This window comes from Acinetobacter sp. ABJ_C4_1, from assembly GCF_044538495.1.
Lineage (GTDB): Bacteria > Pseudomonadota > Gammaproteobacteria > Pseudomonadales > Moraxellaceae > Acinetobacter > Acinetobacter nosocomialis_A.
This window is the reverse complement of sequence record NZ_JBIUCQ010000001.1, coordinates 576715-634385: the sequence shown is the minus strand read 5'-3', so window position 1 is coordinate 634385 and position 57671 is coordinate 576715. Positions and strand designations below refer to the sequence as shown.

Here is a 57671-nt window from a genome sequence, read left to right as displayed (position 1 = left end):
TTCTTCGCATACCTTCAGTATTTATACCAAAAGCATGAGCAGGATTACCAGATGCCATAACATAGGCTGGTACATCTTTAAGAATTAGTGAGGCCCCACCAATCATGCTGTAAGAATCAATCTTACAAAATTGATGAATTCCAGAATTACCGCCCACAATAACATGATCACCAATATGTACATGCCCAGCGACACCAACATTATTGGCAAAAATATTGTGATCACCTACGATACAGTCATGTGCGATATGTGTATTGACCATCAATAGGTTATGACTACCTATCTTAGTCAATGAATTATCTTGCACAGTGCCTCTATGTAAGCTGCAATGTTCACGAATTAAATTGTTGTTACCAATTTCAAGCCAAGTTTCTTCACCCTTATATTTGAGGTCTTGGCAAACTTCACCAACACTTGCAAACTGGAAGATCTCATTATTTTGGCCAATTCTGGTAAAACCACCTACTACCACATGAGAATGTAATTTAGTACCAGCACCAATAGTCACTTGAGGACCAATAACACAATAAGGTCCTATTTGAACATCTGCAGCAATCACTGCAGATGGATCAATAATGGCGGTAGAATGGATTAAATCGTGATTACTCATGCCTGCTCTGTTTTTTGGTGTGAAATCATAATCTCAGCGGTTGCTGCTACAATGCCATCAACGCTAGCTGTACAATTGTATTTGTAAATGCCGCGCTTCTGCATTACCAACTCAGATTTTAATACAAGTTGGTCACCTGCAACTACTTGTTTTTTAAATCTAACTCTTTCTGCACCAGCAAACAGGAATAAAGAACCTGGTTTTGGTGTTTCATTGTTCATAATAAAACCTAGAACGCCTGAAACTTGAGCTAGTGCTTCAACAATTAGAACACCAGGCATAATTGGATATTCTGGAAAATGTCCTTGTAGAAACTCTTCATTGATAGAAACATTTTTATAACCAACAATACTATTGTCAGTAACTTCAGTCACACGATCAACCAATAAGAATGGATAACGATGCGGCAAATATTGACGAATCGTTTGAATCTGCATTGGTAATTCAGGGATGGCAAATTTAGGTGTAGTTGACTCGGTCATAATATTCTATTTACGCAAATTAAAAGTTGATTCAAGAGACTCTATTTGAGCTTGTATATGATCAAGTCGTTTAGTGATTTGGGTCAATGGCACATCTGCTAATTGTCGCAAGCGTACAATTGTCTTTTTCCAATGACTATTTTCAAACAACCCAATTCCTGAAGAATAAGTTCCAGCTTCAGAAATATTTTTTGTGACCATTGACATTCCGGTTAAAGTCACATTATCAGCAATTGTAAGGTGACCTGAGACTCCACATGCCCCAGCTAGAATACAGTTTTTGCCAATTTTTGTGCTTCCTGCAATACCACACGTAGCTGCAATAGCAGTATTTGAACCAATATGAACGTTATGTGCAATTTGCACAAGGTTATCAATAATTACCCCATCTTCCAAAATTGTATTATCAAGAGCACCTCTATCAATACTACAATTTGATCCAATGCGGACATCATTACCAATGATAACTGAACCTAGTTGAGCAATACGATGCCATTTCCCTTGATATGGAGCAAAACCAAAACCTTCACTACCAATTACAGTATTTGAATGAACACGCACACGATCACGTAATTTGGAACTGCCTGTAATAGTGACATGAGAATCAATAAAACAGTCTTTTCCAACTTCTACATAGTCATCAAGTTTAGTATGCGACTGAATGACTGTATTATCACCCACTACGCAATTTTCACCAATCACTACATAGTGTCCTATATATGCGGTTTCGGAAATAACAGCAGATGGATGAATTTGAGCAGTACTTTCTATACCTGTTGAAGTAAGCTTTCTATCAAATACGTGAGTAAGGATTGCAAAAGCAAGATAAGGATTATCAACAATAATGAAATTATCTTTTTCAGGAAGATGTGCTTTTAAAGCAGCGGTAACAATAAAAGCTCCTGCGCGGCTTGCTTTAGCTTGTTCGAGATATTTATCACCATTTACAAAAGTAAGATGGTTAACATCCGCATTTTCTAAACTTGCTAGATTTGAAAATTGAAGGCTACCTTCACCAATTAGCTCACCTTTAACGAGGTGAGCTAATTCATCTAAACGATATTGTTGAACTTTCATTAATTTATTTCATTGAATTAACCTTTTGTATCATTTTATCAGTTAAATCATACTTAGCGTCATAGGCAACAGTTGAATTTTTATTCAAAATAAAGTCAAGATTATTTTCTTTTCGTAATTGCTCAGCAGCTTGCTTAACTCTGGTCTCAAAAGTTGTGTTCATACTTTGCAAGCTAGTTTGAACTCTAGACTGTAAACCCTGCTGCGTTGAATTAAATTCATTTAACTTTGATTGATACTGAGATTGTAGTTTTTTAATCTCATCTTCTTTCATTTTTTGGCCTTGAGTTTGTGCTTGACGTTGAAGTCCTTCTAACTCTTTACCCAATTGCTCAAGTTTAGTCGTTGTAGGTTTCACAGACTGGTTTAAGCTTGCATTTTGTTGCTTCAAATAAGTACTATTTTCAACAACTTTAGCGAGATCAATTACACCATAACCAGCTGCATTAGCTGCTACTGAAGCCACCGTCAAGCCTAACCCTAACATTAGTATATTTAATTTTTTCATGTAAATTTCTTTCCTTATTTCGTTGTTCAATGAAGTCGTACTTAGAAAGTACGACCAATTTCAAACTGGATTTCTTTAGTTTCATCACCCGGTTTATCATTTAACGGGAATGCATAGCTAAGTGACAATGGTCCAATCATAGTAATCCAGGTTACCCCCACACCCACGCTATAACGTAAGTTACCTAAATCGAAGCCATAATTATCTTCACAATACTTCTTAACGTCTGTAATTGTCTGACCATTAATCCTCATACCTTTATCGCCATATACAGAGTTATTAATATTACACTTGGTATCGAAGACCTGACCACCTTCAGCAAACAGTACAGGACGTACCTGACGAGTCCAATCACCTTTAAATGGCATAGGCAATGCCAGCTCAGTACCAAATTGAACTAGAGCATTACCACCAACATTTTCAGGTGAAGGATCATCTTTTAGTGTTTCTTGTAAATTTACACTTGCATATTTAGGTCCCAAGGTACTGTTGTCATAGCCTCGAACAGAACCGTAACCACCTGCATAAAAGTTCTTATAGAATGGCAAATCATTACCATAACCCAGCTTACCATAACCACGAAGTACAAAGCCTGAACTACCAATCGGTAAGAATGCTTGCGTATCATAAGTTAATTTTTGGTAGTCAACATCGCTACCAGGTAAACCAATTTCAAGACCTACACGGTGAGACATACCTGATGTTGGGAAAATCGGTCTATTTAACGTATTGTATGACCAACCCAAATTCAGGTTATAAGTAAAAAACTCACCTTCAAATGCGCTTCCAAAAGGAGCAGAAGTTTGACCATCAGGACATTTTCCACTAGCATCTAAATCTACTAAACAATAAGTACTTGTTGAAGTAGTTTTTCCACCATTTGCCAATAAATAGTCACGCACATAGGTAGATACATAAGGGCCAGTCGTTACTTTAGTATTATCAACACCTACAGATGCACTTAAGCTTTGGTTTTCATCAATTGGATAACCAAAACTTAAACTACCACCAAAACTATCTGTTACATAGTTGTTAACGTTATAGTTATCATTTAACTTAGTTTTACGATAATAAACGTTATAGCCACGGCTTACCCCATCAATGGTAAAGTACGGATCAGTAACACTTAAGTTGTAGTAGTCTTGAGTTTCTGAACGAGACAAGTCAATTGCAACTCGGTTACCAGTACCCATAAAGTTAGTTTGACTAAGTCCGGCTTGGAACGTAATACCACCATTTTGCGAGTAACCTACTGCCAATGTAGTGGTACCTGAATGTTGCTCTTCAACATTCACATTCAAATCGACCTGGTCGGGTGAATTTGGGATACGAGCTGGCTTAATATCAACTGTTTTAAAGAAGCCTGTACGCTCCAAACGAACTTTAGACAAGTCAATTTTTTCATTACTTGCTAAAGCACCTTCCATTTGGCGCATTTCACGACGTAATACTTCATCAGAAGTTTTACTATTACCAGTAAAGTTAATACGGCGCACTGTCACTTGCTGGCCTGGGTTTACATAGTAATTTAAGTCAACAATGCCAGTTTCATTATTAATTTGCGGAACAATATTTACATCAGCAAAATAATAACCAGCGTTACCATATTTACGTAAAAGCAATTGTTTAACCGCATTTACCTTTTCTTGTGAATAGGTATCGCCATCTTTATAAATTTTTAGGGCTTGTAATTCTTCAGGTTTATAAAGCGCATCACCTAAGAATTTAGTTTGACCAAATTTAAACTGATTGCCTTCCTCAACAGCAACTTCAATAAAGATATGTTTTTTATCTTCACTGATATTAAGCTGAGAATTATTAATATTAAAATTAATATAGCCCTTGTTCAGGTACATAGCACGTAATGCTTCAAGGCTTGCAGCCATTTTTTCACGCGCATAACGGTCATTACGTGTGACTACTGAAGCCCAACCACTTTCCTTAACAGCAAATGCTTGTTTGATTTCACTGTCTTTAAAAACAGTATTACCAATTACATTGATATCAAAAACTTTTGCTGGTGTCCCTTCGTTAAAGTTAAGTTTTAATTCAACGCGGTTATTTGGTCGTGCAACGGTATCAACAGTAACGCTAGCATCATAACGACCTTGTTGAGTGTATTGCTGCTCTAACTCTGTTTGAATGGTTTGCAAAGCAGATTTCTTAAAAACCTCACCCTCTGCAACACCCATTTTTTTAAGGCCTTGTTCTAATGCCTCTTTAGGAATAAGTTTATTACCCTTAAATTCAAGTTTTGAAATAATTGGGCGTTCAATAACATTAAAAACCAAAGTATCGTTATCTTTTGATGCTTTAATATCATCAAAAAGACCCGTGGCATACAATGTTCGAATTGCTTCGGCGATCATCGGTTCATTAACGCGATCGCCACTGTTGATTGGCAACATGGTATAAACATTTGCAGGAGTAAGACGGACTAACCCGTTTACACGAATATCTCTAACAACGAAATCATCAGCTGCATATGCTTGTTGTACCGCTGCCATAGCGCTAACAAGTGCCAAAGGCATTAAAAAATGTGTGTGCCGCATGCCAGTTTTTTCCAGTAAGTTATAAATCCATATACGTTTACAAACGCATAAAGTCATTAAATAAAGCTAAAAGCATCATACTACCGAGCAGTACCATACCAATTTTTAGACCAAACATTTGTATTTGTTCAGAAACAGGTTTCCCTCGAATAGCTTCAATAATGTAATACACTAGATGACCACCATCTAACATTGGAATTGGTAATAAGTTTAAAATTCCAAGACTTACACTCATTAAAGCCATAAAGGAGATAAAAGTTTCCCATCCCATTTCTGCACTTTGTCCAGCTACTTTTGCAATGGTAATTGGCCCAGAAAGATTTTCTAATCCAATTAATCCTTTAACCATTTTCACTATTGAATTCAAAATCATGCTAGAGATTTGGCCAGTTTTATCAAGTGCCATTTCAAAAGCTTGTATTGGAGTATATTGAATTGTTTGCTTATATTCGTCAGGAATTGTAATTTTTCCAGCATCACTTTTTACACCAAGGACACCATTGACCTGTCCCATATTATCCCGCTTTCCTTGCGGCATAATTTGTAAATGTACCAACTGCTCATGACGTAAAACATCAATATTAAGTAGTTTTTCTGGAGAACGCTGAACGACTTCAACTACATCAAACCAATCTTTCATAGGTTGACCGTCAATCGCAACAATACGATCACCTACTTTCATGCCTTGACGAATTGCTGCACCATCTTCTGTTAAGTCTGTTACAACAGCAGGAATGATAGGACGATAAGGCAAGAAACCTAATAATTCCAGTGCAGAATCATTCTGGTTTTTTAAAAAATCTTTAATTGGTAATACAAAATTTTTCTCGGTACCTGCACGATCAACATCGATATTTACAGTACCTGTTTCACCCACACGATCAATTAAAGCAAAATTTAGCTTTTCCCAAGTTGCGGTCTCTTTTCCATCAACTGCAATAATTTTATCGCCTACATGTAACTGGGCAGCAGCAGCTGGAGAATTTGGAATAATTTTGCCAATTTTAGTATTTAATTGTTGTTGTGCGGGTAAAAATAAAACCCAAAAAAGAAGCACAGCAAAAATTAAGTTAATTAACGGCCCTGCAGCAACAATAGCTATACGCTTCCATGGTTTTTGACGGTTAAAAGCATATGGTAGATCTTCTTCTGCGACATTACCTTCTCGCTCGTCTAACATTTTAACGTAGCCACCCAAAGGTAGAGCAGAAAGCTGATACTGAATACCTGACTTTCTAGATGTCCATTTCAGTAAGGTTGGACCAAAACCAATTGAATAAATTAAAACTTTAACCCCAAGCTTTCGCGCGACCCAATAATGACCAAACTCATGAATTGCTATTAAAGGACCAAGTAAAAGAGCTGCTGCTGCAATCATAAAAAGCGCATTCATTTCAGCCTCCAATACTTGATATATATTTCTGAGCTATAGATCGAGCCACTTTATCTTTATCTAAAATGCACTCAATGCTCTCAGCCGCTGCATTCTCTAAATCTTGCAAAGTATGCTCTACCACTTGTGGAATATGTGTAAATCCAATCCTTTCCTTTAAGAATGCTTCAACAGCAATTTCATTTGCCGCATTCAAAATGGTAGGTGCCAAACCACCTGCACGCATTGCTTGTCTTGCCAAATTCAATGCAGGAAATTTTTGGGTATCTGGAGCCTGAAAATTAAGTTGAGAATACTCAAATAAATCTAAAGCAGGAACGCTTGTTTGTAAACGCTCAGGCCATGCTAATGCATGTGCAATCGGCGTACACATATCAGGATTACCCATTTGTGCTAATGTTGAACCATCAACATACTGCACCATAGAGTGAATAATACTTTGTGGATGAACAACAACTGTAACAAAATGTTCAGATATTGAAAATAAATGACACGCTTCTATCAACTCCAACCCTTTATTCATAAGAGTAGCTGAGTCAACTGAAATTTTTTGCCCCATTGACCAGTTTGGATGTTTACATGCCTGTTGGGGTGTTACATGTTCCAACTGTTCTAGAGAATGATTTAAAAAGGGACCACCAGATGCGGTTAGCAGTATTTTGGATACGCCTAATTGCGGTTGCCCAGTTCTATCGACTTGTAAATAGTTATGAGGTAATGACTGGAAAATAGCATTATGTTCTGAATCTACTGGCAATAATAATGCCTGATGATCAAGAGCAGCTTGCATCATGATTTCACCAGACATAACTAATGCTTCTTTATTTGCAAGCAATACTCGTTTACCTGCTTTAACAGCTGCCAAAGTAGGCAATAAACCAGCTGCACCTACAATTGCAGCCATCACAACATCAACATCTGCATGTGATGCAATATCAACCAAACCATCTTGTCCAACTAAAATATCAATACCCTGTATATTTTGTTGAACAAATGATGTTTTTAGTTCAGCTATTTTGTTTTCAGGAACAACAACAACTTTAGGGCGGAACTGTTTGCAGATTTCAACAAGTTCAGGAATTCGACTATGCGCCGAAACTGCAAAGACTGAATACTTATCTGGATGTTGACTTAAAATTTTTAAGGTACTTTGCCCAATAGAACCGGTTACACCCAATATGCAAACAGATTGTGTCATCTATAAATCTACACCAATAAGCTTTAATATATACATTCCCGTTGCAAAAATCGGGGCTGCTGCGAGTAAAGAATCAATACGGTCCAGTACACCACCATGACCTGGCAAAACACGGCCAGAATCTTTAATACCAGCACGGCGTTTAATCATTGATTCAAATAAATCACCTAATACTGAACCAAATACTGTGATTAAAGACAAGATCAGGAATAAAAGTTGTTGAACCCAAGTTAGATTTAAATATTGATATTGCACTACAAGCATGACAATAACTGTAGTGAGAATACCACCATATAAACCTTCTACTGATTTGTTAGGACTTACTGTAGGTGCCAATTTTCTTTTACCGAATTTACGACCTACAAAGTAAGCTCCACTATCTGCACCCCATACAAGCAAGAACAAATACATCAACCACCATGGTGAGCTTTGCCATACTACAAATATCGCAGTCACTGCTGCACAGATAAGAATTAAACCAATGACATAAAGGGTCGCGTTATACCACCCATCAAATTCAGGAAAAGACTTAACCCAATAAACACTAACGAGCCAAGTTAAAATTGAAGCAGACCATAGCAGTAATGCAATGTCATGAAAGAATAAGGCAACGCCTGAAACAAAGGCAACTAGTAGACCATAACCCCATGCTTTAGGCTTTACTACGGCGCCAGCTTCATGAGGCATTAACTTATACCACTCATACCCCGCCACCGCTGCTGCTACAATCATAAGTACCAACATTGGATAATGTGATTGCGTAGCAAACATACAGCCTAAAACAACTGCAACAAGTACCAATGCGGTAACAATCCGCTCTAACATTATAAATTCTCGATTTTCTCTTGCTGAATTTGTTCAGATGTTTTACCGAAACGACGTTCACGCCCTGAAAATACATTCAATGCATGATCGAATTCCTCGACTGTAAATTCCGGCCACAAAGTATCGGTAAAATACAGTTCCGCATAAGCTGCTTGCCATAACAAGAAGTTAGATATACGGAAATCTCCACCTGTACGGATCAACAAGTCCACAGCTGGCAGATCGTTTAGACTGACATATTTTTCGAACAAATCAACATTTATTTGATCAGCGTCAATTTCACCACGTGAAACTGCTTGAGCAACTTGTTTAGCTGCATTTGCAATATCCCACATACCACCATAGCTAATCGCAATAGTTAATGTCATGGCGTCATGATGTACTGTTTGTTGCTCTGCATCTTCCATTAAGGCAACTAAATGTGAAGGTAATCTAGAACGATCCCCTATAAAACGCAAAGCAATATTGAATTTCTTCATGCGAGGTATTTGCTCATGAATGGTTTCTTCAAGAAGTTTCATAAGCAGATCGACTTCATATTGTGGTCGATTCCAATTTTCACTCGAAAATGCAAAAACAGTTAAAGCACGGACGCTAGTTTTTATACAATGTTCAACAATAGGGTCTAGAATATTTTTACCCTCTCGATGCCCATCACCTTTTTGCATTTGGTTTTTCTTTGCAAAGCGGTTGTTGCCATCCATAATGATGGCAACATGCTTAGGAAGATGATACTCTTCTGATTCGGTCATAAAATTAGACCTTCATCAATTCTGCTTCTTTCGCTGCAAGACGCTTATCTACTTCTGCAACATATTTATCAGTGATTTTCTGGATATCATCACCTGCACGACGCTCATCATCTTCAGAGATTTCTTTCTCTTTCAACAATGCTTTGATATCACCTAAAACATCACGACGAATGTTACGAATAGCAACTTTTGCATTTTCAGCTTCGCTGCGTGCAACTTTCTGCATATCACGACGTGTTTCTTCAGTTAAAGCTGGTAAAGGCACACGAATTGAATCAGCAGTAATTGGGTTTAAACCTAAATCACTTTCACGAATTGCTTTATCAATTGCAGATACCATTGTACGTTCAAACGGTTGAACGATAAGCGTACGAGAATCTTCAACACCAACGTTCGCTACTTGGTTTAAAGGCACATCAGAACCATAGTAAGGAACCATTACCCCATTTAAAATTGATGGGTGTGCACGGCCGGTACGAACTTTAGCAAACCCTTGTTCCAAAGACTCAAGAGTTTTCATCATACGCTGTTCGCTGTCTTTTTTCAGATCGTTAATCATATGATCTTCCTTACTTATTTATTCAAGGATGTATATAACAAATTTAATTTAGCGCTAGTATAAAGAGCTTTGCAACACACGTACATTACTTAGTAACGCGTGTACCCTCTTTTTCACCCATTACAACTGATAAAAGCGCACCAGATTTATTCATATCAAATACTTGCAATGGCACATTGTGGTCACGGCATAAGCAAATTGCTGTTAAATCCATAACACCTAACTTCTCATCTAACACCTGATCAAATGTTAAATGATCGTATTTCACTGCATCTTCATATTTGCTTGGATCTTTATTATAAACACCGTCTACTTTGGTTGCTTTCAAAATTAAATTTGCTTCAATTTCAATACCACGTAGACATGCTGCTGTATCAGTTGTAAAGAATGGATTTCCTGTTCCCGCAACGAAAACACAGACCTCGCCTTGGCTTAAATGACGAATTGCATCACGACTTGAATATGACTCGACAACAGTACCAATTGGTAGTGCAGACATTAGACGAGTTCTGATGTTACGACGCACCAATGCATCACGCATTGCCAAACCATTCATGACAGTCGCAAGCATACCCATTTGATCACCTGTTACACGGCCAACCAAACCATCTTTTTGCAACTGGCTTCCACGATATAAGTTACCGCCACCAACAACGATACCTACTTGCACGCCCAAGCCTACCAAATGCGCAATAGAAAGTGACATCTGATCTAAAACTTGAGCATCAATACCCATATCTTTATTACCTGATAAAGCTTCACCAGATAATTTTAATAAAATTCGTGAATAACGGGGGCTGATTGTTTCCGCCATGATTTTGCTCCAAGACCTCTTAAACTGAATGCTTTTTGAATCGTGATTCGATTAGACCGATTTAATTTTAATTAACTTTGCAAATAAGTCGTATTCATCCGCATCGGTAATTTCGACTTCCAACATATCGCCTGGTTGAATCGTGCTCTTATCGATATCTTCTACAAAGACATTACCGTCAATTTCAGGAGCATCGGCATAAGAACGTGCAACAGCAACAGGATATTCATCTTCCAAACTATCGACTAGTACAGTCATCGTTTGACCAATACGTTTTTGTAATTTGGCAGCAGATATTTGCTGCTGCACTTGCATAAAGCGCTCGTAACGCTCTTGCTTAATTTCTTCTGGCACATGATCTGGTAAATCATTTGCCGTAGCGCCTTCTACTGGTGAATAGGTAAAGCACCCTACACGATCAAGTTGAGCTTCAACCAACCAATCGAGCAAAATCTGGAAGTCTTCTTCAGTTTCGCCTGGAAAACCAACCACAAAAGTAGAACGGATTACAAGATCAGGGCATTTTTCACGCCATAATTTAATTTTTTCTAAAGTATTTTCACTATGTGCCGGACGTTTCATTAATTTAAGAACACGTGGGCTTGCATGTTGGAATGGAATATCGAGATATGGCAAGATTTTACCTTGAGCCATCAAATCGATCACTGCATCAACATGTGGGTATGGATATACATAATGTAGACGGACCCAAATTCCAAGCTGACCAAGTGCTTCACACATGTCAAAGAATTTGGTTTTTACAGGTTGGCCATTCCAGAAGTCCAACTTATATTTAGTATCTACACCATAAGCTGAAGTATCTTGTGAAATAACCAAAATTTCTTTCACACCTGCGCGTTTTAATGCAGCCGCTTCTTCTAATACGCTACCAACTGGACGTGATACTAAATCACCACGCATGCTTGGGATAATACAGAAGGTACAACGATGGTTACAGCCTTCAGATATTTTTAAATAAGCATAATGTTTAGGTGTTAAACGGATACCTTGCTCAGGAACAAGATCAATAAACGGATTATGTTTAGGCGGTGCTGGCACATATTCATGTACAGCTTCCATAACGTCCTGGTAAGCTGCTGCACCAGTGACTTTTAAAACATTAGGGTGCATTTGACGAATTTTATCTTCGTCTTTACCCAAACAACCTGTAACAATAACTCGGCCATTTTCACTCATGGCTTCGCCAATTGCATCTAACGATTCTTGTACTGCAGATTCAATAAAACCACAGGTATTAACAACAACTAAATCAGCACCATCATAATCTGATGCAACTTGATAACCTTCAGTCTTTAACTGAGTTAAAATTCGTTCAGAATCTACCAATGCCTTAGGACAACCTAAAGAAACAAAACCGACTTTGGGGGTCTTCATGAATCTGCGCTCCACTTGAATGCGCGTATTGTATGTCTTTTCTCGTCTCAAGCATAGGTGGAAACCCCACTCTTTGTGTAATGCACCAAAATACAACCAATATTTGCACCAAAACTCAATATTGCACCAAGTTGGATCATGGTATTATTGGTATATACATTCATATTTTTGACCAAAAGATATTAAGAACGATTTTAGAGCGCTTTAACTACGCTTGAAACCTTAAAATAATCCATAAACAAAGTTGGCGTACATTTTGCATCATGCATGTTCTATAACGGTGAAAACCGATAACTAATGAAGATGCCATTGCGCCATTTTAAGACAGGAACGATTCGCTAATGGATCAACACACACCTATCGACTATCGCCTTTTGGTAGACAATTTAACTACTGCGATTTTATTAATCGATAGTAACTTTAATATTTTTTATTTGAATTCAGCTTGTGAAGCACTTTTTGACATTAGTTTGCTTCGCGCTTCTGGACAACCGGTTTTAAATTTACTTCATGCACCTGATGATACTTTTAATACGCATGAAGCTTTGCTCAATACTCTAAAAACAGGACAACCTTATACACGTCGTGAAGCTGTCATTAATGTCAACTTTAAAGACTTACATGTTGATTATACGGTCTCACAGTTAAATGCAGGTAAAAGCTACCACCCGCTCTTACTTATTGAGCTAAATCCTATTGATCGCATGTTGAAAATTTCTAAAGAAGAAAACCTGATTCAACAGCATCAAGTGGCTCGACAGTTAGTTCGAGGGGTTGCTCACGAAATTAAAAATCCTCTTGCTGGAATACGCGGTGCAACCCAGCTACTTGCTCGGAGCTTAAATGACGAGAGCTATGCGGAATTTACAGATGTCATTATTAACGAGGTAGACCGTCTTACCAATTTGGCTGACACCATGTTGGGTTCAAGACAACTGCCAAGTTATGAGAACGTAAATGTACATGAACCTTTAGAACGTGTACGTTCTTTAATCGCAAATCAAACCAAGAAAAAAATTAAAATTACGCGCGACTATGATTTGTCTTTGCCAGATGTAAAAGCCGATCGAGATCAACTCATTCAAGTCATGCTCAATATTAGTGTGAATGCAATTCAAGCGATTACAGAGAATAAATCATTTTTTACAGATCAAGAGCCTGAATTAATTTTACGTACCCGTATTCAACGTCTAGTCACCATTAATGGTGTGCTCAACCGCTCTGCTGTAAGAGTCGATATTGAGGACAATGGACCGGGTATTCCCGAAAGCATTTTAGAATCTGTGTTTTATCCTTTGGTTACAGGACGAGCAAAAGGTACAGGGCTTGGCCTGAGTATTGCACAGAACATCATGCATCAACATAACGGAATGATTGAATGCCAATCAGTTCCTGGAAAAACAATGTTTAGCTTATATTTACCTTGGGAGTCAGACCGTGTCGCGAAATAAAATATGGGTTATTGATGACGATCGCGCCATGCGATGGGTACTTGAGAAGACCTTTAAAGAAGAAGGATTTGACGTCACCAATTTTGAAGAAGCTCAAACAGCACTCGAACGTTTACATCATGATGCGCCTGATGTCATCTTAACTGACATCCGTATGCCAGGTATTGATGGATTAACTTTCTTATCTAAAGTGAAAAACTCTCATCCCGACTTGCCTGTGATCATTATGACAGCGCATTCGGACTTAGAGTCTGCTGTATCTAGCTATCAAACTGGTGCATTTGAGTATTTACCAAAACCGTTTGATATTGATGAAGCTTTAGCATTAGTCAATCGTGCGATTTTGCATATTAATAAATTGCAGCAGCAAGAGGCTACAAAAACTGCTTCTCCACTACAATCGACAGAAATTATTGGTGAATCTCCTGCTATGCAAGAGGTTTTCCGAGCAATTGGCCGCTTATCGCAATCACACATTACCGTTTTAATTAATGGTGAGTCAGGAACAGGTAAAGAACTCGTTGCGCATGCGTTACATAAGCATTCACCACGCCGCGCTAAGCCTTTTATTGCATTAAACATGGCAGCAATTCCTAAAGATTTAATCGAAACGGAATTATTTGGTCATGAAAAAGGTGCTTTTACCGGCGCTAACACTCAACATCAAGGTCGTTTTGAACAAGCAAATGGCGGAACTCTCTTCCTTGATGAAATTGGTGATATGCCTTTTGAAACACAGACTCGTTTACTACGTGTACTTGCTGATGGCGAGTTTTACCGAGTTGGTGGGCATATCCCTGTTAAAGTTGATGTCCGAATTGTGGCTGCGACACACCAAGATTTAGAAAAATTGGTGAATGAAGGGCGCTTCCGTGAAGACTTATATCATCGCTTAAATGTAATTCGTATTCATATTCCTAAGCTTGCGCATCGCAGTGAAGATATACCGATGTTGGCTCAACACTTCTTGGCTCGTGCTGGTAAAGAGTTAGGCGTAAGTCCAAAGATTTTACGTACCGAAACAACTGACTATATGCAGCAACTACCATGGCCTGGTAATGTTCGTCAGCTTGAAAATACTTGTCGTTGGCTAACCGTCATGATCACTGGTCGTGAGGTTTACCCAGAAGATTTACCTTCTGAACTCAAACAAGTTCCACTCCAAAAAAATAGTGATGCTAGCCAACCAGCACCATCTTTTGAGCGTATTTCGCTACATCATTGGGATGAATTGCTAAACCAATGGGCGATTCAAAAGCTTAAGAATGGTGAAATGAAGATTTTGGATATTGCTACGCCGATGTTTGAGCGTACTTTAATTAACGCAGCACTACAGCAAACTCGTGGACGCAAACGTCATGCAGCCGAGCTATTAGGTTGGGGACGTAACACCCTAACCCGAAAGTTAAAAGAACTAGGAATGGATTCTGCTGATGACGATGATGAGGACGAACACAAAGCGACTTTGTCAGAAGCCTAACAGCAAAGCAATAATCAAAAAGCGGCTAATTTATTTTAGCCGCTTTTTCTTTATCTCGATTTATATCGAAAAGATATGGTTAAACTAAAATGTGAACATACAGTTACATCATTAGAAATCTCAAAAATCAAACATAACCATTTATATTTTAATATATTTTTTCATTCTTACATTTACTTTACTGTTTACCCGATGACCTAAAAATATAGCGATGACCATCGTTAAAGATAGTTTTGCTATACTAGATAAGCAGTCTTAATCGTCGTTATTAAATTTTATGCATGATCCAGTCCTCGAGTCACATCATCCTATATGTGATAAACCTCAAACACGCCGCGGTATCGAACGTCGTTTAGCACTATTGTTAAGCGCAACCGAGCTGTTTTTGGAAAAAGGATATGATGCTGTTTCTTTAGATGACATCGTCAACCATGCAGGCGGCTCCAAGGCCTCTATTTATAAATATTTTGGTAATAAAGAAGGACTTTTTACCGCTATTTGTGACTATAAACGTGAAATGTTCTTTAAAGATGTTTGTATTCCATTTCAGCCAGAGAAAAGCACTTTAAGAGAGTACCTAGTTCAAACACTTAATCGTGTTTATGTTCACATTATTCAACCTGAACATATTGCGTTTTTAAGACTTATTATCGAACAGACCGAATGTAATACGGTCCTCATACAGTACCTCTATGACAAATGGGTACATAATCTACAAAACACACTTACTCAAGCATTAGAATTTGCGGATAAATCAGGAGAAATTACATGTCCTTCTCCTTATCATTCTTCACTGATGTATTTTGGGATTTTACGCGATATTGAATGGCGTATGATTATGGGCATGCCAGCCCTACCAGATGAGAAAGAAGCTTTTGATTATATTGAATATTGTGTAGATATTTTTTTAAAAGGCCACCATAAAGTCTAATTCTTTTGCATTTTGAAATGCTTATAGTATAGTAGACTTCTTTTTTCCCACATCCACCCAGCCAACAACAGATAATTGTTGTATTTAAAAGACAATTATTATGGAGTAGCTACATGGCTTTAAGACATTTCCTGACTTTACGTGATCTATCTACATTAGAACTCAACCGCGTCTTACAGCGCGCAAGCGAACTAAAAAAAATGCAACAAAGCAATAAGGTATATCAACCTTTTGTTGGTAAAGTATTGGGAATGATTTTTGAAAAATCGAGTACACGTACTCGTATTTCTTTTGAAGCCGGTATTAATCAATTTGGTGGTAGTGCTATCTTTTTATCGCCTCGTGATACACAGCTAGGCCGTGGTGAACCAATTGAAGACTCAGCACGCGTTATTTCAAGTATGCTTGATATTGTGATGATTCGTACTTTTGGTCATGACATTGTTGAACGTTTTGCATCTTATTCAAAAGTTCCTGTCATTAACGGCCTGACCGATGATCATCACCCTTGTCAATTACTTGCAGATTTGCAAACTTATATTGAACATCGTGGCAGCATTGAAGGTAAAACCGTAGCCTGGATTGGTGATGGCAACAATATGTGTAATTCATATATTGAAGCTGCACATTTAATGGGTTTTAAATTAAAAATTGCTTCGCCAAAGGGTTTTGAGCCTAAACCTGAATTTTTAGCAGAGTTTGGACATTGTGTTGAGCTTTTTGATAATGCTGAAGATGCGGCTGTAAATGCTGACCTTATCGTTACAGACGTATGGGCAAGCATGGGACAAGAAGAAGAACAAAAATTACGTAAGAATGCATTTGCAGCTTTTCAAGTCAATGAAAAACTGATGAGTCTTGCACATCCAGATTGTTTGTTTATGCATTGTTTGCCAGCACATCGCGGTGAAGAAATTTCAGAAACCATGCTTGATCATAAAAACTCAGTTGTATGGGATGAAGCTGAAAACCGTCTCCATGCGCAAAAAGCTTTAATGGAATTTTTATTGAATGAAAATTTGAAAAAAGCTTAATTTCGATAAAAAAACAGCATCTTTAAGGTGCTGTTTTTTTATTTCTGTAAAACTCTTATTTTTCTTGTTTATTTTTTTAAAATTTTTCACGATGTTGCTGAATATATAAACAGTCTATATTTCAACTACACTCTAGAATCGTGTATAACATTCTACACAATAAGCCAAGCCTACTCTTGTAGAGTGCGATTATGACAACCCTTGAAGAATCACTATCTCAGATCCCTGCATTTTCAATTATTCATGAACATTTATTTAGTTCAGCACAACCTTCCGTTGAACAGCTCAAACTTATTAAAGAGTATGGCTGTAGCACCGTTATCAATTTAGCTTTGACAAACTCACCGCATTGTATTGAAAATGAAGATCAGGTTTGTCTTGAGCATGGTTTAAATTACATTCATATTCCAATTGACTGGGAAACACCCTCTTCTGACCAATGCTTATTGGTTTTAGATTTAATTGATCATTTGGTTCAAAATGAAATTGTTTGGGTACATTGTGCCAAAAACAAACGTGTAAGTTGTCTCATGTACGTATACAGACAATTTTATATGAATATGGACATGCCAACTTCTCAAGATTTACTACACGAAATTTGGGAACCAAATGAAACTTGGACTGGACTGATCCATAGTATTACCTTACAGCTACAAGGCCGTAAGGCTACCTTAGAACTTCAACAGTCTTTGCAACAAACTGATGATTTAGTTTAATTAGAGATTAATACCGTCGCTGTTGCTAAAATTCCTTCTTGGCGACCTGTAAATCCGAGCTTTTCGGTAGTGGTCGCTTTGATACTAATTTGATTTAAATCTACATTCAAAACATCCGCAATGCTTTGTCGCATCTCTAAATTATGTTTCGCTAGTTTAGGACGTTCACAAGCTACCGTAATATCGGCATTATTCAAACGATAACCACGATCTAAGATTAACTGATAAACGTGTTTTAGCAGTACACGGCTATCCGCTCCTTTAAACTCTGGATCGGTATCTGGAAAATGCTGACCAATATCACCAAGCGCCAGTGCACCGAGTAAAGCATCACATAGCGCATGTAACACGACATCGCCATCAGAATGTGCTTTCAAGCCATGCGTATGTGGAATCTGAACGCCAGCTAAAGTTACGAAGTTACCTTCTTCAAAGGCATGCACATCCATTCCTTGTCCAATACGAATTTGAGCAACCATATCAACTCCTCCCTTCTATAAAAACTTAAGAAATCTTGTATTCAGCTGTTGTGTTTCGCTATAGTACACTTAGCAAAGTAGACTGAAAGTATAAGCGATCATGCCGTCGAATACTGATATGAATCAATTGAAAAGATTAAGTTTTGTCGTGACATTGAGTTGTTTATGCTCATCGCTTGTTTTTGCGGAATCTATCGACTGCTCTAAATCCAAAACAGAGCTCAAAATCTGTTCAAAAACCTTTAGTGAAGCACGTAAGCAACTTAACAATAAATATCTGTCTGCATACCTAGTCACAGATGCACCATTAAAACTTTTACAAGATACACAGACTTTGTGGTTTAGACATACACAACAATGTAAAACCAATTCATGTTTTCAACAGCAGTTTGATGTACGTGGGGATGATTTAAATTTTTATGCATCACTTAAGCAGACCCTAACGCAGCATTATCTTAAATTTGAAAATGGACATATTGCAGCCCAACCTGTTCATTTACAAATACATCAACTTGCTAAAGATAAAATCAAAATTGAAGGCTTAGCATACCGCAATCCAAATAACCGAAAAGATGCTCAAACTATTTCATTAATGGCTTATAGCTCTCCTGAGCAGAAAAGTGAAATTTTAGATAATGAGCATCACTGTAAATACAAGTTTGATTTTCAAAAGGCGTTACTTATTGTAAAAACTCAACAAAAAGGCTGCGAACGATTTACGGGTGTTTATCGACTATATGATTAATTGATATAAAACGAAAAAGCCAGTGCATCTACACTGGCTTTTCTTTTTTAAGCTGGATATTTTTGTAGAATATCCTGACTCACCAAAACAGCTGTCGCTGCTGATAAAGTCCAGCCTAAATGGCCATGTCCAGTATTATAAAAAACTCGTGGCTGCTTAGACTGTTTTACGACTGGTAACATATTAGGCATCATTGGTCTTAAACCTGCCCAAGGCACAACATGCTCAGTTGAAATGTCAAAATTACGGTTCACCCAATTCACTAGAGGTTGAATACGATCCGCTCGAATGTCTCGATTATAGCCGTTAAACTCAGCTGTACCTGCAATACGTAAACGATCTTGGCCCAAACGAGACGTTACAATTTTGGCGCTTTCATCAAGTAAACTCACCCATGGTGCATTTTTAATACTTTTCTCGTCTTTCAATTGGACAGTAATTGAATAGCCTTTAACTGGATAAACATTTACACGTTCACCGACCATATCAGCCAACTGATAACTTCCGACACCACCACAAACAACCAGAACATCACCTTCTAATTGAAAACTATCCGATTGAGAAAGATGAGGATGTTCAGCACTTGGCTGACAATTCAGCACTACTTTATCTGTATGACACTTAATATCAGTAACTTCTAAACCAAACTTATACTGAACCCCATATTGTTTAGTCTTCTCAGCTAAAGAAGTCGAATACTTATGAATGTCTCCAGTTGCATCACTTGGGGTGTAATAACCACCAAAGTAATCACCAGTTAAAGATGGCTCGATTGACTTCATTTCTTCAGGTGAAACTGAATAACGCTCCAAAGTACCTTTATTTAAGACGTCATTCACTCGTTTAGCAATGTCATAATCAGCCTTGCTGTGGTACATATGAAGAATACCGCGTTTCTCCAAATCAAATTGAAGCTGCTCTTTTTCAGCGACATCAAACAAGCGCTTACGCGCGAGCAATGCTAAGCGAACAGTTTCTATAGTATTGGCCTCATAGTTTTTAATATGAGATAGAAACTCAACTAACCAGCTATATTTGTGCAAACTAAAAGAAGGGTTAAGTAATAGAGGAGCATCTTTTTGCCTCATCCATTTAAAACCTTTTATAACGGTCGCTTTCTGGTTCCAGACTTCTGCATTACAAGCAGATAACTGCCCTCCATTTGCAAATGATGTTTCCATAGCTGGATAAAGATGGCGATCAATCACTGTGACTTGGTAACCTAATTGAGATAATTCATAGGCTGAAGTAACCCCAGTGATTCCTGCACCAATCACAATAACATGTGGCATAACAGACTCCTCTGAAATGCAAAAACATTTCATCAGTACAGCCCATCTGTCATTTGTACCTGAGAGTTTCGACCTAAATACTACCTTTTAGTATTTCGATCTTCCCCTTCGGTGAGTTTATGACTTATAAGTTTTTATTCTTCATCTTATAAATCTTAAGCTTCTCTCCAGATTTTTTAATTATTACAGTCCCTTTTGCCTGAGAGTTTCCGGGCTTGTTGCTCCTTCGGCGGGTTCCTAAGAACCTCTCTCCCGCAATAATTTTGTATTTATATAAGCAATGTATCTGCCACTTTTAAAAAAACGCATTCTTTTCTTGTAAACTTTTGTACAGCAATCTAATTAAATAGAAATGTATTTGATTTAATTATAAAAAAGGTGAATTATTTAAATTCACCTTTTGTAATTTATTAGAGCTTTCCTTCGAGCACTTGGTCAGAAACTAGACCTTTCCATTGCTCTCGCAAGGTTGGTAAATAAAACTTCTCACCAATTGTGACCAACTCAGCATCAATCAATGCATGAATTTCGTGCATAAAAATATAATCCAACGCAACTAAAGAAAGCTGATGATTTTTTTGTGCTATTTTTTTACGTTTCACTTGAGCTTGTTTAATTAACTCATTTGCAAAATTTTTATCTTTATATGTAGTGATTGCATTTAAACGAAGCTCAATAACACCCCAACCTGACAACAATTTTTTGAAAATTTCAAAGTCTTTTGTCGTTGATTCCCAAGTTACGTTTTCCAAATCATTATCTTCAGGCAAAACAGGTAACAGTAAATCACCAGTACTTGGAAAAATCTTTTTAAGATTTAACAGAAATTTAACAGGCTGATCACTTGGGTAATCATTAAACTGCACATGTTGTTGAGTATCTGTTAAATAAATCGAGAGCATTCAAAAAATCCTTAGCTAAGCAACTGTTTATTATGTATTTAATCTCTATATCGCAAAATAAATGCAAATTAAAAACAATACAAAAACAGGATAAGGTGGGCATTTTAACAATTATGGCAGCTTATTCAACTCTAAGTTGGTTTGATTAAGATATATAAGAAAAATTAAATTCAAGTAACTTTGCAAAAACGCTTATATAAATCAGTCGCTCAAAAAGTGAGTGAGTGTTAAATATACTAAAACTCAGCCTCTTATTAAGATTTAATGTTACAATACAGTGATTTACTCAATTTCATCTGGCTCCCAAAGAAATGAATAGATCACAGTTAATTTTATTATTTTTAAGTATGAGTACTTTTTCTTCTTCTGTATTTTCTGAAACGATGACTTCGCCAATTAAGCAAGAATTTTATGAACAAGAATCGAATCGCCATAGAAGTATGCTTGAAGTAAATAATAATTCAAATCATAAGTTTAGCGAATCACAACACAATCCTTTTCACTCCGATTCACGCAAGCAAAAAGTAGATTTTTTTGAAATTGCCAAACAATACCAAGATGAGAAACCACAAAATACTTACTCCCACTCTCCTGATCCAACTGTGAATATGAGTGATCATGACCGAAGTCTCTACTATATTAGAAATCATGATGATATAGGTCTTAAAAGGGATATTCGTATTCAACAATATAGGTCATTAAAACAACAATACGATAAAGGGGTTATTTCCAATGATGAATACAAAGAGAAAGTTTACAAAATTTTAAAATAAGCTTTTATATATTTTGAAGCCTTCTTTTAGTCGAGGGCTTCTATAATAGTTTTGATATAGATTGTTAAAAAAACTTTAAATAACAAAGATTCATAGTAAATAAGCAATAAAAATTAAACAGTTTTAACTGTTAAAAGACGCCAGACTATCCAGATCTTCTCTACACATAAAGGAGAGATCAATGAAGATCCGCGCTTCACGTACCTATTCAACGTATTCAAATCATTACTTTATTTCGAAAGAATATGAATGCAGCGTTATTCCACTAAAAGGAATGTGCTTTACCGATCTTGGTTTGACCGAAAATGGTGTAATCGTACCTATAGAAATTACAGAGGTGACTATAGATCCAGTCTCTAATTCATATCATGTTCTTTTAGCAAAAGACGCGCACGAATATACGAAAGAAGAACTAAAAAGAAAATTTAAAGAAATGAAAGCAAATGGTTGGGAATATATAGAAGATCTACTAGTGTAGTTTTTATTTTCAACCTATACGTTAGAGCACATATGAAAAGCTCTAGATTTAATGTGTAAACATAATAGCCATCAGTAGTACTGTACATTCAATACAAAATGATACTGCTGATGGCTATATAGACCGCTTATTTACTATTTGGCGAAACCATTTTTTCAGGTTTAACGACTTCATCAAATTGTTCTGCTGTTACTAAACCAAGCTCAACAGCCACTTGTTTTAAAGTCTTATTCTCTTTATAAGCAGTTTTCGCTACTTTTGCAGAGTTTTCATAACCAATAACTGGATTCAATGCAGTAACTAACATGAGAGAGTTATGCAAGAAGTGATCAATTTTATCTCGATTAGGTTCAATTCCAACCGCACAATGATCATTAAAACTATTGCATGCATCGCCAAGAAGCTGAATTGATTGCAATAAATTATAAGCAATCACTGGCATAAATACGTTTAACTCGAAGTTACCAGAAGCACCAGCGACATTAATAGTGGTATCGTTGCCAAGCACTTGTGCAACCACCATGGTCATTGCTTCACTTTGAGTTGGGTTCACTTTACCCGGCATAATGCTTGAGCCTGGTTCATTTTCAGGAATGCGAATTTCACCAAAACCACAGCGTGGGCCACTTGCCAACCAACGAATATCATTGGCAATCTTATTTAAGCTTACTGCTAAAGTTTTTAATGCGCCTGATGCAAAAACAGCAGCATCACGCCCTGCAAGTGCTTCAAATTTATTAGGAGCGGTAACAAATGGCAGACCCGTTAAAGCTGCAAGCTGAGCTGCGGCCTTAACAGCATAGTCAGGATGAGCATTTAACCCAGTTCCTACTGCTGTACCACCCAATGGCAACTCATACAAACCAGTTAAGGCTTGTTGTAAGCGTACTAAACCATGCTCAAGCTGAGAAACATAACCGCTAAATTCTTGGCCTAAGGTTAATGGCGTGGCATCCTGCAAATGAGTACGGCCAATTTTAACAATATCTTGAAATTCATCGGACTTCTTCTGCAAAGTCGCTTTAAGCTGTTCTACAGCTGGAATCAGTAATTCATTGATTTGCAAACTTGCCGCAACGTGAATAGCCGTTGGAAATGAGTCATTGGTAGACTGTGCACGATTGACATGATCATTTGGATGTACTGGTTTTTGTGCACCCAGTGCTTCGCCTAATTTTTGGTTGGCAATATTGGCAATCACTTCATTACAGTTCATGTTGCTTTGCGTACCAGAACCTGTTTGCCAAACTACGAGTGGGAACTGTGAATCCCATTTTCCTGCAATCACTTCTTCGGCAGCTCCCACAATGTATTGACTTAAATCTTGTGGTAACTGTCCTAACTCGGCATTGGTCATTGCTGCTGCTTTTTTTACCAATCCCATCGCTCGAATGATGGCACGGGGTAAACGCTCCTGCCCGATTTTGAAGTTCTGTAAGCTACGTTGGGTTTGTGCTCCCCACAGTGCTTCATTTGGAACTTCAATTTCACCCATAGTGTCATGTTCAATTCGTGTTTGCATAGAAACCTCGGTTATCTGGTTAAAGAACTCACGGGCTGAAGCAATTTTTGCTTTGGCTAGTTAATTTTAGTATCGTACTCAAGCATTCCATTATTGTAAATAAGAATCATTATCTTATCTTCCATTTAATGTATTTTGATAGAATCTCCACTCATCTTCAATCATTTGCTTTAAAGTTCGTTTTGGATCCCACTGTAATAAAGTTTTTGCTTTTCCTATATTTGCACCAAGTTGAGCCAACTCTTCATGCTTATAAATTGCCGATTGTGTCGGAATTTCAGCTTGGGTCACTTGTGAAATTTCATCCAATAACTGACGAATTGAATGTACTTGGTCATGTGCAATATTAAATGCTTCACAGCAATGGGTTTGATCACGTAGCCATAGTAGAGTTGCACTTACCGCGTCACATACATCTAACACATGTAGAAAGCTACGTTCCACGGTATGGTCTTCGGTCGAAACCTGATCTTGTAATTCAATTAAATCACGCTGCATCGCTGCCACTTGCAGTGCAAGCGGTACAATATTTTTAGGGAGCTGCGCAACATACTCACCTAATACACCATGCTCAAAGGCACCTACAATATTTGATAGGCGTAAGATCGCAATTTTCCATTCATGATCAATTTTATGAGTATCTCTAATGATTTCTTCAATCATCTGTTGAGATTTGATATATGGATTAGGATAACCGTAGTTGAAATCTTCTGTTTCGCTTAACTGCAAACCAGATTTTCCATAGACGGCCAAGCTAGATAAATGAATGAAATGACGAACGCCTGTACGTTGCATCGCACGCAATAGGCTCATAATGCAACTGACATTATCGTTGTAATATTCGAGCGGTTTTAAATTAGACTCTTCAATAGATTTAAAACCAGCTGTGTGAATGACTGCATCGATTGAGTACTGTTCAAATACTTTGTTCAATGCAGGTGTATTACGTACATCAAGTTTAACAAACGGAACGTACATACCAGAGATGTATTCTAACCGCTCAAGCGTTTGCAAGGTCGAGTTAGCCAAATTATCGACAATAACCACTTCTTGGCCTTGAGCCAACAGACTCAAAGCAATGTGTGAACCGATAAAGCCTAAACCACCTGTCACTAAAATCATTGTATACTTACCTTTCTCTTAATGTATCTACGCCCATTTAGACGTATGACCATAGTGAATTCTCAATGAGTACATTACTACTAATAACCTCTGCTCCTACTTCAATCCATGCTTGGCATGCACTGGGCCTTGCTCAGGCACTCAAAAGTAAAAATGAAGACTTTCGTGTATTCTTTTACCAAGATGGCGTTCAAGTTGCGAATGACTTTCAGTGGGTTCCTGACGACCAGCGTAATTTAACGCATGAATGGCAAAAGCTCGCGATCCGACTTCCTGTGTGTGTCAGCGCTGCTCTTGCACGCGGGATTACCGATGCAGAAAATGCGAGTCGCCATCAACTTAGTCATCATAACCTAGCGAACAACTTTGAGTTGGTTGGACTAGGTGAACTTGCTGATGCAGTACAGTCAGCCTCTCGTCTTCTTCAATTCTAAGTTACTTTGTTAACTTAGATTGTTGCTTTTAAAAGGTATATTGTGTGAAAACTGTACTCGTTATTTTGACCCAAGCCAATCTAACCAGCCTACAAGTCAATGAAAGCCTCGCCGCTACTATGGTTTTAGCAACCTTTGGCTCACCAGTCAAAGTATTATTGAAAGATGCAGCTCTTAGCCTCTTACAAAATGAACATAACTTTGATCAGTTGCAGCATGCTTTTAAAATTGCTTCAAACATGGTGGATAGCTTTGAGTTTTATGACTTAAGTCCAATCCTTGTTGAGACCAAAAACAAACAGCATCCTTTTGTTCAAAACAGTGAGCAGGAGCTAGAGTTTGTTCAGTTAGATACTGAACTTATCCAATCTTTCGATCATGTCTTATATTGGTAGATAAAGGTGTAAATTTAATGACGCAATCAACACTTTATCTGGTGCAAGCTTCTTATCACCATACCCCTCGTATTATTGAAGAACTTGAAAAGCTTTTTCATCAAGATGATCAGATTGTTTTTATGGGCGATTCAACCGCACAGCTTTCTATAAGCATTTGTCAACAGTTTGGCTCAGTTTCTTGTTTAGCTCATGAAAAAGATTTAATTGATGCAGAAACCTTAGCTCACGTTAAGGTATTAAACTATGACCAGTTTGCGGATCTGGTTTTACAATTTAATCGATGCATTTCTTTGAAGTAATATTGTTAGGCTCATTTTTATGAATTTAGAATTAGATCAAGATGGTCATTTAGTCGACTATACGATTTGGAATCCCGAAGTTGCACAGGAACTCGCCAAATCTCTCGATCTTGAATTAACAGATTGGCATTTTGAAGTTTTAGCTGCGGTTCGCCAATTTTATCAACAATTTGGGCACTCTCCTGCAACACGCCCTCTAATTAAGTTTTTAATGAAAACCGTCAGTCCAGATATTAATAATGCTGTTTTACAGCAAAAATTTAATACCGGTTTAGTTGCTCGCCATCTCAGTCGCTTGGCAGGTATTCCTAAACCGGCAAATTGTTTATAAATTTTTATGCGAATTTTTTAGCGGCAGCGACACATAAAATTGTTACTGCCGTTACCATTAACATCGACCAACTTACATGTTCATGTAATAAAAGTGCGGCAATCGCGAGTCCCATTAATGGTTGTAAAAGCTGTAGCTGGCTAATTGCAGCAATACCGCCTTGTGCAAGTCCTTTGTACCAGAAAAAGAACCCGATGAGCATACTAAATAAAGATACATAAATCAGCCCTGCTACCGCCGATGTAGATACATCTTGAAAGGAAACGGGCATATAAAAAAGAGTGGCAAGCAGCATAATTGGTAAAGCTAAAATAAGCGCCCAACAAATCACTTGCCATCCACCTATTTTTTTCGAAAGTACTCCTCCTTCTGCATAGCCAAATCCGCACAAAATAATTGCAACAAGCATGTATAAATCGCCGATGCCAAAAGATGCTTCACCCGACAAAAAGAACATATAGATAAAAACAACCAGACTGCCTAAAATTGCAAATATCCAAAAAAATAAATTTGGTTTTTCTCCACCTCTCACTACTGCAAATATGGCAGTAGCGAGCGGTAGAAGGCTAACAAAGACAATCGAGTGGGCTGCGTTCATATACTGTAGAGCAAGCGCAGTAAATAAGGGAAACCCAACTACAACGCCTAAAGCTACAATAGCCAGTGGCCACCAATCTTGCTTCGCAGGTCTTTTTTCCTTAAGCAAAAAGATAAGAATTAAACCCAAAACTCCTGCAATGACAGCTCTTGCTGCTGTTAGAAAACCAGGCTCAAAACCTGTTACCGCAACACGGGTAGCCGGTAATGAACCTGCAAAAATTGCAACCCCAATAAAACCATTTACCCAACCGTTCATAAACTTTTGCATATTATTCTCCACAACTATACGAAGAATTTAAGCTGTGATATGGTGTCAAAACCAGATACAAAGCAGTACAATTTTAAAAAACTGTTATGTATAAATGAGCAGTACAGTCGAGATAATTAACGTGAACCAGACAAAAACAAAAATCGAACTTGTTATTTCACAGATTGAACAACAAATTAAGAATCGCTCTTTAACTCCGGGAACTCGACTCCCCTCTGTGCGCAAGTTGGCCAAAGATTTAGGTTTTTCTATTTCTACGGTTGTCGAAGCTTACGAGCGATTAATTGCCCTAGGTAAAATTGAATCACGTAGTGGTTCCGGCTTTTATGTAGTGGCACCACTTGCTCCTTTAGACTTAAGTGAATTAGGACCCAAACTAGATCGCTCAATAGATCCGTTATGGATTTCACGTCAGTCTTTAGAGGCAGAACCTGATGCGTTTAAGCCCGGTTGTGGTTGGTTACCTAATGACTGGATGCCACTTGAAAGTATCCGCAAAGCATTAAGATCTGTTACACGAAGTGAAGATGATAGTTTAATGGGTTATTCTTCACCGTTAGGGCTGCCCGTATTAAGAGATTTACTGGCTAGGCGAGCACAAAATAAAGGTATAGAGGCAAATCTCAATCAAGTTGTTCTAACCGATTCAGGCACTCAAGCTATTGATCTGGTTTGTCGTTTTTTACTTAAACCAGATGATGTAGTTCTAATTGATGACCCATGTTACTTTAATTTTCATGCTCTACTTAAAGTTCATCAAGTTAAAGTTATTGGTATTCCATACACTCCAAATGGCCCAGACTTAGAGGCATTTAAAGAAGCGATTGAGATCTATAATCCTCGGCTTTATATTACAAATTCAGGAATACATAACCCCACTGGCGCAACGCTTTCACTCTCGACAGCTCATCAATTACTGAAGTTGATTGATCAATCTAATTTAATTGTGATTGAAGACGATATATTCTCGGATTTTGAATATACTCCAGCTCCACGACTTGCAGCCCTAGACAACCTTTCACGCGTGATTTTTATTGGAAGTTTCTCTAAAACGCTCTCTGCCTCTATTCGCTGCGGCTACATTATTGCGAAACCAGAATGGATTGATCAGATTACCGATTTAAAAATTGCTACCAGTTTTTCTCACAATGGACTCTCAGCCAAGATTTTACACACAGCTTTAACCGATGGTTCATACCGTAAGCATTTAGATTTATTAAAAGTTCGTTTAGCTCAAGCCATGCAAGAAACTATCGCGAAACTTAAATCGATTGGGATAGAACCGTGGATTGAACCCAAGGCTGGAATTTTTGTGTGGTGTCGTTTACCCGAAGGAATAGATGCAGCGAAGATTGCTCAGTTTTGCCTGAATCGAGAAGTGATTCTCGCCCCGGGTAATGCCTTTAGTCAAGCACAATCGGCAGGTCAATTTATCCGTTTTAATATTACCCAATCAAACCATGATTATATTTATAAGACTCTTACAGAAGCACTTCAGCAAGAGTCTCTAAATAAAGAACTTTAAGCTTGTTTTTTCTTTTGTTCCATATAAGCAAAGTAGCCTGGTCCAGCCGAAACTTGAACTTGTTTTGCATGTAAAGGTTCGCGGCAGACCGAACAAACCATGACTGGTTCAAATTTATGACCGCAAGCTTTATGACGATATTCCAAAGGTTTACCTAAACCTTGATCCATCCATTTATCTGCCCAGTTCGCCATAGATAAGATAATTGGATAAAGCTCAAAGCCTTTATCAGTGAGACGATATTCAAAACGCTCCTGACGGTCAAAATAAGGAGCTTTGACTAAAATTTCGTATTCAACCAACCTTTTTAAGCGATCAGAAAGGACATGACGAGTGACACCTAATGATTTTTGAAAATCATCAAAACGGCGAATTCCCATAAAAGCATTACGTAATATTAGCATCGTCCATCGATCACCAATCACTGATAGCATGCGGGCAACTGAACAAGGCTGATCACCGATGTCATCCCATTTCATCTTTATGCTTTCCTCAATATAAAACTGGCCTATTTGCCATATTATTTATACCCTAAACCACTTAATATCTTATATGCAATATAGAGCTTAGAAATAAGTTTTCAGTATATTTATAAAGCTTATTTTTTAAAATAACAGTCACTAAAAATAGATATAAAATATAATTAATTCATCCGTATGGATTAATTATATTCAGCTTATTTATAAGTTAATTTGAAATAAAGATTCCCTTTAGCACAGTTCCTGATGCTAGTTTTGTACTCGCAGGAATACGGACTAGACAATTGGCTTGCATAAGATTACTCAGCATATGGGACTGCTGCTTGGCCAAACCTTTTACCCTAAGTTGTCCTGCATCAAAATAAGCATACATTCGTAAAAAACGCTCACGTGTATCTTCTTTTAAATCATGCTCTAAAATTGCGGTAAACCATTCTGGTCCGCGTCTATTGCCCTGCAATGCATCAAGCAAAGATTTTCCGTAAATTTGCATTGCGACATATACCGCAGCTGGATTGCCCGGTAAGCCTAACAAATAGCAAGAATGTTGGGTTTGTGAATTATGGTATTCGGCAAAGAATAAAGGTTTACCCGGTTTTTGTTTAACTTTCCAAAAGATTTGTTCAAACCCAACTTCGAAAGCACAGGGCCGTACAAAGTCGTAGTCTCCTACCGACACTCCGCCAGTCGTTATAACAACATCATGGCTGTCTTTTAGTTGATTAAAGTAATGGGTGACCTGCTCTGCTTCATCTGCTACGTGAATGAGTTCGATATCTAAACCATAATCTTCAAACCAAGCTTTTAGTAATGGGCCATTTGCATCAAAGACTTTACCTTCAGCTAGATCTTCTACTGTTTCGGCAACTTCATCACCCGTGATCAAAACAGCGACTTTCGGTGCACGATAGACTTCAACGGTTTGCACACCCGCCATACTTAAAGCAGCCAAACTTCCAATATTCAAAAGTTGTCCTACTTGAGCAAGCAACTGCCCTTGCTGGATTTCCTCTCCAGTAAAGCGGATATCGGCTTGAGGACGTATATGTTCCGTTAAACAAATTTCTTGGGCCGAAATAACCGATACGATTTCTTGTCGAGCTACATGCGTTGTCCCTTCAGGAATTTTGCCGCCCGTAAATATACGAATTGCCTGACCTTCACCGAGTATGTCGTGACTCTCACTTCCGGCACGAATCTCACCTGTGACTTGGAACTTTTGATTATTCAAATCTTCTGCATGGCTACAAAGTGCATAACCATCTACTGCACTTTGAGAAAAGCTAGGTAGATTAATTTCAGAGTAAATCTCTTTCGCAAGATAGCTACTTAGGCTATTTGTTAGAGTCTTTTGAATAGAGCTTAAGTTTTTAGGCTTATTAATAACTAAATCTAGCGCTTCATCTATACTGATTAATCCACGCTCAGCGCCACAACCTGACATTATTCATAGCCTCCCGGATGTGGTAAATCACGGCAAACATCAAAAATATGGACTAATGCGGGTAAAATAGCAGCCATTGACTCACTTGCTCCACCACGGCTTCCCGGTAATGTCACTACTAACGAACGGTCAATAAACCCTGCTACTCCGCGTGACATAGCAGCATATGGCGTGCGTTTTTGTCCAAATGAGCGAGCGGCTTCCATTAAGCCATCTAATTTACGTTCTAAAAGAGGCTCTAGCGTATCAACTGTAATGTCACGCTTACCAATTCCTGTCCCACCCACGGTCATAATACAAGCATACGATTTGGTGAGTTCTAAAACCAATTCTTTCAGATCATCTGCTTCATCGGGCAAAATTTGGTAATGGATCGGATCAAAGCCAGCTTCAGTTAAAGTTTCAACCACAGATTTTCCAGCAGTATCCGGCTTTCTACCCGCTGCTACGGTGTCTGACAAGACAATAACCGCAGCCGAAACAGGCTGACGCAATACCCGTTTAAAATGGGATTTTCCGCCTTTTTTCTTCAGTAGTTTACATTGATCCATCCAGAGTTCTTCTGGTTCACAATGAGGCTTTAACATGTCATAGATAGTTAAGCCTGCAAGGCTTGCCGCCGTTAAAGCTTCCATTTCTACGCCAGTTGGACCAATAGTTTCAACAACAGCAATAATTTTTACAAAGTCATTTTCCAATTCATATTCAACATCTGCCCTATAAATCGGTAGCGGATGACATAGTGGAATCAGCTCATCAGTTCGTTTGGCTGCCAAAATTCCTGCAACACGTGCTGTTTTTAGGGCATCACCTTTTTCCGTGTTTCCTTGTCTTAATAGTTCAATACAGTGCGGTGGTGCATATAAAATCGCTTGTGCTTCGGCAACACGATAACTTTCCGGCTTCATTCCTACGTTTTTCATTATTTATCCTAGTGTTACATATTTCAGTGTGAGTGCTCATGGCCGGCATGATGATGGTGATGTTTGTGTTTGTGTTCGTGCGGTGCATCCTTACGAATACAACAGCCCTCTACATAATGACTTGTGCCATCTGTAAAGAACTCTTCTTTAAAGACAGGCACTTCATGTTTTACCCGTTCGACTGCTTCCTCACATGCTTGAAAAGCTTCACGACGATGGGCTGCATACGCAATCGCAATAATGGCAGTTTCACCAACATCCAGATATCCAATTCGATGAACCACTCGCACATAAGATACCTGATACTTTTTCTCAATTTCCAGTTCAATTTCACGTATCATTTTTTCTGCAAGCGGTTTATAAGATGTATATTTCAGCGCCTTTACCGCTTTACCTTCGTGGTGATTACGAACCGTACCCATAAAAATATCAATACCGCCACATTCAGGAAAAGATTGAATCGGATCAAAAGTATCTAGACTTAAAGCCTGCTCTTGTATTCTTGCGAACTCTTTCATGATTCATCCTCCAGCAACGGGTGATAATAAAACCAAAGTGCATGGCTCACTTAAGACAGTTTGTCTAGTTATGACATTGTCACCAATTGCACATGCACATTTTTCCATGGCTTTTGTAGATTCCGGATGCAATAAAATAATTTCATCCAATACATCTTTAACCAAACTATGATTAGGACAAACTAACAAAAGATTTTCAGGAAGCAATTTTTCAATTGCACCAAATGCTTCGACTTTAATTTGGATAGATTGTTGCATTTATCCCCCAAGCATATGCATGCTGATTTTACGGGTTTGTTGATGTTGTAAGGCATGGAAACCTTTTGCTTTATGCCAGATATAAGGATGAACCAAATTCTTTAAATTTTGGATATATATACCGTATTCTGGGCTATGTTGTTTGCTTACCAGTACTTGAAGCTGAGGCTTAATATTTAAACCTTGCGGCGCAAATAAACAGTTATATAGTTCGCCTTTTGCGGTAAGTCGTATACGGTCACATTGATGACAAAATGAATGCGTAATTGTGGAAATAATTCCTAAATGGTAGCTATCGTTAATTAGATATTGACGCGCTGGCTCATGTTGCTGCTCGATCACTTGTACCGAATAATACGGTTGCAATACCTGTAAAATTTCAGCCTCGCTTACCACATCTTTATTTGACCAAAGTGCATCACCATCAAGCGGCATAAACTCGATAAAACGTAAAGGAATATGATGAGCAATTGACCACTTCACCATAGGTAAGATTTGATCATCATTTTTATCTTTCATTAATACGCAGTTAATTTTAAAAGGCAGTCCTGCATCTTTAGCAGCTTGAATACCCTCAAGAACTGGTTCTAACTTTTTCTTAGTGAGCTCTTTAAATTGAATTGAATCAAGACTATCTAAACTAATGTTTAAATCATCTAATCCAGCGTCTTTTAGTTGTTTAGCGTATTTAGCAAGGTAATGACCATTGGTAGTCATCGATATACGTTTTAAACCTAATGCTTTTAAGGCTTGCAAATCACGAACAAAATGAACAATGCCTTGACGCATTAATGGTTCACCACCCGTAATGCGAATACTCTCGATACCTTGCTGCACCATAAAATGACAAAACAGAAAGAGCGCTTCAAAACTAAGCAAGTCTTGTTTATTTAACCATTCTGGATGCTCAGGCATGCAATATACACACTTAAAATTACAGCGATCAGTTACAGAAATTCGTAACTTACGCTTGATACGCCCATATTGATCTTGCAGAAGGCTTGGCGCATTTTCAGAGTGATATTGTTTCATCATTTGCACTCATATCGAGAACATTTCAAATCTTGCGAGCACCGATTATGAACAATCAAATACAAAAAATTGCATCTTAATAGTGCTTTGATCTTTAATTGCAAAATTTATTCCAGCTCTACTTATTTTCCATAATATTTAAATTTTTTATAGACTTTTCACGGCACTACCTTAAGAACAATTAAAAAATAAATCTCGAGTTAGCACGGTAAAATCTATGTTTTACTTGATTCTATTTCTAACACTTTTCTAGACGGATGGGTACATATTTATGGTACGGCGTTTTCGACAATGGATCACAATGTTCAGCAGAAATAAGTAAATTTAATTGTGGTCCAATTGGTTCACCATTTTGAAATCGCATACCATAGCCATGTGGAAGTGATACAACACCTCTTCTCATCCCATCATCCAACTCAATAGCTACCTGAATTTCTCCATGCGCTGAGATACATTTAAGCTGCCCTCCTGCATCTACATTTAAGTGTCTTGCATCTTCAGGATGAATACGCAGTGCACCTTCTGCATCTACTTTTCGCCAAGCAGGGTCACGGTAAATTTGGTTGGCATTGTAACTACGGCGTTCACCTGACAAAAGGATGAAAGGAAACTCTTCAACATTAACGTTATGGCTTTTCAAGCTTGCGAGTTCACTTAACATCTCGGGAATTGCAAGACGTATTTTCTTATCTTTATAAGCTACCAGTTTCCAGACTTCGTCATATTCATGTTGCGATAAAACCATACCTGAACGTTGCTTTAATATCTGCTCAAATAGTTTGACACCTTGTGTTAACGGATTACCTTTATAACCTGCACGCCGTACTGCTTTGGTATGTAAAGCAGCATATTGAATAGATAGCGGCAATAAAAAAGCAACTGAATCTGCAGAATTGCCAAGTCGTTTGCCAAGAGTTCGATAAATGATAGAGGCAGCAAAAGGGATATATTTTTTATGGCGTGCCAAGGTAAGTCCTAGCGCCGACAAGTAGGGTAAGTAGGCTGTTTTTTTCGAGTCGACCGCAGCTATTTTTTCTAGAATTGGAAAATTCTTCGGAATAGCATTCATTGCTTCCAGTAATCGAGTATAAATTTCGGCTTCCGGTAAAGTGTTTGCTTGAGCAGCCAATACGGGATGACGCAGGTGAAAACCATTCTTAGGAAATTCCAAGTTAAAACCAGTAAATTCCCATTTTTCAAACTGAGTATGAGCAGGCAAAATATAGTCGGCGAGTCTCGCGGTTTCTGTAATCGCAACATCAACTACCACCAACAAATCTAAGGCTTTAAATGCTTCCTTAAAGGCAGGTGTGTCAGGGTAAGTTAATAGTGGATTACAACTATCTACAAACACAGCACGAATTCGCTTTTCCCCTGCTTTAAGGATTTCATCGGGTAAAATATTAGGTGGGAAAAACCCGGAAATCGGGAACATTTTATGATAAACGCTACGTCGATATTTTGGTTTTCTTTCATCCGTATCGGTCAAAATTGGAATAAACATGGTATGCAAATTATTGGTACCCTGTTTTCCAAAGTTCCCTGTCAGTAAGTATAAAAGCTTTTCTAAATAACCATTTAATGTTGTATTCAAAGTATGTTGAATACCTAAATCGATACGTACACAGCCTCTTTTTGCCTTTGAAAAATCTCGAACAACCTGATAAATCAAATCGACAGGTACATCAGCTTTAGCAATATAGTCTTCAATCGGGACATGATTAAATGCAGCTTTTACTTCTTCAAACCCATGTGTATGCTGCTCAATAAACGCTGCATCATAAAGCTTTTCTTTAATAATGATTGCAATCATGGCCGACATTAAAAAAGCATCTGTTCCCGGTTTTAGCTGCACGTGAATGTCTGCTTGTTTTGCTGTTTCGGTAACACGCGGGTCGAACACCACCATGGTTCGGTTGGGATCTTTCTTAATATGTTTTAGCGTGTCTCGTGCGTTGGGAATACCATGTGCCTGAAACGGGTTCGTTCCAATAAAAAGTACGTAATCTGCATGTTCAACATCTTCTGTAGTATGGCAAGCCTGACTACCGAACAGGCGGCCATTGAGCCAGAAATCACCTGTTTTTTCTTGGGCAAGTGAGTTATATGCATAATAACTTTTCATGGCCAACAAAAGCTGCCGACCATATGCTGCACCTAAATGATTGCCTTGACCACCGCCCCCAACCGAAGCAAAAGCAGTGCCGCCAAATTTATCTCTAATCTGAACCAATTGATTGGCAATTTCTTGTATCGCCACATCCCAACTAATTTCTTGAAACGAGCCATCTGGTTGGCGTTTTAAAGGTGCGGTTAAACGGTCTGCATGTTTCTGGTAATGCTGTAATCTTGCGGCTTTTTGGCAAATGTAACCTTGAGAAAATGGATGCTCAGGATTACCTTTAATTTTGACAAATTGGTTATCTTTAATTTCTACGCTCAAACCGCAGTTTCTTGAACATAAAATACATGCGGTCACATCTGTTTTACTTTGCTGAGCTGCATCCATCATTTTCTGGCTCCGTTTATTTTTATACATCTGGCTAGAATGAAAATAACAAGTTCCAAAATAGAACTTAGATTCTAAACAGTCAATAACTCAAAATTTAAAAAATGATTTCAGATTATCAATGTAAATTTTAAATCGATATGATTGAAGTTCTAATTTGTCGAAAAAATCTCTTTAAATGCTTTAATTTGTTTGTATTGTTGAAGTTCATCTAAAGAATTAATGCTATGAAAAAATAAGTTCTGCTTTTGAAAAATGGCTACTTGTGCATGTAAAAGTTTAAAGCAATTTTTTAAACTCAATTGTTGCTTATCAATTTGCTGCTCTAAAACCTCTAGACTTTCACGTTTTAACAAACAAAATGGGTATAAAGCATCTCCGTTAATTGAAACGTAAGCTGCCTGAGCCTGTTTATTTTTGCGAAGTGTGCTGTGTAATTTCGCAACGACTTGCGTAGGTATGTAGGTCACATCACAAGGAATAAACAAAACATAATCTGCTCGTACGTGAGACCACGCGCTTTTCATTCCCATCAGTGGACCGAAAAAGCCAGAAGCATCATCTTGAAAACATTTAATATCAGGCACAATACTTTGATAGATTGAATAATCGCGATGACTATTCACCCAAATTTCAGATACTGAAGATTTTAGCTTTTGATGAATCTTAAGAAGTTGCGTATCGCCATCAAATTGCTGCAACAGCTTATTTAAACCATTCATACGGCGGGCTTGTCCACCCGCCAGAATGACCAGATCAGTTATGGGATATCCCTTATTCACACTTCTACCTCTTGCTGGCAAGCTTTAATTAAGCCACGGATTTCAGGTAAACATGATCCACAATTGCCACCAGCTTTTAAACAAGCAGTGACCTGTTTTTCATGGGTAATGTTTTGTGTTTTTATTGCTTCGATAATTTTATTCTTACCTACTTTAAAACAACTACACACCAAAGGCCCATCATTATTGGCAGCCGACATTGGCATACCTGCTAGTAAAGCTTTACGGTGCAAGGCGCTCAAACGTTCTCGTTTAAACAGACTTGCTACCCAGTCACGGTCTGGCAATAAATCTGGCGGTGCAATATATAGACTTGCAATTACAATGCCATCTTTCAAAATAATACTATGGCTCAGTTGTGAAGAAATATCTTCTATGCTTAACCATTCAAAGGTTTCATCGGCAAATGGCAAAAAGCTTTTCAGATTCTTTTGAGTATCATGAAAAGTTTGGCGGTCTGCAAGTTCATAGCGATTGGTTTTCACCATTTTGACTTTAGTCCACCATGCACAGTGATGTAGCGATTCTTGAATATGCGAATCGTATCCTTCACGAATATAGAGCACACCTTGCCAAGTGGTATAGAACGGCTGAATAGTTACAGGCGTATGTTTGAACTCGGGCTCACCTGAAATTGCATCAACTTCTGGATTCACGACTTTACCAATACGCGCGTCGGATGCGACCTGTTCAGTCCAGTGAATCGGTGCAAAAATTTGCCCACGACGGACACCTGATGAGAATGTCACGCGCAGTACACAACTGCCCCATTTCGAACGAACTTCTACCAAGCCTTGATCACGCACGCCAAACTTCAATGCATCACTCGGATGAATCTCACAGAATGGTTCAGCACGATGACTGGTTAAATTTGGCGACAAACCAGTACGGGTCATGGTATGCCATTGATCACGAATACGCCCCGTGTTCAAAATGAGCGGATAATCTTCTGAAATTGCATGTACCGGATTAATTGCAACAGTCGGAATCAATTTTGCCTTGGTATTTTTATGACTAAACTGGCCATTGCCAAACAGTTGTTGAACAGCTTTAGCGTCTTGGTTTTTACTCCAGACTGGCCATTGCACTGGTTGTAGAGCGTCATACTCAGCAGCACTTAGGTTCATTAAACCTTTTAAGTTGAAATAACGAAACGTATCAGTTTGTTCACGTGTTTTAATGTCCGCATTATCTTGTGCTGACAAAGCCGCATGTTCATTGAAAATATCAACAGCACTATTAAAGTCAAAACCTTTAAAGCCTAATTTTTTCGCAATTTGGCTCACTGACCACCAATCTGCTTTTGCTTCACCCGGCGCAGGTAAAAAAGCACGTTGACGTGAAATACGGCGTTCGGAATTGGTTACTGTACCGTCCTTTTCACCCCAACCTAAAGCTGGAAGTAACACATCGGCGTAAGCTGTAGTATCGGTATCGGCAGAGATATCTGACACAACGACCAATTCGCATTTTTCTAAAGCACGTTTCACCTGATCGGCATCTGGCAGACTCACGACAGGATTTGTCGCCATAATCCAGATGGCTTTAATTTTTCCAGCTTCAACGGCACGGAATAAATCAACTGCTTTTAAGCCAGCTTGAGTTGCAATAAATGGGCTATCCCAAAAGGTCTGCACTACTTTTTGATGTAGTGGATTATCCAGATCCATATGCGCAGCCAGCATATTGGCTAAGCCACCCACTTCTCGACCACCCATCGCATTGGGCTGACCTGTCATCGAAAATGGTGCAGCACCAAGCTTACCAATTTTGCCTGTTAGTAAATGACAATTAATAATACTGTTGGCCTTATTTACGCCCTGACTTGATTGATTCACACCCATTGAAAATAGCGTGATTACCTTTTCAGTCTGCGCAAATTTCTCAAAGAACTGCTGTAATTTGTCTAAAGAAATACCACTGCGTTTGGCAACATAGGCAATATCCGTTTCTTGCTGACTACTTACCAAAACCTCTTGCAAACCTTCAGTATAGGCATCCACAAAGGCCTGATCGGCATGACCATTTTGATATAGATATTGGAATAGTCCGTTAAACAATGCGACATCTTGGCCCGGTAAAATCGGTAAATGTAAATCCGCTTGCTCACAAGTACTGGTAAAACGTGGGTCAATCACCACAACAAACATATCTGAATTGTGGCTTTTAGCCTGCATAATCCGCTGATACAGCACAGGATGGCACCATGCGGTATTGGAACCAACCAAAACCACCATATCTGCATGTTCAAAATCTTCATAACTTGCAGGCACAATATCTTCACCGAAACTACGTTTGTGACCTGCCACTGCAGATGACATGCAAAGGCGTGAGTTGGTATCGATATTTGCAGTGCCTAAATAGCCTTTTACAAACTTGTTCACCACATAATAGTCTTCAGTCAAAAGCTGACCTGAAACATAAAATGCAATGCTGTCACGACCATATTGATCGATACAAGACTGGAATTTATCGGCAATTTTATTGATTGCTGCATCCCATGTGGTTACAGTCCGATGTGGCTTACGACCAAACATCGGTTGAAGTAGACGTGTTTCTAACCCCAAAGTATCCGCAAGACGGCTACCTTTAATACATAAGCGTCCAAAGTTGGAAGGATGCTCAGCATCCCCCTCAACTTGCACCACAGGTCCTTGAGGTTTTTGTTGAACGTTTACACTAACACCACAACCTACACCGCAATATGGACATGTTGTTTTAGTTGTTTTTGCAACATGGTCGGAGCTATCGATTTCAACGCTTGGAATACTATTCATAACTGCTCCTTTCCCTATTTAGCCTGCATTTTTTAATGCAAAATCTCGACCAAATAGCAGCTTATTTCTAAATGAAGAAACAGGAGTTTGATCTGCAATTAACTCTGCATACCACATGCCATCTTCAGTATCACCGAACAGTACTGCACCGATTACTCGATCGCTTTGAATGATAATACGCTTATAAATCTGGCGTTTTTCATCGTTCAGAATAATGTCTTCATAATCATCTTTCGGTTCAAAATTGCCCGCAGAGAATACATCGACTCCACTCACCTTTAACTGAGTCGGTACGGTTGGCGCTTTAAAAGTTAAGCTGCCGTGTTCTGCTAAATGGGTCGCGCAAATAAAAGCTTGCCCCCATAGTGGCTCAACTAAACCAAAGGTCTGTCCACGATGTTCGATACACTCACCCACCGCATAAATACTTGGATCAAACGTTTGCATGGTGTCATTCACCAACACCCCTCGATTGCAACGTAGACCAGCACTTTGCGCCAAAGCAATATTCGGACGGATACCTACAGCAAACACCACAAGGTCAGCATCTAACACTGTGCCATCTTTCAAACGGATTTGTTTGACATGACCGTTTTCATCACCGATTAACGCTTCGGTATTAGCTTCGGTAATGATTTGAATGCCTTTTTGCTCAATGCTATGACGAAGTAATTGACTCGCACGCCCATCAAGTTGGCGTTCCATAATACGGTCCATTAAATGCAGCACAGTCACATTCATACCGCGTTGTTTTAAACCGTACGCTGCTTCTAAACCAAGTAAACCACCGCCAATCACCACGGCGTTGGTTTTTGAACCACAGTATTCAATCATGGTGTTAACGTCATAAATATCGCGGAAAGTTAACACCCCTTTTAGGTCAACACCTTGAACTGGTGGAATAAATGGTGCCGAGCCTGTTGCCAGAATCAAACGGTCATAATCAACTGTCTGGCCTTTTTCGGTGTAAACCACTTTACGGGGACGATCAATTTTTACGGCTTTATCGCCAGCAATAAATTTAATGCCTTTATCGTCGTACCACTTCGGTGGATGCAACATAATGTCTTCAATGGTTTTTTCACCCGATAAAACCGGAGACAACATAATACGGTTGTAGTTGCCCCACGGTTCTTCACCAATCACCGTAACTTCATAACGGTCTGGTGCCATATCAAGTAAATCTTCTAGACAACGCATCCCTGCCAAACCATTTCCGATCAGCACCAGTCTAAGTTTGTCTTGTGATACACCTGTATTGGTAATATAAGTTTTTTGCGGCACCGCGTTGACCCAAACACGGCCATCAACAATTTTGCTCGGATAAACCGCCAATTTTTGGTCTTTATCTTCTAAACAACGGCCCGTAGCTAAACTGAAATGTTGTTTATAAATTGGTGATGCAACGACTCGTTCGCCTTGTAAATCACCAATAATCCCGCGGCTCATCACATTCGCTTGGCTAAACGGATCTTTATTGCTCAGTACATAAACACGTTTTTCATGCCCCACACGGAAGATTGCAACCGCTTGACCACCCACTAGCGCTCCTGCACCCGTGTTTGGGGTTAAATCATCGAGGGCACAAACGTCAATCCATTGATCATCAGGAAGCATATTTTTGTCTTGTACAATATTCATATAAGTTCTCCTTTATGCTTCAACCATTGGAATGCGGTCTTCTGAACGTTCAGCTTCAGTTAATGGACGAATTTGACCACGCTCAGTTGTAAATTGAATGTGTGGATCGGCCTGTTCATCTGCATTGATATAAGTCTGGAAGCGCTTACGAACTTCTGGGTTCTCGACAGCTGTACGCCATTCGTCTTGGTATGTTCCAATGATGTGTTCCATACGGCGCTCAAGCTCGGCAGCCAACCCAAGAGAATCATCAACAACTACAGATTTAAGGTAATCTAGACCGCCTTCCATGTTGTCGCGCCATACACTGGTACGTTGTAAACGGTCTGCAGTTTGAATGTAGAACATATAGAAACGGTCGATATAACGAATGAGCGTTGCTTTATCAAGGTCAGATGCAAGTAACTCTGCATGGCGTGGTTTCATACCACCGTTACCACATACATAAAGGTTCCAACCTTTTTCGGTCGCGATAATACCCACGTCTTTGCTTTGTGCTTCCGCACACTCACGCGTACATCCAGACACTGCCATTTTTAATTTATGTGGTGAACGCAAACCTTTGTAGCGGTTTTCAAGCTCAATCGCTAAACCAACTGAATTGTCTACCCCGTAACGGCACCATGTGCTACCCACACAAGATTTCACTGTACGTAACGACTTACCATAGGCATGACCAGACTCGAAGCCCGCAGCATTTAACTCTTCCCAAATAAATGGAAGCTCATGAACTTGCGCGCCAAACATATCAACACGTTGACCACCAGTAATTTTGGTGTACAAGTTATATTTCTTCGCAATTTGGCCAATCGCAATTAAGCCATCCGGAGTGACTTCCCCACCTGCCATACGCGGTACAATTGAGTAAGAGCCATCTTTTTGAATGTTACCCAAATAGTAGTCATTACTGTCTTGTAAGCCTGCATGACTTGGCTCAAGTACGAAATCGTTCCAGCAAGATGCCAAAATATTTGCGGCAGCAGGTTTACAAATATCACACCCTAGACCATGACCATGTTGATGAATCAAATCATCGAATGTCTTAATTTCATTGACACGAACCAAGTGATACAACTCTTGACGCGAGTACGGGAAGTGTTCGCAAATGTGATTGTTAACAGTCACACCTTGACGTTGTAACTCTGACTTCAATACTTGAGTCACTAATGGTGCACAACCACCACATGCTGTTGCTGCTTTGGTGCATTTCTTTAATGCACCTAAAGAAGTCGAACCATCGCTAATTGCTTGGCAGATGTCTGCTTTTGATACATTGTTACATGAACAAATAGTCGCGCTGTCTGGCAGCAAATCGACTCCGCTGCCACCAGATTTTGCTCCTGATTGTTCAAAACCCGGCATGATTAAACTTTCAGGCACTTCCGGTAAAGCCAGACCATTTAACATCATTTGTAAAAGGTCGTTGTACTCTTTTGCATCGCCCACTAAAACCGCGCCAAGCAATTTGGTTTTGTCGGCATTTACAACAATCTTTTTATAAACCAGTGCATGTTCATCTGCATAGAAATAGCTTAATGCACCTGGGGTCATGGCATGTGCATCACCGACAGAAGCAACATCAACACCCATCAGTTTCAACTTGGTGCTCATGTCTGCGCCAGCAAAGCAATGACACTCTTCATCTAAAATGTGTTTTGCTGCAATCCGCGCCATGTCATAGCCCGGTGCAACCAAGCCATAAATTTTATTTTGCCAAAGCGCACATTCACCAATGGCATAAATGTTTTGATCTGAAGTTTGGCAGTAATCATTAATGACGATACCGCCACGCTCACCAATCGCGAGTCCACTATTACGTGCAAGCTCATCACGCGGACGAATCCCCGCAGAGAATAAAATCACATCAGTTTCGAGTTCACTACCGTCGGCGAACTTCATCACATGAGTGGTATTTACACCAGACTCAATAGACTGAGTCGCTTTTTGTGTATGGACTTTTACACCTAAATCTTCAATTTTACGGCGTAAAACCTTGCCCCCTAAGTCATCAATTTGAACTGCCATCAAACGTGGCGCAAACTCAACAACATGTGTTTCCAATTCTAGGTCGCGTAAAGCTTTTGCAGCTTCAAGTCCAAGTAAACCACCACCAATCACTACACCTGTTTTTGCATTAAGACTCGCTGCACGAATCGCGTCTAAGTCTTCAATCGTACGGTAAACAAAACAGTTTTCACGGTCATTACCCGGAATTGGCGGAACAAATGCATATGAACCAGTCGCCAGCACCAACTTGTCATAGCTAATCACATCACCATGATTGGTTGTTACGTTTTGTGCAGTCGTATCAATCGCCACTGCTTTAGTATTTAAACGCAGGTCAATGCCATACGCATCGGCAAAATCAAAACGTGCTAAGGATAAATCTTTTGCCGATTTCCCTGAGAAGTATTCAGTCAAATGTACGCGGTCATATGCGATACGAGGTTCTTCTGCAAGAATCGTGATTTCCAATTCATCATCTGCTTTTTCTAAAATGGCTTCGATGAATTTGTGGCCCACCATACCATGACCAATCATTACCAATTTCATAGTGTTTCTCCTCAAATCACGTTGCTTTTAAGCTGCGTTATTCCGTTCTCAAATAGACATTGTTCTTTTGCTTTGTGCTCTATTGAGAAATGAATCAATCTCACAAAGCATGTAGCTGCTTGGAATCCATTTTTCCTACTCGTTAATGACACCCAATGCACAGCAAAATCATAAAAAGAAATAAAAAAAGCGAGCCCCCTCATAGAGAAGGCTCGCATCGCTGGAACTGAAAAATTAGTTAATTCAGATGTAACTTTTTTATGCAATAAAAATAAAGACATGACCTTCACTCCGACTGAACGTAACTTCTTTGTGTGTACGGTTGCACTCACAAATTCGATCAGAACGGACATCGTTGGCCGTCTTTAAAATTTATGGTCGTCTTCGACCTGTAATTAACTAAGCATTTTGCATGCCAATTCTTTTTAAAATTAAAATTAATAATTTTTTATTTTTATTTTCAAATACTTAAAATAAAACCCATTTTTATCCAAAAAGAATATTTAATTTTCCCTGCACTATTGCTGCTCGTCTATATGGTTTAAATAAAAATAAGCTTTGCCACAAAATGAATCGCTTTTTTGCACCAATATTGATCAAAACAATGCTTTAGCATAGTAAAGGACCACTCATGCCTGATTTTTTGTTTAATTTTGGATGGCACTAATCTTGCTTAAAAATTGATAACAAAAAACGCGTCGAATTGGCGCATTTTCTTAGCCTGATTTTCTGAACTTATGCCAAAACTCAAAATAGCTCTTATCGATGATGATCATGCGCGGGCCGACTATATAAAAAATAGTCTGCTTGAAAATGACTTTGAAGTGGTTGCCTGCCTTACTTTGGACCACTTAAATATTTTTCGTCTTGAAGATTTACAAGCCGATGTCATCTTGCTCGATATGGATCATCCCCATCGTGACATTATTGAAAGTTGTGTGAGTAGCTATGACCTACCCACTGTCTTATTCACTAAAAATTCAGATAAAGACACCATCAAACAAGCTATAGATGCAGGCGTAACGGCTTATATTGTAGATGGCATAGACCCCGCCCGCTTACATACCATTTTAGAGATTTCAATTGAGCAATATAAAAAACATAAAAAGCTCGAAGGTGACTTAAAAGAAGCTCAAACCAAACTGGCAGATCGTAAAGATGTTGAAAAGGCCAAAGTGCTACTCATGCAACTGCATGGCTTACCTGAAGACACAGCTTTTCAATTACTCAGAAAAAATGCCATGAGTCACCGTATAACGATTGGAGAAATGGCACGGCGTTTACTTGACGCTCAAAAATTACTAAATGATCAACTAAAGGATGAATAAATGAGCAAATTAGAAAAGACTCAATTGCAACTCGGCTATATTCCTTTACTTGATTGTCTTGCATTGCTTTGGGCAAAACAGCAAGGTTTTTTCGAAGAAGTCGGTTTAGATGTTACTTTAGTTAAAGAAGCATCATGGGCAAGTCTACGCGACCGTTTGGCTTTTGGGCTATTAGATGCCGCACATTGTTTATCAGCCATGCTGCCTGCAGCAGCCGTGGGTGCAGACCAAATTGGTATTGCACTACAAACCCCTCTCATTTTAAGTAAAAACCGTGCCTTTATAAGCTTAAGCCAGAAATTAATTCATCAACTGGCCATTAATGAGAATGAGGATGCAAAAACAACAGCTCAAAAAGTGACGAGCTACATTAAAGAAGATAATGCTCTGTCATTAGCCCATGTATTTAAACATTCAATCCATCACTATTGTTTAAGAGAATGGCTTGCTTTGGCAGACTCAAAAATAGCTCAAACACTCAAACTCAAAGCCCTTCCACCACCGTATATGGTCGAAGCTTTAGATAACCATGTCATTGATGGTTTTTGCGTAGGAGAACCGTGGAATACTCAAGGTGAACTTTTAGGCTTAAGTAAAATCGTATGCTCAAGTCAGGACATTATTCCCAATGTGGCAGATAAAGTTCTCGCAGTAACTCAAGAGTGGGCTGAACAACATCCTCAAACTTTAATTGCACTCACCACGGCAATTATGAAAGCTCAAAGGGAATTAAGTGATTTGAAAGATTTTGTACCTGTCTTAAAGTTGTTGGTCGATTTTGGAATTGTCCGCTTTCAATGTTCTGAAGAAGTACATGTCGATAAATATTATATGATTCAAAATATTGTAAAGCACTTGGTTAAAGAAAATGCTGCCCCACAACCTGAAGATTTCCACTGGCTATTTGAACAAATGCAAAAATGGGAGAAACTTCATTTATCCCCTACTCAAATCATAGAACTAAGTGATCAGTGCATTAATCTCGATTGCTACAATCAAGCCAAGCTAAGAAATACTTAAATCATCATAAAAAAAAAGCTGTCTTTTATAACAAAGACAGCTTGAAAGACCCATAAGACAAATGCGTTATACGCATTACTATATTTAAAGGACTCAACCCATCCATTAAATATAGCTCTTATGGTTTCGATCATAACCAATTAAAACTTATCATTTTCAGACATTTCCATATCAATAACTGACAATTCATTCCTTTTACAGCCTTTTCATAATTTCGACGAACAACCAGAACTCCCCTAGATATCTGTCTATAATTTTGTTAACTTGATTATGTTACAAATTCAAAATATGTATTTTGAGTTGATGAATTTGGGGGATGAAATAATGAGAGAAATCTCACACCGCGAAGTTTATGCACTGGTTGATATCAATAATTGCTATGTCAGCTGTGAGCGACTTTTCAACCCCAAACTCATTGATAAACCTGTAGTTGTTTTATCTAACAACGATGGCTGTGTGGTCTCACGTAGCGAAGAAGCAAAACTTTTAGGTATTAAGATGGGAGTACCGTGGTTTCAAATTGAGAAAGATGCTTTAGAAGCTGGTGTTCAAGTTTATTCAAGCAACTACACTTTATATGCCGAGATGTCCCGTCGTTTTTTTGCTGTCCTCGGACAATTTTTCTCTCCAGATGATATAGAAGCATACTCTATAGATGAATGCTTTATTCATCTCACCCCTTACCTTCAATCTATCGATACCTCAGATTACTGCAGTGAGGTGAGAAAGACTATCCTCCAATGGTTAGGTTTACCTTGTTGTATTGGAATTGGATATTCAAAAACACAAGCAAAACTTGCCAATCACTATGCTAAGAAAATTAAAAGTTTTAAAGGAGTATGTAATTTCATCACCTTAGATCCATTAATTATGGAAGACCTCATGCAACAGACATCAGTCAAAGAGGTATGGGGAATCGGCTATCAATTAGTCAAACAGCTACAAAGTTATGAGGTGTACACATGCCTAGACTTAACTTTTGCCAATGAACACCATATGGCAAAGGCATTTTCTGTGGTCATGGCACGCACTATTCGTGAGCTAAAAGGCCAATCATGTATTGAACTTGATGATCCTGCCATTCCAACTAAACGGATTTTAGCATCACGAAGTTTTGCTCAAGCTTTATCCAGCATTGAGATTATTAAACAAGCACTTATTTTTCATCTTAATCGAGCGCATCGCCGTTTAATGAAACAAGAACAACTTTGTGCCTGCATTCAGGTCATGCTTTATGAGAAAACCGATAAGCCACCTTATAAAAAAGCCACGTCTCAAGCCATTGGTCTTCACTATGCAACAGATGATTTATGCATACTAACAAAAGCAGCAATGCAGCAAATTGATGTTTTATATAAAGAAAATAAAAGTTATATAAAAATTGGAGTATTATTTTGTGGTCTACACGCGCGTCAACAACACATTGATGATTTATGGCAACCTCTGGAACTTATTCATCAAAGACAACAATTGATGGAAACTTTGGGGACGGTCCGTAAGCGTTTTGGTAGTCATTATTTACAAGTGGGGTATCACTCGCGTAATCCATCTTGGCAAATGAAACAATGCCATCGCTCAAAAAACTATCTAACTCGCTGGAATGAAATGTTAACAATTGAAGATGCCCATACCGTCGTTACACAAAATACATGAACTGTTTTTGTCAATTCGGTTTAAAATAAGCTCCGTTAAATTACTTGAAATTTTGTCATTTTTTAACATTGCTAATTCGTCGCAAAATTTACAATATATAAGCCGAATTTGGTGTACCCTTTCTGCGACAATTAAAAGAAATTATAAAAAACTTGTAGAAACATATGCCATAATAAGCAAACTTTGCAGACATCTTGCAAAGATTATTTGCAACTTTAGAGCTGGAGCAATCTGAATGAGTTCGACCATTTTGGTAATTCATGGACCGAATTTGAATTTGCTGGGAAAACGCGAACCAGAAGTATATGGTCATCTTACCCTAGACAATATCAACCAACAACTTATTGCTCAAGCTAAACAAGCCTCTATTACACTAGATACTTTTCAAAGCAACTGGGAAGGTGCCATTGTTGACCGTATTCATCAGGCACAAACAGAAGGCGTAAAACTTATTATTATTAACCCTGCTGCTCTTACCCATACTTCAGTTGCTTTACGTGATGCCCTACTTGGCGTTGCCATTCCGTTTATTGAAGTACATTTATCAAATGTTCACGCACGTGAAGCGTTTAGACACCACTCTTATTTATCAGACAAAGCAATTGGCGTGATTTGTGGTTTAGGTGCAAAAGGTTATAGCTTTGCACTCGATTACGCTATTGAAAAAATTCAACCATCTAACCCAAACTAGTTCAGGAATAGTCGCCCATGGATATCCGCAAAATTAAAAAACTCATCGATTTAATGATTGAGTCTGACTTGCAAGCGATTGAAGTTAAAGAAGGTGATCAATCGATCGCTTTAACTCGTCGCAATCCTGTCGTTGCTGCGGCTGGTGTAGCACTTCCAGCAGCTCCTGTTGCTGAAGCACCTGCTGCAAAAACTCCACGTGGAGCAGTTGAAACTTCTCCTATGGTTGGTGTGTTCTATGCTGCTCCAAGCCCAGGCGAAGCACCATTTGTTAAAGTAGGTCAAACTGTATCTGCTGGTGAGACTTTGGGTATTATCGAAGCAATGAAAATCATGAACCCGATTGAAGCAACTCAAAGCGGCGTGATTGAAGAAATTTTAGTGAAAAACGGTGATGTGATCCAATTCGGTCAACCTTTATTCCGTTATCGCGCGTAATACCTCGGGGACAACTATGTTGCAAAAAGTTTTAATTGCAAACCGTGGTGAAATCGCTTTACGAATTACTCGGGCTTGCAAAACATTAGGAATCAAAACTGTCGGTATCTATTCAGATGCTGATAAAGATTTGATGCATTTACGTTTCGTTGATGAAGCAGTATGTATTGGTCCGGGTGCAAGTAGTGACAGCTATTTAAACATCCCAGCAATTATTACTGCTGCAGAAATTACTGGTGCTGATGCAATTCACCCAGGCTATGGCTTCCTTTCGGAAAATGCCGAGTTTGCTGAAATTGTAGAAAGCTCAGGCTTCACATTTATTGGCCCTCGCCCAGAACATATTCGTTTAATGGGTAACAAGGTTTCTGCAATTGTTGCAATGAAAAAAGCTGGTGTACCTACAGTACCTGGTTGTGACCATGCAGTAACCATCCACAACGCTTTAGCTGAAGCTAAAGAAATCGGCTTCCCACTTATTGTTAAAGCGGCAGCTGGTGGTGGTGGTCGTGGTATGCGTATTGTTGAACGCGTAGATACATTACTTGAGTCAGTTCAAGCAGCTCAACGTGATGCAGAAATGTGGTTCGGTGATGATACTGTATACATGGAACGCTTCTTACAAAAACCTCGCCATGTCGAAGTTCAAGTTTTAGGTGATGGTAATGGCCATGCGATTCATTTATATGATCGTGACTGTTCATTACAACGTCGTCACCAAAAAGTGTTAGAAGAAGCTCCTGCTCCAAATCTACCAGAACAAGCACGTGCTGATATTTTAGAAGCTTGTGTTCACGCATGTCAGCTCATGCAATATCGTGGTGCTGGTACATTTGAATTCTTGTTCGAAGATGGCGAGTTCTTCTTCATCGAAATGAATACTCGTGTTCAGGTTGAACATCCTGTAACTGAAATGGTGACTGGTGTTGACATCATTGAGCAGCAATTACGTATTGCAGCTGGTTTAGGCTTAGAACTTCAACAAGAAGATATTGAAGTGCGTGGCCATGCTATTGAATGTCGTATCAATGCTGAAGATCCAACAACATTCTTACCTTCACCAGGTAAAATTGAAAGTTTCTATGCACCAGGCGGTGCTGGTATTCGTTTAGATTCTCATATCTATCCTGGATACAGCATTCCACCTTATTACGATTCAATGATTGCAAAATTGATCTCTCATGGTAAAGATCGTGAAACTTCGCTTGCGCGTATGCGTCAAGCGTTAGATGAAATGATCCTTACAGGAATTAAAACTAATATTCCTTTACACAAAGATCTTATCTTGCAAGACAAAAACTTCTGTGAACAAGCAATGGACATCCATTACCTTGAAAAACACTTGTTGAAAAAAGTGGAAGAAGAAAAGAAAGCTGAAACTGCATAATATGCATAATAAAAAAGCCTCTTACATAAGAGGCTTTTTTATATCTATTTCAAATTATGGCAACATGCGACGTAGTGTTGCAAAACATTGCTCACCTTTAGCAGTTGAACAAAAATTGATGGTATGGTCATTTTTCCATTGCACAAAATATTGGGAAACATCACCAGTCTGATCTTGCTGCTGACCAGAACAATCGACTTTATTATTATCAAATTTAATTTGCATCACTAAGGCTGATAGCTGCTCTTTAGGGTCGTCCGATGGCTGGTATTCATAAATACCATATGACCATTCTTCACCGCTTTTAATCACCACATCATTACTACTACGGAAGTTATAGTACTCTACACATTTCTTATTATTTGGAATCTCCATTCCCCACAATCCCATAATTTCAGGACGAGTAACAATACGTATAGCGTTAGGATTACTTGCAGTGCGAACAGGTTGTTCTGTTGGCTGTTGAGTCACTGTCTCAGCCATAGCAAAACCAGAACAAGCCAATAATAATCCCATAATATAAATATTTTTCATAGATTTATTAATCATTAAACGCATGGGTTTAAGTTAGCACATTTTTTTAGAAAAACATTGTTTCATAACCATATAAAAACAATATTTTTCAACAGTAACGAACCGATACTTCTCTTCAAACAATTTTTATCTTTAACTACCTATGGCTAACAATTTTAGTAATGTTCTCAATTAAGAAGCAGGTTTTTCAATTTGTTTAGGGAGCCAAAATACAAAGCACAACCCTAAAAGCACGACTAAAGCAGCGATCATAAAAATATGTTCACCAGTAAGTATTTTCCAATAATGTCCAGCCAAAATACTTCCAGATGCCACTCCAAGCCCCCACATGGTACTGTAGAAAGCTTGACCACGCCCTTGTTGCCCGATTGAAAAGTTTTGGAAAATAAGCCGCATTGCAATAAGGTGAAACAAGCCAAAACTAAAAGCATGTAAGCACTGTGCAAATAGCTGTCCTATAAAATAATGAGAAAACACGGCAACCAATAACCAGCGTATACTTGTTAAAACTAAACATATGGCAACAAGACTTCGCCAAGAAAAATATTTAAAAAATGTGGTAGCAAATGCAAACATTACAATTTCGGCCATCACTCCCATTGCCCATAAAAAGCCAATCTCAGTCGTACTGTAATTTAAAGATTTTAAAAAATTGCTATAAAAACTATAAAAAGGCGCATGTGAAAAAAGAAGAATAAATTCAATTGCAAAAAAAGCAGCAACTTCTGGACGCTTCAACACAGGCAATAAAGGCTCTAAATGCTTTTGCGAAGTTGGAGCTCCCTCGGGTTCACGAATCGTAAAAGCCCAAATAAATGCAAGTGAAGCAATAACAAGTAATAAAATAGGCAACATAGAAATTGGAATAATTTCTAAAATTGCACCTATAGTAAATACACCTACAATAAATCCCACTGATCCCCATTTTCGAATTTTGCCATACAGTTTTGCTCTTTGGTCACCTAACCAAAATAAGGTTACCCCTTCAAACTGAGCTAAAATTGCATTTTGAAAAAAACTAAAAATAAGCATGAGCAAAGCGACAGATTGGAAGGTATTAGGAACTATAAAAATAGCCAACCATATGCAAGCTTCCATCCAAGTTGCGAGCCGCACCAGAAGCATTCTTTTACCAGATTTATCTGCGATCCAACCCCAGACTAAAGGCGCAAAAAATCGTGTCACAATCGCAATAGATGATAAAACACCTATCTGCTGATAATTAAATCCTTGGTCTTGAAGATATAAATTCCAGTACGGCATGAATGTGCCAACGATGGAATAGTAGAAAAAGTAGAATCCACCTAGTCTGGTTTGGATTGTAAGTGATGGGAGCAACTGATAAACCTTGTATCTTCAATGAGTTAAAATTTCAGATAGTTGTATATGTATATCTGCTTTAGCCTTTACTCGCAATTCAAAAATCTACACATACAACCTAAAAAGGATGCATCATCAATTGCATATTAAGTAAGAAATACACATCAATTTACTGACCATCGCAATTCTAACATTTAGATGAAAAACTAATAGCTTTATTACTTTCCAAAATACAAAGCATAAAGTTATAAAAAAACTACCTTTAATCAACTTTTATTAAATTTTGAATTAATTTACATAAGTAAGTGTTTGCCCATCTTCAGGGATCTGTACACGATAAACAGCATTCATTTCAATAGAAATTTGCTTTATCTCGTCCCGCTTTACTGGACAATGGTTTAATGCTTCAAGATGATTAGCAATAACATGTTTAGGTGAAAGCTTTATAAATTCACGTACTTCTTCTGTCGACATAAGAATTGGTTGCCCTGCATCCATTTGCGCTTGTCCTGCAGCAACTACCGCAATATCAGGTCGAAATTTAAGCAAGGCATTTTTAACATCATTGGTCAGTACGGTATCACCACTAATATATAAAGAAGGTTCATTTGGCAATTCTAAATAAAACCCACAACCATTAGCCATCAATTTACTAATCCAGCCATGACCATGGCGCGCTGGTATGGCAACTAATCTTCCACCTAAAAACTCGATTTCTTTCCAGTAATCAATACCACCCTGGACATTCATTCCATATTTAGATAAATACGACACATCATTTTGAAAGGAATAAACAGGAATTTGCTTTTGAACAAGAAAGTCCTCACCCTTTTGGTCTAAATGATCAGTATGTTGAAATGCTTTTATTCCAAAAGTTTGGCTATGTGTAATTAGACAATGGGTAACTTTGTTTAATAATTCTTGGGCATTCAAAGGTAGATCAACTAAAGGATTCTTTTTAGCCTTAAAGCGGAAGTATGAAAAAGCAGGAAGCGAACCTTTAGCACCCAACATTGGATCAATTAAAATAAAATAAGGACCAGTTTCAATAATAAAAGTTGCACTTCGCAAATGATGAATTTTCATAGCTATATAAATTATTTAATTATATAAAATTTAATTATAAACTATTAGTTTAGTAGAAATTTAATGGCTGATAAGTTATTTCTATTAGTCGTTTGAACAGCCTATTGCTTAAGCCGTCCACCATAAAGATATCTGAACATTTTTTGCGTTAACCGACTATAGTCAATCTTGTCCAATTTTCAGAAAAATCATGATAACAAAACCTTATATCAGTTATCCAATCTACTTAGTTAAAAAAACAGTTTTTACAATAACTTAGATATATAGAATAATCTCATGTTTTAATTATTTTAAAATTTAGGAATAAAGTAGATATACTTCACGCCAAAGTTTGTTTGATACTCCTCAAAATGCCTCATACCCCTAGCTTTTGGCGTAGTCTTTTCCGTCTTGTGCATATTTATGCTGGTATTTTTATTGCCCCATTTATATTTATTGCGGCGTTTACAGGTCTTCTATATGCAATTACTCCCCAGATAGAACAATCTATCTATAAAGATACGTTGTATGTTCAACCTTTAAATAAAGATACCTACCCACTAAGCCAACAGGTTGAAGCAGCAAAAAAAGTTATGCCTGCGTCTGCACAAATTACAGAAGTTAGGCCAGCACCAAGTTCTATACAAACAACACGAGTTATTTTTTCTGATAAGGCTCATCATTTAAATAATGAAGCTGTTTTTGTAGACCCTTATACACTCTCTATAAAAGGTCAACTTGCTGTATATGGAACCAGTGGTGTGCTACCGTTTCGTACCTTCTTAGATCAATTGCATAGTAATTTATTACTTGGAAAATGGGGACGTTTTTATAGTGAACTTGCTGCAAGCTGGCTGGGCATTTTAACTCTGACTGGACTATACAGTTGGTGGAAACGTCGTCAAAATTTCAAAATCAGACAAACAAATAAAAATAATTTATTAAAGTGGCATAGTTCTATTGGCTTAACCTTATTACCACTTTTATTGTTCATTGCGATTACGGGTCTTACATGGTCCCAATGGGCTGGTGATAATATTCGTATTGCTCGTCAATGGTTAAATTGGCAAACGCCAACATTAGCCATAACTTTAAATAATGGCCCATTACCAAAAATGTCTCGTGATGAGCATAAAGAACATCATGGCATGATCATGGAAACTTCGAATGTAGAAATCATGCCAACCGAATTCGACTCTGCATTAGCAATTGCTAGAGCAAATGGAATACATTCAGCACAAATACAAATCAAACCACCAGTTGATGCAAATCAGGCTTGGACTGTTACTGAACTACAGCGCAGATGGCCAACACAAGCAGATAGTGTGGCTATTGATATACATCAACACAAAGTCATCGATAAATTAGCTTTTAAAGATTATTCATTATTTGCAAAGCTTACACGCTGGGGAGTCGATGCTCATATTGGCGTGTTATTCGGTTGGGTCAATCAGCTTATACTGGCTTTATATGCACTTGGGCTATGCATCATGATTATTTATGCATATAAAGCTTGGTTTAAAACATCTAATTTAAAACTTACGACTAGCCATTTTGTTAGCCAAACTTTATTAGTATGGAAGCGTGCAAGCAACCAACAAAAAATAATCACGGCACTTACACTTATTATTTTAGGAATTAGTTTGCCCATTTTTGGATTTAGCTTATTAATCACACTGTTTATATTGCTAATACGAAAACAAAGCTCTCTAAAAACCAATTAAAACTTATGATAATTGCCAACTCAGCTCCTTATTAAGTAAATAGTGAGTTGGCAAATAATTAATAAGTCACTGTAACAACTATGCTATCTGAATAGTTACCAGGCGTACTTGAAATAGAAGTCCCTTGTGGAATTTTTCCATATACATTTGAAATTTGACTAGTGCCAGACCCTGTCTTTGCTACCCCTCCAGAACCACCCACCGTTGTTATTCCTCCTGTAGCATCCCACACTGTACTATAAGCAGAATCTTTGTATAACTGATAAGGAATGTATTGACTGCTTCCATTGGTCATACGTCTAAATCCACCGCTTATACGATTATTGCCGTCCCCCAAATAAATGCTATAAGGTGTTCCATTGTTGCAAGTTGCATTAATCGCACCTTGAGCGGTGTAGTCACGACTAGTCGTACTCACATCGTCAATATTGCCAAAATCAACATTTGATGTGGAATCTAACTGACAAAAACTCGGTACAACATAGTTAGCCGTGATAGACGTATTACCTGAGTCCCAACCACCACCACTATTACCTTCACATACAGTGCTTGAGCTTGCTTGCATATCCCAATAAAGCTGAACTGTACCCGTATATGTTCCTTTAGGATAGGCAACTAACGTTCCCGATCGGGCGGGTACTTTTATATTAACTGAGTAGCTAACAATATTGTTTGTAGCGACTGTTCTCACGGGTCCATACCAAACATTTGACGTTTGATTGGTGGTAGTCGAACCTGCCCCACCTACAGTTGCCGTAACCGTATAAGGTAACGTCACACTACTATTCGCGGTAGTAGCCCCCGTAAATACTGTTTTCATGCACAAATAGGGTGATATTTCTGGGGTAGTCTTCCCACCAATACAACTAATCGTTCCCGAGAAATTAATAGTTGCATCACTATTAATCGTTGCTGCTGTATAAGTATAAGTACTATTTGTGGTTCCAATTACCGTGCAGGCAGCATGTGCCGAACTAAAAAATGCATAAAATACAAATAAAGATAAGGCAACTAAACTATACTTTATTGCTGATGAAAACTTTTTAGTGACCATCCAGAAACTACGGCTTACAACACTTATTGACATACATAAGGCCCCAATTTTTTAGCACTGTATTGCTTACTTTCATAAGTGAAATTAATTTGACAGGTACCATGATCGAGAAGATCTACTTCAAGTTTGTTTTGTTGTAATAAGTTGGGAACGAATACTTCGCCATCGTAGCCCACCACAGCCTCTTGTTGCCCATTAATTCGAACACTATAACCCGGCAATAATGGCGAGTTATTTTTATCAACAACTTTGACTAATCCTGAAACAACCCGATGAGCACCAAAGTCAACAAGAGTACCTTGGCGATAGCCCACAAGTGCTGTTCGGTTGGTCGTTGTCACATCCCATTCCAATGGTAAATAAGATGGATCTAGATAGATATGATGGGATTGATACGGTCTTAAGTTCGCGATTAAGAATCTTCCAGACTTATCAGTCTCTCCTAAATTTACCCCACCATTGATAATCTGGCTTTGCGGTCCCGCATTGGTGACAACAGCATAACCATCTCCAATTTCATTGGCCGCAAAGACGCGTCCTGCTGCTGCAACTAATGATCCTGTCGCTGAAAGTGCAACTTGATCGTTATCTCCAATTCGGTTATAGCGACCTGTCAGGTACGCAGCTCGGGCGCGATAAGAGCCATAGACCGATGCATTGTTAGCATGTGCATCCTGATCTCGCTCTACATAACCACCCCATCCAAATGAACCAATTTGTGGATCGGTAAATCCATTTATTTCTTGTCGATAAGTCAATCTGCCACTATCGTTAGATACGCTAGAAATAGCATTCACTCTGGTAGATGGCGTATAGCGCAGCGCAAAGTAAATGCCATAGTCCTTATGGTTTTCATAATCTTTATAAGCTGAACTATAAAAACCCCAGTTCTTGTTCAGACTTCCGCTTAAGTTGGCAGATAGCAACTTATAGCAGTTATCACTATATTTAATTTGGTTGTAGCCGACATAAAAACCATAGCCTGTATAAAAGTTATAGTTAATCCCTGCCCTAATAATCTCATCTGCCAGCGCACTGTAGCTCAAATAATTTTGTGGCTCAGAAGTAATCTGGTTCTCTTTTAAATATCGAATTTGAGACACACGGGCTAAGTCAAAATAGTTATCGAATACTTTACGGTAACTGGTATTAAACGAAATATTCTTGCTAATTCGCCCTTCTAAACCGACCAGAGCCGAATAACCATTTTCATCCTTATACTGGCTTGCTGCAACGTCGGCATTAATCACTCCAACACCAAAAACATTCTTGGCAAAACCTGTTCCCACGTTGGAAAGACCATCTGTTGAAGCCTCTGCACCACCACTTAAGGTGAGTGAATTACTATAACCATATCGAATCGCACCCGACACAAAGGTGGCATCATCATAATCATTTGAGTACAGTCCGTAGTTATAACGCGGAACCCCAACATCCACTGAAAACTCATTTATACCTTTTGCCAAAATCTTCGATGAAAAGTAGTAAGGTTTTTTGGTAATGCTTTGCTGACCTGTCGCATCGGTGGTCACCAGTGTGACTTCATTTCCAGAAATAAACGGGAGCTGCTTAATGTCAAATGGGCCTGAAGGAACAA

55 protein-coding genes, 1 pseudogene and 1 riboswitch (2 of these 57 only partly in view) are annotated in these 57671 nt (G+C 38.4%); of the genes and pseudogenes, 20 read left to right on the top strand and 36 right to left on the bottom strand.

Translation table 11 applies throughout. The annotated features are described in order from the left end of the window. The 12 genes from lpxA to rimO all read right to left on the bottom strand — a co-directional run. Positions 1-610 carry the 5' portion of an acyl-ACP--UDP-N-acetylglucosamine O-acyltransferase gene (gene lpxA, locus ACIF8R_RS02910; protein WP_263613889.1) on the bottom strand. 179 nt of this gene lie to the left of the window's left edge, so the window shows 610 of its 789 coding nt (coding positions 1-610); it begins with the start codon at positions 608-610; the stop codon falls past the left edge of the window. Beyond that, positions 607-1092: a 3-hydroxyacyl-ACP dehydratase FabZ gene (gene fabZ, locus ACIF8R_RS02905; RefSeq protein WP_000140523.1), complete on the bottom strand. Its 486-nt coding sequence runs from the start codon at positions 1090-1092 to the stop codon at positions 607-609. The genes lpxA and fabZ overlap by 4 nt, the downstream gene beginning before the upstream one ends. A 6-nt stretch (positions 1093-1098) precedes the next feature. After that, entirely contained in the window at positions 1099-2169 is a 1071-nt protein-coding gene (gene lpxD / locus ACIF8R_RS02900) for a UDP-3-O-(3-hydroxymyristoyl)glucosamine N-acyltransferase (protein WP_396478941.1), read from the bottom strand. Between the two features lie 4 nt (positions 2170-2173). Beyond that, entirely contained in the window at positions 2174-2677 is a 504-nt protein-coding gene (locus tag ACIF8R_RS02895) for an OmpH family outer membrane protein (RefSeq protein WP_396478940.1), read from the bottom strand. 41 nt (positions 2678-2718) lie between these two features. Continuing rightward, the gene (gene bamA, locus ACIF8R_RS02890; RefSeq protein WP_396478938.1) at positions 2719-5229 is read right to left on the bottom strand and encodes an outer membrane protein assembly factor BamA; all 2511 of its coding nucleotides are present in this window, start codon (positions 5227-5229) and stop codon (positions 2719-2721) included. A 37-nt stretch (positions 5230-5266) separates the two neighbouring features. Next, positions 5267-6622: an RIP metalloprotease RseP gene (gene rseP, locus ACIF8R_RS02885; RefSeq protein WP_396478936.1), complete on the bottom strand. Its 1356-nt coding sequence runs from the start codon at positions 6620-6622 to the stop codon at positions 5267-5269. A gap of 1 nt (position 6623) precedes the next feature. Then, positions 6624-7820 (bottom strand): 1-deoxy-D-xylulose-5-phosphate reductoisomerase, encoded by a 1197-nt coding sequence (gene ispC / locus ACIF8R_RS02880; protein WP_311070716.1) that lies wholly within the window; start codon positions 7818-7820, stop codon positions 6624-6626. Further along, positions 7821-8645, bottom strand: a complete 825-nt coding sequence (locus ACIF8R_RS02875) for a phosphatidate cytidylyltransferase (RefSeq protein ID WP_304400411.1) — start codon at positions 8643-8645, stop codon at positions 7821-7823. Beyond that, positions 8645-9397 carry a polyprenyl diphosphate synthase gene (uppS, locus tag ACIF8R_RS02870; RefSeq protein ID WP_304400410.1) on the bottom strand — a complete coding sequence of 251 codons (753 nt, stop codon included), beginning with the start codon at positions 9395-9397 and terminating at the stop codon, positions 8645-8647. Before uppS ends, ACIF8R_RS02875 begins: the two co-directional genes overlap by 1 nt. A gap of 4 nt (positions 9398-9401) precedes the next feature. Continuing rightward, positions 9402-9956, bottom strand: a complete 555-nt coding sequence (gene frr / locus ACIF8R_RS02865; protein WP_002049637.1) for a ribosome recycling factor — start codon at positions 9954-9956, stop codon at positions 9402-9404. Between the two features lie 85 nt (positions 9957-10041). After that, positions 10042-10770: a UMP kinase gene (gene pyrH / locus ACIF8R_RS02860; protein ID WP_000852257.1), complete on the bottom strand. Its 729-nt coding sequence runs from the start codon at positions 10768-10770 to the stop codon at positions 10042-10044. A 51-nt stretch (positions 10771-10821) separates the two neighbouring features. Beyond that, entirely contained in the window at positions 10822-12165 is a 1344-nt protein-coding gene (gene rimO, locus ACIF8R_RS02855) for a 30S ribosomal protein S12 methylthiotransferase RimO (protein ID WP_000856678.1), read from the bottom strand. Between the two features lie 341 nt (positions 12166-12506). Here rimO and glnL point away from each other — a divergent pair, with 341 nt between their 5' ends. The 5 genes from glnL (at position 12507) to ACIF8R_RS02830 (ending at position 17777) form a co-directional block, all read left to right on the top strand. After that, positions 12507-13616: a nitrogen regulation protein NR(II) gene (gene glnL / locus ACIF8R_RS02850; protein ID WP_304400409.1), complete on the top strand. Its 1110-nt coding sequence runs from the start codon at positions 12507-12509 to the stop codon at positions 13614-13616. Beyond that, on the top strand, positions 13603-15096 hold the full coding sequence (glnG, locus tag ACIF8R_RS02845) for a nitrogen regulation protein NR(I) (RefSeq protein ID WP_396478933.1): 1494 nt from the start codon (positions 13603-13605) through the stop codon (positions 15094-15096). The genes glnL and glnG overlap by 14 nt, the downstream gene beginning before the upstream one ends. A gap of 277 nt (positions 15097-15373) precedes the next feature. Then, the gene (locus ACIF8R_RS02840; RefSeq protein WP_263613901.1) at positions 15374-16027 is read left to right on the top strand and encodes a TetR/AcrR family transcriptional regulator; all 654 of its coding nucleotides are present in this window, start codon (positions 15374-15376) and stop codon (positions 16025-16027) included. A 113-nt stretch (positions 16028-16140) separates the two neighbouring features. Continuing rightward, positions 16141-17061 carry an ornithine carbamoyltransferase gene (argF, locus tag ACIF8R_RS02835; RefSeq protein WP_002049620.1) on the top strand — a complete coding sequence of 307 codons (921 nt, stop codon included), beginning with the start codon at positions 16141-16143 and terminating at the stop codon, positions 17059-17061. A 191-nt stretch (positions 17062-17252) separates the two neighbouring features. Then, on the top strand, positions 17253-17777 hold the full coding sequence (locus tag ACIF8R_RS02830) for a protein tyrosine phosphatase family protein (RefSeq protein WP_019458853.1): 525 nt from the start codon (positions 17253-17255) through the stop codon (positions 17775-17777). Here the strand turns inward: ACIF8R_RS02830 and ispF are convergent. Then, positions 17774-18256, bottom strand: a complete 483-nt coding sequence (gene ispF / locus ACIF8R_RS02825) for a 2-C-methyl-D-erythritol 2,4-cyclodiphosphate synthase (RefSeq protein ID WP_004701182.1) — start codon at positions 18254-18256, stop codon at positions 17774-17776. The genes ACIF8R_RS02830 and ispF overlap by 4 nt on opposite strands. 100 nt (positions 18257-18356) lie before the next feature. Between ispF and ACIF8R_RS02820 the strand changes: the two genes are divergently transcribed. Next, positions 18357-19001: a hypothetical protein gene (locus ACIF8R_RS02820; protein WP_348888124.1), complete on the top strand. Its 645-nt coding sequence runs from the start codon at positions 18357-18359 to the stop codon at positions 18999-19001. A gap of 47 nt (positions 19002-19048) precedes the next feature. Here ACIF8R_RS02820 and ACIF8R_RS02815 read toward each other — a convergent pair whose 3' ends face one another. Then, on the bottom strand, positions 19049-20293 hold the full coding sequence (locus ACIF8R_RS02815; RefSeq protein WP_311087453.1) for a D-amino acid dehydrogenase: 1245 nt from the start codon (positions 20291-20293) through the stop codon (positions 19049-19051). A 176-nt stretch (positions 20294-20469) separates the two neighbouring features. Continuing rightward, positions 20470-20558: riboswitch (glycine riboswitch) on the bottom strand. Positions 20559-20703: 145 nt separating this feature from the next. Beyond that, entirely contained in the window at positions 20704-21195 is a 492-nt protein-coding gene (locus ACIF8R_RS02810) for a hypothetical protein (RefSeq protein ID WP_396478930.1), read from the bottom strand. Between the two features lie 311 nt (positions 21196-21506). Here ACIF8R_RS02810 and ACIF8R_RS02805 point away from each other — a divergent pair, with 311 nt between their 5' ends. Further along, on the top strand, positions 21507-21968 hold the full coding sequence (locus ACIF8R_RS02805; protein WP_396478928.1) for a hypothetical protein: 462 nt from the start codon (positions 21507-21509) through the stop codon (positions 21966-21968). A gap of 181 nt (positions 21969-22149) precedes the next feature. Then, positions 22150-22446 carry a hypothetical protein gene (locus tag ACIF8R_RS02800; protein ID WP_396478926.1) on the top strand — a complete coding sequence of 99 codons (297 nt, stop codon included), beginning with the start codon at positions 22150-22152 and terminating at the stop codon, positions 22444-22446. A 127-nt stretch (positions 22447-22573) separates the two neighbouring features. Here the strand turns inward: ACIF8R_RS02800 and fumC are convergent, their stop codons facing one another. Next, positions 22574-23968 carry a class II fumarate hydratase gene (fumC, locus tag ACIF8R_RS02795; protein WP_396478924.1) on the bottom strand — a complete coding sequence of 465 codons (1395 nt, stop codon included), beginning with the start codon at positions 23966-23968 and terminating at the stop codon, positions 22574-22576. A gap of 114 nt (positions 23969-24082) precedes the next feature. Continuing rightward, a complete protein-coding gene (gene galE, locus ACIF8R_RS02790; protein ID WP_022575597.1) occupies positions 24083-25090 on the bottom strand; it encodes a UDP-glucose 4-epimerase GalE in 1008 nt (335 codons plus the stop codon). A 65-nt stretch (positions 25091-25155) separates the two neighbouring features. On the opposite strand from galE, the gene tusD reads away from it, so the two are divergent. From tusD to ACIF8R_RS02770, 4 genes are read left to right on the top strand one after another with little or no spacing between them, the layout of a single operon-like run. Further along, complete coding sequence (gene tusD, locus ACIF8R_RS02785; RefSeq protein WP_000105718.1) at positions 25156-25524, top strand: sulfurtransferase complex subunit TusD; 369 nt, start codon at positions 25156-25158, stop codon at positions 25522-25524. A 44-nt stretch (positions 25525-25568) separates the two neighbouring features. Continuing rightward, positions 25569-25919, top strand: coding sequence for a hypothetical protein (locus ACIF8R_RS02780; RefSeq protein ID WP_000859776.1), 351 nt, complete (start codon positions 25569-25571; stop codon positions 25917-25919). 17 nt (positions 25920-25936) lie between these two features. Beyond that, positions 25937-26221 carry a DsrH like protein gene (locus tag ACIF8R_RS02775; protein WP_396478921.1) on the top strand — a complete coding sequence of 95 codons (285 nt, stop codon included), beginning with the start codon at positions 25937-25939 and terminating at the stop codon, positions 26219-26221. 19 nt (positions 26222-26240) lie between these two features. Continuing rightward, positions 26241-26552: a TusE/DsrC/DsvC family sulfur relay protein gene (locus tag ACIF8R_RS02770; protein ID WP_001047539.1), complete on the top strand. Its 312-nt coding sequence runs from the start codon at positions 26241-26243 to the stop codon at positions 26550-26552. Positions 26553-26556: 4 nt separating this feature from the next. Here the strand turns inward: ACIF8R_RS02770 and ACIF8R_RS02765 are convergent, their stop codons facing one another. Beyond that, the gene (locus ACIF8R_RS02765) at positions 26557-27420 is read right to left on the bottom strand and encodes a DMT family transporter (protein ID WP_031982826.1); all 864 of its coding nucleotides are present in this window, start codon (positions 27418-27420) and stop codon (positions 26557-26559) included. 121 nt (positions 27421-27541) lie between these two features. Between ACIF8R_RS02765 and ACIF8R_RS02760 the strand changes: the two genes are divergently transcribed. Then, entirely contained in the window at positions 27542-28945 is a 1404-nt protein-coding gene (locus ACIF8R_RS02760) for a PLP-dependent aminotransferase family protein (RefSeq protein ID WP_396478919.1), read from the top strand. Here the strand turns inward: ACIF8R_RS02760 and ACIF8R_RS02755 are convergent. The 12 genes from ACIF8R_RS02755 to ACIF8R_RS02700 all read right to left on the bottom strand — a co-directional run bounded on the left by ACIF8R_RS02755 (position 28942) and on the right by ACIF8R_RS02700 (position 44214). After that, positions 28942-29424 carry a helix-turn-helix domain-containing protein gene (locus ACIF8R_RS02755; protein WP_049066221.1) on the bottom strand — a complete coding sequence of 161 codons (483 nt, stop codon included), beginning with the start codon at positions 29422-29424 and terminating at the stop codon, positions 28942-28944. The genes ACIF8R_RS02760 and ACIF8R_RS02755 overlap by 4 nt on opposite strands. A gap of 208 nt (positions 29425-29632) precedes the next feature. Then, positions 29633-30868 carry a molybdopterin molybdotransferase MoeA gene (locus ACIF8R_RS02750; protein ID WP_032048184.1) on the bottom strand — a complete coding sequence of 412 codons (1236 nt, stop codon included), beginning with the start codon at positions 30866-30868 and terminating at the stop codon, positions 29633-29635. Further along, positions 30868-31791 carry a bifunctional molybdenum cofactor biosynthesis protein MoaC/MoaB gene (gene moaCB / locus ACIF8R_RS02745; RefSeq protein WP_004708369.1) on the bottom strand — a complete coding sequence of 308 codons (924 nt, stop codon included), beginning with the start codon at positions 31789-31791 and terminating at the stop codon, positions 30868-30870. The genes ACIF8R_RS02750 and moaCB overlap by 1 nt, the downstream gene beginning before the upstream one ends. Positions 31792-31814: 23 nt before the next feature. After that, positions 31815-32309 (bottom strand): molybdenum cofactor biosynthesis protein MoaE, encoded by a 495-nt coding sequence (locus tag ACIF8R_RS02740; RefSeq protein ID WP_396478916.1) that lies wholly within the window; start codon positions 32307-32309, stop codon positions 31815-31817. 3 nt (positions 32310-32312) lie between these two features. Next, positions 32313-32567, bottom strand: a complete 255-nt coding sequence (locus tag ACIF8R_RS02735) for a MoaD/ThiS family protein (protein ID WP_002049630.1) — start codon at positions 32565-32567, stop codon at positions 32313-32315. Beyond that, entirely contained in the window at positions 32568-33608 is a 1041-nt protein-coding gene (gene moaA, locus ACIF8R_RS02730) for a GTP 3',8-cyclase MoaA (RefSeq protein ID WP_396478914.1), read from the bottom strand. It lies immediately after the preceding gene. Between the two features lie 229 nt (positions 33609-33837). Then, positions 33838-36111 (bottom strand): molybdopterin-dependent oxidoreductase, encoded by a 2274-nt coding sequence (locus tag ACIF8R_RS02725; protein WP_396478912.1) that lies wholly within the window; start codon positions 36109-36111, stop codon positions 33838-33840. 149 nt (positions 36112-36260) lie between these two features. Beyond that, complete coding sequence (locus ACIF8R_RS02720; protein WP_191001496.1) at positions 36261-36890, bottom strand: molybdenum cofactor guanylyltransferase; 630 nt, start codon at positions 36888-36890, stop codon at positions 36261-36263. After that, positions 36887-39667, bottom strand: coding sequence for a molybdopterin-dependent oxidoreductase (locus ACIF8R_RS02715; protein WP_396478910.1), 2781 nt, complete (start codon positions 39665-39667; stop codon positions 36887-36889). The genes ACIF8R_RS02720 and ACIF8R_RS02715 overlap by 4 nt, the downstream gene beginning before the upstream one ends. A gap of 18 nt (positions 39668-39685) precedes the next feature. Beyond that, complete coding sequence (nirD, locus tag ACIF8R_RS02710; RefSeq protein ID WP_031960704.1) at positions 39686-41308, bottom strand: nitrite reductase small subunit NirD; 1623 nt, start codon at positions 41306-41308, stop codon at positions 39686-39688. A gap of 12 nt (positions 41309-41320) precedes the next feature. Then, positions 41321-43861: a nitrite reductase large subunit NirB gene (gene nirB / locus ACIF8R_RS02705; protein WP_396478908.1), complete on the bottom strand. Its 2541-nt coding sequence runs from the start codon at positions 43859-43861 to the stop codon at positions 41321-41323. Between the two features lie 11 nt (positions 43862-43872). Then, on the bottom strand, positions 43873-44214 hold the full coding sequence (locus ACIF8R_RS02700; protein ID WP_396478906.1) for a hypothetical protein: 342 nt from the start codon (positions 44212-44214) through the stop codon (positions 43873-43875). A gap of 384 nt (positions 44215-44598) precedes the next feature. Here ACIF8R_RS02700 and ACIF8R_RS02695 point away from each other — a divergent pair, with 384 nt between their 5' ends. Together ACIF8R_RS02695 and ACIF8R_RS02690 are read left to right on the top strand one after the other, a co-directional pair. After that, positions 44599-45189 carry an ANTAR domain-containing response regulator gene (locus ACIF8R_RS02695; RefSeq protein WP_001125253.1) on the top strand — a complete coding sequence of 197 codons (591 nt, stop codon included), beginning with the start codon at positions 44599-44601 and terminating at the stop codon, positions 45187-45189. Next, complete coding sequence (locus ACIF8R_RS02690; RefSeq protein ID WP_396478903.1) at positions 45190-46209, top strand: ABC transporter substrate-binding protein; 1020 nt, start codon at positions 45190-45192, stop codon at positions 46207-46209. On the opposite strand, the pseudogene ACIF8R_RS02685 reads toward ACIF8R_RS02690, so the two are convergent. Beyond that, positions 46206-46315 (bottom strand): annotated as a pseudogene (locus ACIF8R_RS02685) (hypothetical protein). The gene ACIF8R_RS02690 and the pseudogene ACIF8R_RS02685 overlap by 4 nt on opposite strands. A 218-nt stretch (positions 46316-46533) precedes the next feature. Between ACIF8R_RS02685 and ACIF8R_RS02680 the strand changes: the two are divergent. The 4 genes from ACIF8R_RS02680 (at position 46534) to accC (ending at position 50377) form a co-directional block, all read left to right on the top strand. Continuing rightward, a complete protein-coding gene (locus ACIF8R_RS02680) occupies positions 46534-47862 on the top strand; it encodes a Y-family DNA polymerase (protein WP_396478901.1) in 1329 nt (442 codons plus the stop codon). A 235-nt stretch (positions 47863-48097) separates the two neighbouring features. Next, on the top strand, positions 48098-48553 hold the full coding sequence (aroQ, locus tag ACIF8R_RS02675) for a type II 3-dehydroquinate dehydratase (RefSeq protein WP_004701126.1): 456 nt from the start codon (positions 48098-48100) through the stop codon (positions 48551-48553). Positions 48554-48570: 17 nt separating this feature from the next. Then, positions 48571-48990: an acetyl-CoA carboxylase biotin carboxyl carrier protein gene (accB, locus tag ACIF8R_RS02670; protein WP_263613924.1), complete on the top strand. Its 420-nt coding sequence runs from the start codon at positions 48571-48573 to the stop codon at positions 48988-48990. Between the two features lie 16 nt (positions 48991-49006). After that, positions 49007-50377, top strand: a complete 1371-nt coding sequence (gene accC / locus ACIF8R_RS02665; RefSeq protein WP_263613925.1) for an acetyl-CoA carboxylase biotin carboxylase subunit — start codon at positions 49007-49009, stop codon at positions 50375-50377. A 54-nt stretch (positions 50378-50431) separates the two neighbouring features. Here the strand turns inward: accC and ACIF8R_RS02660 are convergent, their stop codons facing one another. The 3 genes from ACIF8R_RS02660 to ACIF8R_RS02650 form a co-directional block, all read right to left on the bottom strand. Next, entirely contained in the window at positions 50432-50935 is a 504-nt protein-coding gene (locus ACIF8R_RS02660; protein ID WP_002049607.1) for a hypothetical protein, read from the bottom strand. Between the two features lie 147 nt (positions 50936-51082). Continuing rightward, positions 51083-52249: an MFS transporter gene (locus ACIF8R_RS02655; protein WP_396478899.1), complete on the bottom strand. Its 1167-nt coding sequence runs from the start codon at positions 52247-52249 to the stop codon at positions 51083-51085. Positions 52250-52519: 270 nt separating this feature from the next. Then, positions 52520-53317: an MBL fold metallo-hydrolase gene (locus ACIF8R_RS02650; protein ID WP_396478897.1), complete on the bottom strand. Its 798-nt coding sequence runs from the start codon at positions 53315-53317 to the stop codon at positions 52520-52522. Positions 53318-53667: 350 nt separating this feature from the next. Here ACIF8R_RS02650 and ACIF8R_RS02645 point away from each other — a divergent pair, with 350 nt between their 5' ends. Continuing rightward, on the top strand, positions 53668-55020 hold the full coding sequence (locus ACIF8R_RS02645; RefSeq protein ID WP_396478895.1) for a PepSY-associated TM helix domain-containing protein: 1353 nt from the start codon (positions 53668-53670) through the stop codon (positions 55018-55020). A gap of 58 nt (positions 55021-55078) precedes the next feature. Here the strand turns inward: ACIF8R_RS02645 and ACIF8R_RS02640 are convergent, their stop codons facing one another. Then, positions 55079-56107, bottom strand: coding sequence for a spore coat U domain-containing protein (locus tag ACIF8R_RS02640; RefSeq protein ID WP_396478893.1), 1029 nt, complete (start codon positions 56105-56107; stop codon positions 55079-55081). Continuing rightward, positions 56098-57671, bottom strand: partial view of a fimbria/pilus outer membrane usher protein gene (locus ACIF8R_RS02635; protein WP_396478983.1) — the 3' portion only. The gene runs 835 nt beyond the window's last position; 1574 of the gene's 2409 nt are visible here — the last part of the coding sequence; the start codon falls outside the window, past its right edge; the stop codon is at positions 56098-56100. The genes ACIF8R_RS02640 and ACIF8R_RS02635 overlap by 10 nt, the downstream gene beginning before the upstream one ends.

Coding starts and splice junctions, on each gene's coding strand:
- fabZ (WP_000140523.1), bottom strand. CDS start 1,092: ATGACCGAGTCAACTACACCTAAATTTGCCATCCCTGAATTACCAATG.
- ACIF8R_RS02650 (WP_396478897.1), bottom strand. CDS start 53,317: ATGAAAATTCATCATTTGCGAAGTGCAACTTTTATTATTGAAACTGGT.
- nirD (WP_031960704.1), bottom strand. CDS start 41,308: ATGAATATTGTACAAGACAAAAATATGCTTCCTGATGATCAATGGATT.
- ispC (WP_311070716.1), bottom strand. CDS start 7,820: ATGACACAATCTGTTTGCATATTGGGTGTAACCGGTTCTATTGGGCAA.
- tusD (WP_000105718.1), top strand. CDS start 25,156: ATGAGTACATTACTACTAATAACCTCTGCTCCTACTTCAATCCATGCT.
- frr (WP_002049637.1), bottom strand. CDS start 9,956: ATGATTAACGATCTGAAAAAAGACAGCGAACAGCGTATGATGAAAACT.
- argF (WP_002049620.1), top strand. CDS start 16,141: ATGGCTTTAAGACATTTCCTGACTTTACGTGATCTATCTACATTAGAA.
- ACIF8R_RS02695 (WP_001125253.1), top strand. CDS start 44,599: ATGCCAAAACTCAAAATAGCTCTTATCGATGATGATCATGCGCGGGCC.
- pyrH (WP_000852257.1), bottom strand. CDS start 10,770: ATGGCGGAAACAATCAGCCCCCGTTATTCACGAATTTTATTAAAATTA.
- ACIF8R_RS02750 (WP_032048184.1), bottom strand. CDS start 30,868: ATGTCAGGTTGTGGCGCTGAGCGTGGATTAATCAGTATAGATGAAGCG.
- ACIF8R_RS02820 (WP_348888124.1), top strand. CDS start 18,357: ATGCCGTCGAATACTGATATGAATCAATTGAAAAGATTAAGTTTTGTC.
- ACIF8R_RS02645 (WP_396478895.1), top strand. CDS start 53,668: ATGCCTCATACCCCTAGCTTTTGGCGTAGTCTTTTCCGTCTTGTGCAT.
- ACIF8R_RS02895 (WP_396478940.1), bottom strand. CDS start 2,677: ATGAAAAAATTAAATATACTAATGTTAGGGTTAGGCTTGACGGTGGCT.
- galE (WP_022575597.1), bottom strand. CDS start 25,090: ATGATTTTAGTGACAGGTGGTTTAGGCTTTATCGGTTCACACATTGCT.
- glnL (WP_304400409.1), top strand. CDS start 12,507: ATGGATCAACACACACCTATCGACTATCGCCTTTTGGTAGACAATTTA.
- ACIF8R_RS02805 (WP_396478928.1), top strand. CDS start 21,507: ATGAATAGATCACAGTTAATTTTATTATTTTTAAGTATGAGTACTTTT.
- ACIF8R_RS02830 (WP_019458853.1), top strand. CDS start 17,253: ATGACAACCCTTGAAGAATCACTATCTCAGATCCCTGCATTTTCAATT.
- rseP (WP_396478936.1), bottom strand. CDS start 6,622: ATGAATGCGCTTTTTATGATTGCAGCAGCAGCTCTTTTACTTGGTCCT.
- uppS (WP_304400410.1), bottom strand. CDS start 9,397: ATGACCGAATCAGAAGAGTATCATCTTCCTAAGCATGTTGCCATCATT.
- ACIF8R_RS02755 (WP_049066221.1), bottom strand. CDS start 29,424: ATGAAATGGGATGACATCGGTGATCAGCCTTGTTCAGTTGCCCGCATG.
- ACIF8R_RS02725 (WP_396478912.1), bottom strand. CDS start 36,111: ATGATGGATGCAGCTCAGCAAAGTAAAACAGATGTGACCGCATGTATT.
- ACIF8R_RS02740 (WP_396478916.1), bottom strand. CDS start 32,309: ATGAAAGAGTTCGCAAGAATACAAGAGCAGGCTTTAAGTCTAGATACT.
- ACIF8R_RS02715 (WP_396478910.1), bottom strand. CDS start 39,667: ATGAATAGTATTCCAAGCGTTGAAATCGATAGCTCCGACCATGTTGCA.
- ACIF8R_RS02690 (WP_396478903.1), top strand. CDS start 45,190: ATGAGCAAATTAGAAAAGACTCAATTGCAACTCGGCTATATTCCTTTA.
- ACIF8R_RS02815 (WP_311087453.1), bottom strand. CDS start 20,293: ATGCCACATGTTATTGTGATTGGTGCAGGAATCACTGGGGTTACTTCA.
- ACIF8R_RS02810 (WP_396478930.1), bottom strand. CDS start 21,195: ATGCTCTCGATTTATTTAACAGATACTCAACAACATGTGCAGTTTAAT.
- ACIF8R_RS02640 (WP_396478893.1), bottom strand. CDS start 56,107: ATGTCAATAAGTGTTGTAAGCCGTAGTTTCTGGATGGTCACTAAAAAG.
- fumC (WP_396478924.1), bottom strand. CDS start 23,968: ATGCAAACACGAATTGAACATGACACTATGGGTGAAATTGAAGTTCCA.
- lpxD (WP_396478941.1), bottom strand. CDS start 2,169: ATGAAAGTTCAACAATATCGTTTAGATGAATTAGCTCACCTCGTTAAA.
- accC (WP_263613925.1), top strand. CDS start 49,007: ATGTTGCAAAAAGTTTTAATTGCAAACCGTGGTGAAATCGCTTTACGA.
- ACIF8R_RS02660 (WP_002049607.1), bottom strand. CDS start 50,935: ATGCGTTTAATGATTAATAAATCTATGAAAAATATTTATATTATGGGA.
- ispF (WP_004701182.1), bottom strand. CDS start 18,256: ATGGTTGCTCAAATTCGTATTGGACAAGGAATGGATGTGCATGCCTTT.
- ACIF8R_RS02700 (WP_396478906.1), bottom strand. CDS start 44,214: ATGTCCGTTCTGATCGAATTTGTGAGTGCAACCGTACACACAAAGAAG.
- accB (WP_263613924.1), top strand. CDS start 48,571: ATGGATATCCGCAAAATTAAAAAACTCATCGATTTAATGATTGAGTCT.
- bamA (WP_396478938.1), bottom strand. CDS start 5,229: ATGCGGCACACACATTTTTTAATGCCTTTGGCACTTGTTAGCGCTATG.
- ACIF8R_RS02875 (WP_304400411.1), bottom strand. CDS start 8,645: ATGTTAGAGCGGATTGTTACCGCATTGGTACTTGTTGCAGTTGTTTTA.
- moaCB (WP_004708369.1), bottom strand. CDS start 31,791: ATGAAAAACGTAGGAATGAAGCCGGAAAGTTATCGTGTTGCCGAAGCA.
- ACIF8R_RS02735 (WP_002049630.1), bottom strand. CDS start 32,567: ATGCAACAATCTATCCAAATTAAAGTCGAAGCATTTGGTGCAATTGAA.
- ACIF8R_RS02680 (WP_396478901.1), top strand. CDS start 46,534: ATGAGAGAAATCTCACACCGCGAAGTTTATGCACTGGTTGATATCAAT.
- nirB (WP_396478908.1), bottom strand. CDS start 43,861: ATGAAATTGGTAATGATTGGTCATGGTATGGTGGGCCACAAATTCATC.
- ACIF8R_RS02800 (WP_396478926.1), top strand. CDS start 22,150: ATGAAGATCCGCGCTTCACGTACCTATTCAACGTATTCAAATCATTAC.
- ACIF8R_RS02775 (WP_396478921.1), top strand. CDS start 25,937: ATGACGCAATCAACACTTTATCTGGTGCAAGCTTCTTATCACCATACC.
- ACIF8R_RS02770 (WP_001047539.1), top strand. CDS start 26,241: ATGAATTTAGAATTAGATCAAGATGGTCATTTAGTCGACTATACGATT.
- rimO (WP_000856678.1), bottom strand. CDS start 12,165: ATGAAGACCCCCAAAGTCGGTTTTGTTTCTTTAGGTTGTCCTAAGGCA.
- ACIF8R_RS02840 (WP_263613901.1), top strand. CDS start 15,374: ATGCATGATCCAGTCCTCGAGTCACATCATCCTATATGTGATAAACCT.
- ACIF8R_RS02765 (WP_031982826.1), bottom strand. CDS start 27,420: ATGCAAAAGTTTATGAACGGTTGGGTAAATGGTTTTATTGGGGTTGCA.
- aroQ (WP_004701126.1), top strand. CDS start 48,098: ATGAGTTCGACCATTTTGGTAATTCATGGACCGAATTTGAATTTGCTG.